The sequence below is a fragment of the Porticoccus sp. GXU_MW_L64 genome, from assembly GCF_052983295.1.
The window spans coordinates 115,101-171,209 of sequence record NZ_JBRKJK010000007.1; the positions used below are offsets into that span (position 1 = coordinate 115,101).

Annotated in this window: 60 protein-coding genes and 1 other annotated feature (2 of these 61 running past the window's edge); of the genes, 25 read left to right on the plus strand and 35 right to left on the minus strand. The window is 54.4% G+C overall.

All coding sequences use genetic code 11. From position 1 onward, the window contains the following. The 13 genes from atpD to mnmG all read right to left on the minus strand — a co-directional run. On the minus strand, nt 1-922 hold the 5' portion of the coding sequence (atpD, locus tag ACVBEJ_RS07115) for a F0F1 ATP synthase subunit beta (RefSeq protein ID WP_447128922.1). The gene continues 455 nt to the left of window position 1, outside the view; 922 of the gene's 1,377 nt are visible here — the first part of the coding sequence; it begins with the start codon at nt 920-922; the stop codon falls past the left edge of the window. An 84-nt stretch (nt 923-1,006) separates the two neighbouring features. Continuing rightward, the gene (gene atpG, locus ACVBEJ_RS07120) at nt 1,007-1,867 is read right to left on the minus strand and encodes a F0F1 ATP synthase subunit gamma (RefSeq protein ID WP_447128923.1); all 861 of its coding nucleotides are present in this window, start codon (nt 1,865-1,867) and stop codon (nt 1,007-1,009) included. A gap of 47 nt (nt 1,868-1,914) precedes the next feature. Further along, nucleotides 1,915-3,459, minus strand: coding sequence for a F0F1 ATP synthase subunit alpha (gene atpA, locus ACVBEJ_RS07125; RefSeq protein ID WP_447128924.1), 1,545 nt, complete (start codon nt 3,457-3,459; stop codon nt 1,915-1,917). A gap of 16 nt (nt 3,460-3,475) precedes the next feature. Continuing rightward, nucleotides 3,476-4,012, minus strand: coding sequence for a F0F1 ATP synthase subunit delta (locus tag ACVBEJ_RS07130; protein WP_447128925.1), 537 nt, complete (start codon nt 4,010-4,012; stop codon nt 3,476-3,478). Nucleotides 4,013-4,024: 12 nt separating this feature from the next. After that, nucleotides 4,025-4,477: a F0F1 ATP synthase subunit B gene (locus ACVBEJ_RS07135; protein ID WP_447129036.1), complete on the minus strand. Its 453-nt coding sequence runs from the start codon at nt 4,475-4,477 to the stop codon at nt 4,025-4,027. Between the two features lie 69 nt (nt 4,478-4,546). Beyond that, nucleotides 4,547-4,780 carry a F0F1 ATP synthase subunit C gene (gene atpE, locus ACVBEJ_RS07140; protein WP_447128926.1) on the minus strand — a complete coding sequence of 78 codons (234 nt, stop codon included), beginning with the start codon at nt 4,778-4,780 and terminating at the stop codon, nt 4,547-4,549. 77 nt (nt 4,781-4,857) lie between these two features. Continuing rightward, the gene (gene atpB, locus ACVBEJ_RS07145) at nt 4,858-5,874 is read right to left on the minus strand and encodes a F0F1 ATP synthase subunit A (protein WP_447128927.1); all 1,017 of its coding nucleotides are present in this window, start codon (nt 5,872-5,874) and stop codon (nt 4,858-4,860) included. A 26-nt stretch (nt 5,875-5,900) separates the two neighbouring features. Beyond that, nucleotides 5,901-6,278, minus strand: a complete 378-nt coding sequence (locus ACVBEJ_RS07150; RefSeq protein ID WP_447128928.1) for an ATP synthase subunit I — start codon at nt 6,276-6,278, stop codon at nt 5,901-5,903. 87 nt (nt 6,279-6,365) lie between these two features. Continuing rightward, a complete protein-coding gene (locus ACVBEJ_RS07155; protein ID WP_447128929.1) occupies nt 6,366-6,617 on the minus strand; it encodes a hypothetical protein in 252 nt (83 codons plus the stop codon). Nucleotides 6,618-6,671: 54 nt separating this feature from the next. Next, on the minus strand, nt 6,672-7,559 hold the full coding sequence (locus ACVBEJ_RS07160; protein WP_447128930.1) for a ParB/RepB/Spo0J family partition protein: 888 nt from the start codon (nt 7,557-7,559) through the stop codon (nt 6,672-6,674). 11 nt (nt 7,560-7,570) lie between these two features. Then, the gene (locus tag ACVBEJ_RS07165; protein WP_447128931.1) at nt 7,571-8,362 is read right to left on the minus strand and encodes a ParA family protein; all 792 of its coding nucleotides are present in this window, start codon (nt 8,360-8,362) and stop codon (nt 7,571-7,573) included. A 4-nt stretch (nt 8,363-8,366) separates the two neighbouring features. Further along, the gene (rsmG, locus tag ACVBEJ_RS07170; RefSeq protein WP_447128932.1) at nt 8,367-9,002 is read right to left on the minus strand and encodes a 16S rRNA (guanine(527)-N(7))-methyltransferase RsmG; all 636 of its coding nucleotides are present in this window, start codon (nt 9,000-9,002) and stop codon (nt 8,367-8,369) included. A 196-nt stretch (nt 9,003-9,198) separates the two neighbouring features. Then, nucleotides 9,199-11,082, minus strand: a complete 1,884-nt coding sequence (gene mnmG / locus ACVBEJ_RS07175; protein WP_447128933.1) for a tRNA uridine-5-carboxymethylaminomethyl(34) synthesis enzyme MnmG — start codon at nt 11,080-11,082, stop codon at nt 9,199-9,201. A 696-nt stretch (nt 11,083-11,778) separates the two neighbouring features. On the opposite strand from mnmG, the gene rpmH reads away from it, so the two are divergent. The 10 genes from rpmH to ACVBEJ_RS07225 all read left to right on the plus strand — a co-directional run bounded on the left by rpmH (nt 11,779) and on the right by ACVBEJ_RS07225 (nt 23,572). Next, nucleotides 11,779-11,913 carry a 50S ribosomal protein L34 gene (gene rpmH / locus ACVBEJ_RS07180; RefSeq protein WP_289152645.1) on the plus strand — a complete coding sequence of 45 codons (135 nt, stop codon included), beginning with the start codon at nt 11,779-11,781 and terminating at the stop codon, nt 11,911-11,913. Nucleotides 11,914-11,948: 35 nt separating this feature from the next. Continuing rightward, nucleotides 11,949-12,344, plus strand: coding sequence for a ribonuclease P protein component (gene rnpA, locus ACVBEJ_RS07185; protein WP_447128934.1), 396 nt, complete (start codon nt 11,949-11,951; stop codon nt 12,342-12,344). Continuing rightward, the gene (gene yidD / locus ACVBEJ_RS07190) at nt 12,337-12,606 is read left to right on the plus strand and encodes a membrane protein insertion efficiency factor YidD (RefSeq protein WP_447128935.1); all 270 of its coding nucleotides are present in this window, start codon (nt 12,337-12,339) and stop codon (nt 12,604-12,606) included. Before rnpA ends, yidD begins: the two co-directional genes overlap by 8 nt. A gap of 2 nt (nt 12,607-12,608) precedes the next feature. Then, on the plus strand, nt 12,609-14,261 hold the full coding sequence (gene yidC, locus ACVBEJ_RS07195) for a membrane protein insertase YidC (protein ID WP_447128936.1): 1,653 nt from the start codon (nt 12,609-12,611) through the stop codon (nt 14,259-14,261). Between the two features lie 123 nt (nt 14,262-14,384). Next, complete coding sequence (gene mnmE, locus ACVBEJ_RS07200; protein ID WP_447128937.1) at nt 14,385-15,761, plus strand: tRNA uridine-5-carboxymethylaminomethyl(34) synthesis GTPase MnmE; 1,377 nt, start codon at nt 14,385-14,387, stop codon at nt 15,759-15,761. A 565-nt stretch (nt 15,762-16,326) separates the two neighbouring features. Further along, on the plus strand, nt 16,327-17,874 hold the full coding sequence (gene dnaA / locus ACVBEJ_RS07205) for a chromosomal replication initiator protein DnaA (protein ID WP_447128938.1): 1,548 nt from the start codon (nt 16,327-16,329) through the stop codon (nt 17,872-17,874). 92 nt (nt 17,875-17,966) lie between these two features. Next, nucleotides 17,967-19,067, plus strand: coding sequence for a DNA polymerase III subunit beta (gene dnaN / locus ACVBEJ_RS07210; protein WP_447128939.1), 1,101 nt, complete (start codon nt 17,967-17,969; stop codon nt 19,065-19,067). 89 nt (nt 19,068-19,156) lie between these two features. Beyond that, the gene (recF, locus tag ACVBEJ_RS07215) at nt 19,157-20,269 is read left to right on the plus strand and encodes a DNA replication/repair protein RecF (RefSeq protein ID WP_447128940.1); all 1,113 of its coding nucleotides are present in this window, start codon (nt 19,157-19,159) and stop codon (nt 20,267-20,269) included. 20 nt (nt 20,270-20,289) lie between these two features. Continuing rightward, a complete protein-coding gene (gyrB, locus tag ACVBEJ_RS07220; protein WP_447128941.1) occupies nt 20,290-22,710 on the plus strand; it encodes a DNA topoisomerase (ATP-hydrolyzing) subunit B in 2,421 nt (806 codons plus the stop codon). Nucleotides 22,711-22,804: 94 nt separating this feature from the next. Beyond that, the gene (locus tag ACVBEJ_RS07225) at nt 22,805-23,572 is read left to right on the plus strand and encodes a hypothetical protein (protein ID WP_447128942.1); all 768 of its coding nucleotides are present in this window, start codon (nt 22,805-22,807) and stop codon (nt 23,570-23,572) included. A 96-nt stretch (nt 23,573-23,668) separates the two neighbouring features. On the opposite strand, the gene ACVBEJ_RS07230 is transcribed toward ACVBEJ_RS07225, so the two are convergent. Then, a complete protein-coding gene (locus ACVBEJ_RS07230) occupies nt 23,669-24,286 on the minus strand; it encodes a DUF4329 domain-containing protein (RefSeq protein WP_447128943.1) in 618 nt (205 codons plus the stop codon). A gap of 145 nt (nt 24,287-24,431) precedes the next feature. Here ACVBEJ_RS07230 and ACVBEJ_RS07235 point away from each other — a divergent pair, with 145 nt between their 5' ends. Further along, nucleotides 24,432-25,214, plus strand: coding sequence for a hypothetical protein (locus ACVBEJ_RS07235; RefSeq protein WP_447128944.1), 783 nt, complete (start codon nt 24,432-24,434; stop codon nt 25,212-25,214). Nucleotides 25,215-25,259: 45 nt separating this feature from the next. Here ACVBEJ_RS07235 and ACVBEJ_RS07240 read toward each other — a convergent pair whose 3' ends face one another. From ACVBEJ_RS07240 to glyQ, 5 genes are all read right to left on the minus strand, one after another. Beyond that, nucleotides 25,260-25,424, minus strand: a complete 165-nt coding sequence (locus ACVBEJ_RS07240) for a hypothetical protein (RefSeq protein ID WP_447128945.1) — start codon at nt 25,422-25,424, stop codon at nt 25,260-25,262. A 120-nt stretch (nt 25,425-25,544) separates the two neighbouring features. Next, entirely contained in the window at nt 25,545-25,763 is a 219-nt protein-coding gene (locus ACVBEJ_RS07245; RefSeq protein ID WP_447128946.1) for a hypothetical protein, read from the minus strand. Nucleotides 25,764-25,867: 104 nt separating this feature from the next. Continuing rightward, nucleotides 25,868-26,602 carry a lysophospholipid acyltransferase family protein gene (locus ACVBEJ_RS07250; RefSeq protein WP_447128947.1) on the minus strand — a complete coding sequence of 245 codons (735 nt, stop codon included), beginning with the start codon at nt 26,600-26,602 and terminating at the stop codon, nt 25,868-25,870. Nucleotides 26,603-26,608: 6 nt separating this feature from the next. Then, nucleotides 26,609-28,711 (minus strand): glycine--tRNA ligase subunit beta, encoded by a 2,103-nt coding sequence (gene glyS / locus ACVBEJ_RS07255; protein WP_447128948.1) that lies wholly within the window; start codon nt 28,709-28,711, stop codon nt 26,609-26,611. Continuing rightward, nucleotides 28,708-29,658, minus strand: coding sequence for a glycine--tRNA ligase subunit alpha (gene glyQ, locus ACVBEJ_RS07260; protein WP_447128949.1), 951 nt, complete (start codon nt 29,656-29,658; stop codon nt 28,708-28,710). The genes glyS and glyQ overlap by 4 nt, the downstream gene beginning before the upstream one ends. 262 nt (nt 29,659-29,920) lie before the next feature. On the opposite strand from glyQ, the gene ACVBEJ_RS07265 reads away from it, so the two are divergent. The 4 genes from ACVBEJ_RS07265 (at nt 29,921) to ACVBEJ_RS07280 (ending at nt 32,595) form a co-directional block, all read left to right on the plus strand. Next, a complete protein-coding gene (locus tag ACVBEJ_RS07265) occupies nt 29,921-30,793 on the plus strand; it encodes a lysophospholipid acyltransferase family protein (RefSeq protein WP_447128950.1) in 873 nt (290 codons plus the stop codon). Nucleotides 30,794-30,848: 55 nt separating this feature from the next. Continuing rightward, entirely contained in the window at nt 30,849-31,493 is a 645-nt protein-coding gene (locus ACVBEJ_RS07270) for a DUF2959 domain-containing protein (protein ID WP_447128951.1), read from the plus strand. Between the two features lie 71 nt (nt 31,494-31,564). Continuing rightward, nucleotides 31,565-31,708 (plus strand): hypothetical protein, encoded by a 144-nt coding sequence (locus ACVBEJ_RS07275; protein ID WP_447128952.1) that lies wholly within the window; start codon nt 31,565-31,567, stop codon nt 31,706-31,708. Then, complete coding sequence (locus ACVBEJ_RS07280; RefSeq protein ID WP_447128953.1) at nt 31,705-32,595, plus strand: MBL fold metallo-hydrolase; 891 nt, start codon at nt 31,705-31,707, stop codon at nt 32,593-32,595. The genes ACVBEJ_RS07275 and ACVBEJ_RS07280 overlap by 4 nt, the downstream gene beginning before the upstream one ends. 215 nt (nt 32,596-32,810) lie before the next feature. Here the strand turns inward: ACVBEJ_RS07280 and ACVBEJ_RS07285 are convergent, their stop codons facing one another. Further along, entirely contained in the window at nt 32,811-33,644 is an 834-nt protein-coding gene (locus tag ACVBEJ_RS07285) for a mechanosensitive ion channel family protein (protein ID WP_447128954.1), read from the minus strand. A 37-nt stretch (nt 33,645-33,681) separates the two neighbouring features. Here ACVBEJ_RS07285 and ACVBEJ_RS07290 point away from each other — a divergent pair, with 37 nt between their 5' ends. Then, a complete protein-coding gene (locus ACVBEJ_RS07290) occupies nt 33,682-34,152 on the plus strand; it encodes a LabA-like NYN domain-containing protein (RefSeq protein ID WP_447128955.1) in 471 nt (156 codons plus the stop codon). Continuing rightward, on the plus strand, nt 34,149-34,661 hold the full coding sequence (locus ACVBEJ_RS07295) for a hypothetical protein (RefSeq protein ID WP_447128956.1): 513 nt from the start codon (nt 34,149-34,151) through the stop codon (nt 34,659-34,661). The genes ACVBEJ_RS07290 and ACVBEJ_RS07295 overlap by 4 nt, the downstream gene beginning before the upstream one ends. A 186-nt stretch (nt 34,662-34,847) precedes the next feature. On the opposite strand, the gene hisF is transcribed toward ACVBEJ_RS07295, so the two are convergent. From hisF to ACVBEJ_RS07340, 9 genes are all read right to left on the minus strand, one after another. Further along, a complete protein-coding gene (hisF, locus tag ACVBEJ_RS07300; RefSeq protein ID WP_447128957.1) occupies nt 34,848-35,621 on the minus strand; it encodes an imidazole glycerol phosphate synthase subunit HisF in 774 nt (257 codons plus the stop codon). Further along, nucleotides 35,603-36,337, minus strand: a complete 735-nt coding sequence (gene hisA, locus ACVBEJ_RS07305) for a 1-(5-phosphoribosyl)-5-[(5-phosphoribosylamino)methylideneamino]imidazole-4-carboxamide isomerase (protein WP_447128958.1) — start codon at nt 36,335-36,337, stop codon at nt 35,603-35,605. Before hisA ends, hisF begins: the two co-directional genes overlap by 19 nt. Nucleotides 36,338-36,461: 124 nt before the next feature. Beyond that, nucleotides 36,462-37,058 carry an imidazole glycerol phosphate synthase subunit HisH gene (gene hisH, locus ACVBEJ_RS07310; RefSeq protein WP_447128959.1) on the minus strand — a complete coding sequence of 199 codons (597 nt, stop codon included), beginning with the start codon at nt 37,056-37,058 and terminating at the stop codon, nt 36,462-36,464. Between the two features lie 117 nt (nt 37,059-37,175). Beyond that, complete coding sequence (gene hisB / locus ACVBEJ_RS07315) at nt 37,176-38,243, minus strand: bifunctional histidinol-phosphatase/imidazoleglycerol-phosphate dehydratase HisB (protein ID WP_447128960.1); 1,068 nt, start codon at nt 38,241-38,243, stop codon at nt 37,176-37,178. Between the two features lie 55 nt (nt 38,244-38,298). Further along, on the minus strand, nt 38,299-39,348 hold the full coding sequence (gene hisC, locus ACVBEJ_RS07320; RefSeq protein WP_447128961.1) for a histidinol-phosphate transaminase: 1,050 nt from the start codon (nt 39,346-39,348) through the stop codon (nt 38,299-38,301). Between the two features lie 3 nt (nt 39,349-39,351). Then, on the minus strand, nt 39,352-40,251 hold the full coding sequence (gene hisG, locus ACVBEJ_RS07325; protein WP_447128962.1) for an ATP phosphoribosyltransferase: 900 nt from the start codon (nt 40,249-40,251) through the stop codon (nt 39,352-39,354). 44 nt (nt 40,252-40,295) lie between these two features. Beyond that, nucleotides 40,296-40,423, minus strand: a sequence feature (His leader region). A 100-nt stretch (nt 40,424-40,523) separates the two neighbouring features. Next, nucleotides 40,524-40,919 carry a type II toxin-antitoxin system VapC family toxin gene (locus ACVBEJ_RS07330; RefSeq protein WP_447128963.1) on the minus strand — a complete coding sequence of 132 codons (396 nt, stop codon included), beginning with the start codon at nt 40,917-40,919 and terminating at the stop codon, nt 40,524-40,526. Then, complete coding sequence (locus tag ACVBEJ_RS07335) at nt 40,906-41,229, minus strand: AbrB/MazE/SpoVT family DNA-binding domain-containing protein (protein WP_447128964.1); 324 nt, start codon at nt 41,227-41,229, stop codon at nt 40,906-40,908. Before ACVBEJ_RS07335 ends, ACVBEJ_RS07330 begins: the two co-directional genes overlap by 14 nt. Nucleotides 41,230-41,242: 13 nt before the next feature. Continuing rightward, nucleotides 41,243-41,671 (minus strand): Lrp/AsnC family transcriptional regulator, encoded by a 429-nt coding sequence (locus tag ACVBEJ_RS07340; RefSeq protein ID WP_447128965.1) that lies wholly within the window; start codon nt 41,669-41,671, stop codon nt 41,243-41,245. 164 nt (nt 41,672-41,835) lie between these two features. Between ACVBEJ_RS07340 and amaB the strand changes: the two genes are divergently transcribed. Both amaB and ACVBEJ_RS07350 read left to right on the plus strand, forming a co-directional pair. Continuing rightward, on the plus strand, nt 41,836-43,353 hold the full coding sequence (amaB, locus tag ACVBEJ_RS07345) for an L-piperidine-6-carboxylate dehydrogenase (protein WP_447128966.1): 1,518 nt from the start codon (nt 41,836-41,838) through the stop codon (nt 43,351-43,353). A gap of 286 nt (nt 43,354-43,639) precedes the next feature. Continuing rightward, nucleotides 43,640-44,026 carry a hypothetical protein gene (locus ACVBEJ_RS07350; protein ID WP_447128967.1) on the plus strand — a complete coding sequence of 129 codons (387 nt, stop codon included), beginning with the start codon at nt 43,640-43,642 and terminating at the stop codon, nt 44,024-44,026. Here ACVBEJ_RS07350 and ACVBEJ_RS07355 read toward each other — a convergent pair. Genes ACVBEJ_RS07355 through ACVBEJ_RS07365 form a run of 3 tightly spaced genes read right to left on the minus strand, consistent with a single transcriptional unit; the run spans nt 44,023 to nt 46,361 of the window. Further along, the gene (locus ACVBEJ_RS07355; protein ID WP_447128968.1) at nt 44,023-44,409 is read right to left on the minus strand and encodes an acyl-CoA thioesterase; all 387 of its coding nucleotides are present in this window, start codon (nt 44,407-44,409) and stop codon (nt 44,023-44,025) included. The genes ACVBEJ_RS07350 and ACVBEJ_RS07355 overlap by 4 nt on opposite strands. A gap of 54 nt (nt 44,410-44,463) precedes the next feature. Further along, a complete protein-coding gene (locus tag ACVBEJ_RS07360) occupies nt 44,464-45,804 on the minus strand; it encodes a TRAP transporter large permease (protein ID WP_447129037.1) in 1,341 nt (446 codons plus the stop codon). 23 nt (nt 45,805-45,827) lie between these two features. Beyond that, entirely contained in the window at nt 45,828-46,361 is a 534-nt protein-coding gene (locus ACVBEJ_RS07365; RefSeq protein WP_447128969.1) for a TRAP transporter small permease subunit, read from the minus strand. 208 nt (nt 46,362-46,569) lie between these two features. Between ACVBEJ_RS07365 and ACVBEJ_RS07370 the strand changes: the two genes are divergently transcribed. From ACVBEJ_RS07370 to ACVBEJ_RS07395, 6 genes are all read left to right on the plus strand, one after another. Next, a complete protein-coding gene (locus ACVBEJ_RS07370) occupies nt 46,570-47,625 on the plus strand; it encodes a PstS family phosphate ABC transporter substrate-binding protein (RefSeq protein WP_447128970.1) in 1,056 nt (351 codons plus the stop codon). A 272-nt stretch (nt 47,626-47,897) separates the two neighbouring features. After that, entirely contained in the window at nt 47,898-49,292 is a 1,395-nt protein-coding gene (gene pstC, locus ACVBEJ_RS07375) for a phosphate ABC transporter permease subunit PstC (protein WP_447128971.1), read from the plus strand. Then, on the plus strand, nt 49,285-50,598 hold the full coding sequence (pstA, locus tag ACVBEJ_RS07380; protein WP_447128972.1) for a phosphate ABC transporter permease PstA: 1,314 nt from the start codon (nt 49,285-49,287) through the stop codon (nt 50,596-50,598). Before pstC ends, pstA begins: the two co-directional genes overlap by 8 nt. Nucleotides 50,599-50,659: 61 nt before the next feature. Continuing rightward, the gene (gene pstB / locus ACVBEJ_RS07385; protein ID WP_447129038.1) at nt 50,660-51,502 is read left to right on the plus strand and encodes a phosphate ABC transporter ATP-binding protein PstB; all 843 of its coding nucleotides are present in this window, start codon (nt 50,660-50,662) and stop codon (nt 51,500-51,502) included. 17 nt (nt 51,503-51,519) lie between these two features. After that, nucleotides 51,520-52,221 carry a phosphate signaling complex protein PhoU gene (phoU, locus tag ACVBEJ_RS07390; protein ID WP_447128973.1) on the plus strand — a complete coding sequence of 234 codons (702 nt, stop codon included), beginning with the start codon at nt 51,520-51,522 and terminating at the stop codon, nt 52,219-52,221. Nucleotides 52,222-52,306: 85 nt separating this feature from the next. Next, complete coding sequence (locus ACVBEJ_RS07395; RefSeq protein ID WP_447128974.1) at nt 52,307-53,413, plus strand: TonB family protein; 1,107 nt, start codon at nt 52,307-52,309, stop codon at nt 53,411-53,413. A 95-nt stretch (nt 53,414-53,508) separates the two neighbouring features. Here ACVBEJ_RS07395 and ACVBEJ_RS07400 read toward each other — a convergent pair whose 3' ends face one another. From ACVBEJ_RS07400 to ACVBEJ_RS07410, 3 genes are all read right to left on the minus strand, one after another. After that, nucleotides 53,509-53,982, minus strand: a complete 474-nt coding sequence (locus ACVBEJ_RS07400) for a hypothetical protein (RefSeq protein WP_447128975.1) — start codon at nt 53,980-53,982, stop codon at nt 53,509-53,511. Between the two features lie 26 nt (nt 53,983-54,008). Then, nucleotides 54,009-55,364: a hypothetical protein gene (locus tag ACVBEJ_RS07405; RefSeq protein ID WP_447128976.1), complete on the minus strand. Its 1,356-nt coding sequence runs from the start codon at nt 55,362-55,364 to the stop codon at nt 54,009-54,011. 352 nt (nt 55,365-55,716) lie between these two features. Beyond that, nucleotides 55,717-56,109, minus strand: partial view of a M48 family metalloprotease gene (locus ACVBEJ_RS07410; RefSeq protein ID WP_447128977.1) — the end only. Its footprint extends 897 nt past the window's final position; 393 of the gene's 1,290 nt are visible here — the last part of the coding sequence; its start codon lies beyond the right edge, outside the window; it ends in the stop codon at nt 55,717-55,719.

Sequence of the window (56,109 nt, forward strand, 5' to 3'; positions counted from 1 at the left end):
CAGGGGACGGGTCAGTCAAGTCATCCGCCGGTACGTATACCGCCTGAATAGAGGTAATGGAGCCCGCTTTGGTGGAAGTAATACGCTCTTGCAGGGCGCCCATTTCTTCCGCCAGTGTGGGCTGATAACCCACCGCAGAAGGCATGCGGCCCAACAGTGCAGATACTTCTGTTCCCGCCAGGGTATAACGGTAAATGTTGTCGATAAACAACAGTACGTCTTTGCCTTCGTCACGGAATTTTTCCGCCATGGTCAGGCCGGTCAGGGCCACGCGCAGACGGTTTCCAGGGGGCTCGTTCATCTGGCCGTATACCATGGCCACTTTGTCGAGAACGTTGGACTCCTTCATTTCGTAGTAGAAGTCGTTACCTTCACGAGTACGCTCACCCACACCGGCAAACACGGACAAACCGCTGTGCTCTTTGGCGATGTTGTTGATCAGCTCCATCATGTTTACGGTTTTGCCCACACCGGCACCACCGAACAGACCAACCTTACCACCCTTGGCGAACGGGCAAACCAGGTCGATTACCTTGATACCGGTTTCCAGCAGTTCGTTGGTGGCGGATTGTTCCGCGTAAGTGGGTGCTTTGCGGTGAATCGGCATGCGCTCTTGCTCGCCGATGTCGCCGCATTCGTCGATGGGGTTGCCCAGTACATCCATAATGCGACCCAGGGTTTCGGTGCCCACAGGCACTTTCACCGGCGCGTTGGTGTTGGCAACCGCCAGACCGCGGCTGACACCTTCGGAGGAGCCCATGGCAATGGCGCGAACCACACCGTCGCCCAGTTGCTGCTGAACCTCCAGGGTCAGGTCTTTGCTTTCAACGGTCAGGGCGTCATAAACATTCGGTACCTGATCGCGGGGGAATTCCACATCGATCACGGCGCCGATAATTTGTACGATACGTCCGCTACTCATTTGCACGTTCCTCTATATAAGAGCTCTAAATTCAATTCTTTCTTTCGTCATTTCCGCCTTCGCGGGAATGACACAAGTTTGCGTTTAAACCGCTGCCGCGCCGCCGACAATTTCCGACAGCTCCTGGGTAATGGCTGCCTGGCGAGCTTTGTTGTACAGCAGTTGCAATTCGTCGATCATGTTGCCGGCGTTGTCGGTGGCGTTTTTCATGGCCAGCATCCGCGCCGCCTGTTCACAGGCTTTGTTTTCTACCACCGCCTGAAATACCTGAGATTCCACATAGCGCACCAGAAGGCCATCCAGCAGGTCTTTGGCGTCCGGCTCGTAGATATAGTCCCAGTGGTGTTTCAGTTCTTCCTCGTCGGCGGCCTGCAGAGGCAACAGCTGCGCCACTTCCGGCTTCTGGGTCATGGTGTTGACGAATTCGTTGCTCACCAGAAACAGGCGATCAATTTTGCCTTCGTCAAACGCATCCAGAGTAACCTTGACGCTGGACAGCAGATCAGCGGCGGAGGGCTCATCGCCCAGGTCGGTCACTGCGGCGGTGATGTTGCCGTTCATGCTGCCGAAGAAAGCAGTGGCCTTGTTGCCCACCACGCACAGGTCCACTTCAACGTCTTTGTCGTTCCACTCCTTCATGGCCTTGATGGTGGCTTTGAACAGGTTGATGTTCAGGCCGCCACAGAGACCGCGATCGGTGGATACCACAATAAAGCCAACGCGCTTCACCTCGCGCTCCACCAAATACTGGTGGCGATACTCCGGGGTGGCGTTGGCGATGTGGCCAATTACCGAGCGAATGCGCTGGGCGTAGGGCTTGCCCAGTTTCATGCGATCCTGGGCGCGACGCATTTTACTCGCCGCCACCAGTTCCATAGCGCTGGTGATCTTCTGTGTGCTCTGCACACTGGCTATTTTGGTTTTTACTTCTTTTCCGACTGCCATAATGTAGTCCTGAATAGGCTGGGCTTTCGCCCAGCCCGAAAACAGTTTTACCAGGTTTGGGTCGCTACAAACTTGTCCAGCGCCGCTTTAAAGCTGGCGGCGATGTCGTTGTTGTAATCACCTGTGTCGTCAACCTGCTTCATCAGCTCTGCGTGCTCCGCTTTCATGTAAGAGAGCAGGGAGGCTTCGAAGTCACCCACTTTGGCTACGTCTACTTCTTTCAGGTAGCCTTCGTTGGCGGCGTACAGAACCACGGCGGTTTCGGCAATGCTCAGCGGCGAGAACTGCTTCTGTTTCATCAGCTCAACAACGCGCTGACCGTGCTCCAGCTGGGCGCGGGTGGCGTCGTCCAGGTCGGAGGCAAACTGGGAGAATGCCGCCAGTTCACGGTACTGGGCCAGGGCCAGACGAATACCACCGCCGAGCTTTTTGATCACTTTGGTCTGCGCGGCACCACCTACCCGGGATACGGAGATACCGGCGTTGATCGCAGGGCGAATACCGGCGTTGAACATGTCCGCTTCCAGGAAGATCTGACCATCGGTAATGGAGATCACGTTGGTGGGTACAAACGCAGATACGTCACCGGCCTGGGTTTCAATAATCGGCAGAGCGGTCAAAGAACCGGTTTTGCCTTTCACTTCGCCGTTGGTAAATTTTTCAACGTAATCGGCATTAACGCGAGCGGCGCGCTCCAACAGGCGACTGTGCAGATAGAACACGTCACCGGGGTAGGCTTCACGGCCCGGTGGACGACGCAGCAGCAGGGAGATCTGGCGATAGCCCCAGGCTTGTTTGGTGAGATCATCGTAGATGATCAAGGCGTCTTCACCGCGGTCACGGTAGTACTCACCCATGGCACAACCGGCGTAAGGCGCCAGGAACTGCATGGACGCGGGGTCGGCAGCACCGGCAGCAACCACAATGGTGTGGTCCATGGCGCCGTGCTCTTCCAGTTTGCGCACCACATTGGCAATGGTGGACTGCTTCTGGCCAACCGCCACATAGATACACTTGATGCCTGTGTTCTTCTGGTTGATGATGGTGTCGATGGCAATGGCGGACTTACCCACCTGACGGTCACCAATAATCAACTCGCGCTGGCCGCGACCAATGGGGATCATGGAGTCAACGGACTTCAGACCGGTTTGCAGGGGCTGGTCAACAGACTGACGGTCAATTACACCGGGAGCGATGCGCTCAACCGGAGAGCTAACCGCAGCTTCGATAGGGCCTTTGCCGTCAATTGGGGTACCCAGTGCGTCAACCACACGGCCTTCCAATTCGGGGCCAACCGGCACTTCCAGAATACGGCTGGTGCACTTGGCTTTCTGGCCTTCCGCCAGGCCCAGGTAGTCACCCAGCACAACCGCACCCACGGAGTCGCGCTCCAGGTTGAGGGCCATGCCGTAGCTGCCGTTTTCAAATTCAATCATCTCGCCATACATCACATCGGCCAGGCCGTGGATGCGAACGATACCGTCAGAGACGGAAACAATGGTGCCCTCATTCTGGGCTTCGGTGGCGACATCCAGGCTTTCTATGCGCTGTTTGATGATGTCGCTGATTTCGGATGGATTCAGTTGCTGCATGTGCAGTTCCTCGATCTCAGGAATTTAACGCTTCGGCGAGCTTCGCCAGACGGCCGCGAACGGAACCGTCGAGCACGGTATCTCCGGCGCGAATTACCGCGCCGCCCAACAGACTATTGTCCACTTCCACCTGCAGGGTAACATCGTGGCCCAGGCGCGATTTCAGTGCCGCTGCCAGTGTGTCTTGCTGTTGTGGGCTGACTTCACTGGCGGATGTGACCTCCACCGCCAGATTTTTTTCCAGGCCCGCTTTTAACACTTCAAACTGGCTGCTGACTTCCGCCAGCAGGGGCAGACGGCGGTTGGCTGACAATGTGTGGACAAAGTTGCGACCGCTCTCGTCGAGGGTATCGCCACAAATATCGATCACTGTTTCGGCCTGTTGCGCCGCGGTGTGAGTGGGTGAAGACAGCAGGCGCTCCACCGCATCGTGCAGGGATACCGCCGCAGCGGTAGCCAGCATTGTCGACCAGTCTTGCAGTGCGCCGGCATCCACTGCGTGTTTAAACGCCGCTTTTGCGTAGGGCCGTGCCAGAGTGCTCAGTTCAGCCATATCAAACCTCGTTTACAGCTGCGCTGCCAGTTTGTCGAGCATGTCGCGGTTGGCGTTCTCGTCGATCTGGGTTTCGAGAATTTTCTCGGCACCCTGAACGGCGAGCGTGGCCACTTTGCCGCGCAGCTCTTCTTTGGCGCGGTTTATTTCCTGATCGATCTCGGCTTGAGCGGCAGCTTTCAGGCGGTTGCCTTCAGCGATGGCCTGCTCTTTAGCCTCGTCTACGATCTGGTTAGCCCGCTTGTTGGCCTGCTCGATGATGCCCGCCGCTTCTTGCTTGGCTTCTTTCATCTGATCGGCCGCCTTGTTTTGCGCCAGTTCCAGATCGCGACTGGCGCGGTCGGCCGCTTCCAGTCCTTCTTCGATCTTTTTCTTGCGCTCTTCCAAGGCATTGATGATTGCTGGCCACACAGTCTTCATGCAGAACCACACAAAGATTGCGAACACAATCACCTGGCAAAACATTGTCAGGTTAATCACGCCAGTACCCTCGTTTCAGTAAACATTAAATCGTCGCTTCCAATATTACTGTGCTTAGGCAGCAGCGTTGGGGTCACCAGCGAAGATCAGCATCAGAGCGATACCAACACCGATAATGGGGATAGCGTCGATCAGGCCGGCCAGCAGGAACATCTTGCCCTGCAGCATGGGTCCAAGTTCGGGCTGACGCGCGGTGCCTTCAATCAGCTTACCACCCAGCAGGCCCATACCAACGGCAGCACCCAGTGCACCCAGACCCAACATAATTGCAGCTGCGATCAACAACATGACTTTCTCCTAGTTTTTAAAGGTAGTTTTAAGGTCAAAAATAAACTTCGTTCTTACTTACAAAAGCACAGTAAGGATCAGTGATCCTCGTGAGCCATGCTGAGGTAAACCACCGTCAGCACGGTAAAAATAAAGGCCTGCAGAGTAATAACCAGAATATGGAATACCGCCCAGCCCCACTGCATAAAGCCACCGGCCAGCAGGCTCATACCGCCGGCCACCGCCAGTTCAACCATCAACAACAAAATGGTTTTGCCGGTGCTGAGCTTGCCTTTCATGTTCAGCCAGCAGGTGAAAATTACCACCACCAGTACAGTGATCCAGTACGCCAGCACAAAACTGTCACCAAACAGGCTTTGCAGGCCGCCACCAAAGGCACCGGCACCCATGGCACCGGTGAACATCAGGGCGATCAGGATAAAGATCATCTCACCGGCGTACATGTTGCCGAACAGTCGCAAACCCAGAGAGAACGGCTTGGCCAACAGGCCCAGCAGTTCCATAAACAGGTTGATGGGAATAAACGCCCAGTGGTTGAAAGGGTGCATGGTGAGTTCTTTGACAAACCCGAAGCCCTTGATTTTGATGCCGTAGAACAACATCAGGATAAACACACCGATGGCCATACCCAGGGTGACATTGGGGTCTGTGGAGGGCACGATCTTCTGGAAGTGAACCCCCATGGCCGCCAGCGCAGCGGGAATCAGATCCACCGGGATCAAATCCATCAAGTTCATCAGGAACACCCACACAAAGATGGTCAATGCCAGCGGAGCCACCATCTTGTTGCGGCCGTGAAAAGTGTCTTTCACCAGACCGGAGATAAATTCAACACACCATTCCACCATATTCTGCAAACCGCCGGGGATGCCGGTTGTGGCTTTTTTGGCAGCGGCGCGAAAAACCAGCAAAAAGATAACTCCGAGGCCGATGGACCACATCATGGAATCCATATGGATAGCCATAAAGCCCATTTCTTTTACTTCTTCGGTGGAGTGTGCAAACCCCCAGCTGCCGTCCGGGTGACGACCGTAAACCAGGTTGGTCAGGTGGTGTTCGATGTATTCTTTCGTGGTCGGGTTTTCGCCAGCCATCAAATCTCTCGCACGTCTTTATGGTCTTATCGAGCGCCGTTTATCACTTTTGCCGTAACAAACAGCTGCACAAAAATCATGGCACCAAAGGAGGTAAACAAAGCAACCGGCTCAACCCATTCAAAGCGCTTGAACACTACTGCAAATAGCGCCGCACTCAACAGAATCTTGCCGCTCTCCCCCCGGTACATCGCATTCACAATATTCCGCACCTGGCGGGCACCTGTGTAGCGATAGGCCTGGCGGGTAAACCAGGCGTGGGGGATTATCTGAATCAACCCCCCTACGGCAGCAGACGCTGCCAGCCTGCTGTCGACAGGCAAAACTGCCAGCGACAACAAGGCTAAAATCAACAACTGGATCCAGGCGACTCGATGAACCGGCGGGGGCGCAATCTGGGCCATATGCCAGCTCCTGTGAAGCCTTTCACTTTTTACAACAATCAAACCGGCCACGGGAGGGCCGGTCTGGGCGGCGCAATTATAGGTAGTTCAAGGTTGCAGTTCAATGTTTGTGGTTATCTTTATCAGGTCAATCGGGCTTAAAACCTCCTGACCCGTCATTCCTGCGCAGGCGGAAATCCAGAAACCACCGTATTGCAAAGTTTTGGTGCCATATCTCATATGGATCCCCGCCTGCGCGGGGATGACGCTTGTTTTGACGTTATCGTCAGTAAATGATTTTTCAGAACCGTAGAAACATGTTGGCTTTTTGTTGAAAGGATTAAGCGCCAGCGACGCCATCGCGGAAATAGTGCATTTTTAGAAGTGCCGTTATGACCTTATTTTATATGGGCATCACTTTATATGGGCAAGTATGCCGTCCAATTCATCCAGACTGTTGTACTTGAACACCAGTTTGCCCTTGCCTTTGGCGCTGTGCTGCACCATTACCGGTACGCCCACCTGATCCGACAGCTTGTCCTGCAAGCGCACAATATCCGGGCTGACTGAGGGCGACTGTTTTTCTGCGGAACCCTGCTCCTGCAGGCGGCGTACCAGTGCCTCTGCCTGACGCACGGTCATCCCCTTGGCCACCACTGCCCGCGCCGCTTCGATTTGCTGACCGCCTTTGATGCCCAACAGGGCACGAGCGTGACCCATTTCCAGATCGCCGTGTTCCAGCAGGCGGCGGGGTTCTTCTTCCAGGGCCATCAGCCGCATCAGGTTGGTGACGGCGGTGCGGGATTTACCCACCGCGGTAGCCACTTCCTGCTGGGTGAGTTCAAATTCGTTTTGCAGGCGAATCAGTGCCTGAGCTTCTTCGATGGCGTTGAGGTCTTCCCGCTGGATATTCTCGATCAGCGCCATGGCGATGGCGGTTTCGTCCGGCACATCCTTGATCAGGGTAGGCACTTCCGCCAGCTCCGCCATCTGCGCGGCGCGCCAGCGGCGCTCACCGGCAATGATTTCGTAGCGGTTGTCACCGATGGGGCGCACCACGATGGGCTGCATAATGCCCTGGGCGCGAATGGAATTGGCCAGCTCTTCCAACGCCTCCGGGTGCATATCCCGGCGCGGCTGATATTTGCCCCGCTGCAGAAATTCCACCGGCAGCTTTTTCAGTTGATCACCACTGGCGGGGGCAGAGATATCCACACCCACACCGGGTTGCTCGACAACAGTTTGGGTGATTTCGGGGCTGAGCAGGGCATCGAGGCCACGACCAAGTTTGCGTTTCACCATGACCTTTCCCCTTATGCGCTCACAGTTTGACGGGTCTCTGCCCGGTGGCGATTGATAATTTCCCCGGCCAGGCCAATGTAGGCCAGCGACCCCTTGGAGTGTTTGTCGTAGACAATGGCGGGCTCACCGTAACTGGGCGCCTCTGCCAAACGCACATTGCGGGGGATGTACACCCGATACACCTTGTCGCCAAAGTGCTTGCGCAGTTGGGTGGTGACTTCATTGGTGAGGCTGTTGCGCGGGTCGTACATGGTACGCAGGATGCCTTCGATTTTCAGGTGCGGGTTGATCACTTTGTTGATCTGCTGGACTGTTTCCATCAGTGCCGACAAGCCTTCCAGAGCGTAATACTCACACTGCATGGGAATAATCACCCCGTGGCTGGCGGTGAGCGCGTTGATGGTAAGCATGCTCAGGGCGGGCGGACAGTCGATAATCACGTAGTCGTATTGCTCGCGCACTTTCAGCAGCGCGTAGTAGAGGCGACTCTCCTTGTTGGCCACGGACAGCAGTTCCACCTCGGCGGCGGTGAGATCGGCGTTGGCGGGCAACACATCGAACTTGCCGGACTCACAGGGTTGAATGACCTGGCTGATTTCCGATTCGCCAGTAAGCACATCCAGCACGGTTTCTTCCAGTTCGTTTTTATCGATACCGCAACCCATGGTGGCGTTGCCCTGGGCGTCCATATCCACCATCAGCACCCGCTTGCCAAAGCTGGCCAGGGACGCAGACAGGTTGACGCTGGTGGTGGTTTTACCGACACCGCCTTTCTGATTAACAATCGCGAGAGTCCGACTCACTGAATTATTCCCGAATAATTTCAATCAGGTGGCGTTCGGCGTCGACACCGGGCACCTGCAATGGATGAGAGGCAACGACCTTATAGGGTTTTTCCAAAGCGCTCAACTCATCCGTGGGCAACTTGCCCTTCATGGCGTAAAAACGGCCTTTTTCTGCCACCAGGTGCGCGCATTTTTCCAGCATATCCGGCAGGCTGGTAAAGGCGCGGCTGAGCACCCCGCAGTAACCGCCGGGGCGACCGTCAAATTTCTCCACCCGAGTCTGCTGCTCCACCACATTGCCCAGCTTCAATTTGTGGCGGGTCTGAAACACAAAGCGCATCTTTTTGCCGTTGCTGTCAATCAGCTGGAACGTCTTTTCTGGAAATACGATGGCCAGGGGAATGCCGGGAATGCCCGGGCCGGTGCCCACATCCACAAAATGATCGCCACACAGCAGCGGCGCTGCCGCCAGGCTATCGAGAATATGCAGGCACAGCATCTGCTCCGGATCGCGAATGGCGGTGAGGTTATAGGCCTTGTTCCAGCGCTGCAGTTCGTCGAGGTAAGTCAGGAGCAGGGCGATTTGTTGGTCGCTGAGTTCGAGGCCGAGTTCGACGACGCCGGTGCGAAGCTTATGATCCAGAGGGTGCTGTTCCACTTTGTGCTATTCCGGTGTTGTTGGACGTTAGAGGTTAGACGTTGGACGAAACTGCGGATCTCACTTCGTCGAACATCCAACGTCTAACAGTTTAATTACGCGCCTTTCTATCCACTGTCATCCTGAGGAGCGCAGTGACGAAGGATCTCGTAATTCAGGACTGTGAGATCCTTCGCTGCGCTCAGGATGACGACGATCATGCACTTCTTCGCTTGGCAGAGTGCTTCTTCAGGTAAACCAACAACAGCGAAGCTGCCGCCGGAGTAACGCCGGGAATACGCACTGCGCGCCCCAGGGTTTGCGGCCTGGCTTCGCCGAGTTTTTGCTTCACTTCGTTGGAAAGCCCTTTCACCACCTGGTAGTCAAAGTCATCGGGGATGGCGGTATCTTCCTGGGCTTTGAGACGGTCGATATCTTCCTGCTGGCGGTCGATATAACCGGCGTATTTGGCGTCGATTTCCACCTGCTCTGCCACCGCTTCCTGCACCCTGTGTTCCGGGTTCAAGGCGGCGATATCGCTGTAAGTCAACTCCGGGCGTTTAACCAGGTCGTGCAGGTTGTATTCGCGCACCATAGGGCTGCTGAGCTTGTCTTTTAATTGCTCAGCCTGGGCAGAGCCCGGCTGAATCCAGGTGCTTTTCAGGCGCTCCTGTTCGGCACCAATGGCATCGCGCTTTTGGTTGAATTGTTGCCAGCGGTGGTCATCCACCAGGCCCAGCTCCCGACCTTTTTCCGTCAGGCGCAGATCGGCGTTATCCTCCCGCAGCAGCAGGCGGTATTCCGCACGGCTGGTGAACATGCGGTAGGGCTCGCTGGTGCCCAAGGTAATCAGGTCGTCCACCAGTACGCCAATATAGGCTTCATCGCGACGGGGGCACCAGGGGTCTTTACCCTGAATTGCCAGTGCCGCATTGGTGCCTGCCAGCAAACCCTGAGCCGCAGCCTCTTCGTAGCCGGTGGTGCCGTTGATCTGGCCAGCAAAGTAGAGCCCGCCGATAAACTTGCTTTCCAGTGAGTAGTGCAAATCCCGGGGATCGAAAAAATCGTACTCGATGGCGTAGCCCGGCCGGGTGATATGGGCGTTTTCAAAACCGCGAATGGAGCGCACCAAATCCAGCTGCACATCAAAGGGCAAACTGGTGGATATGCCATTGGGGTACAGCTCGTGGGTATTCAGGCCCTCCGGCTCCACAAAAATCTGGTGGCTGTTTTTATCCGCAAAGCGCACGATTTTGTCTTCGATGGAGGGGCAATAGCGCGGCCCCACCCCTTCAATCACCCCGCTGTACATGGGGGAGCGATCCAGACCGTTGCGAATCACATCGTGGGTGGTTTCGTTGGTGTGGGTGATATAGCAGCACAGCTGACGCGGGTGCTGTTCGCGGCTACCCAGATAAGACATCACCGGCAATGGGGTGTCACCCCACTGCTCCTGCATTACCGAGAAATCCACACTGCGGGCGTCGATACGCGGCGGCGTGCCGGTTTTCAGGCGCTCCACCCGCAACGGCAACTCCCGCAGGCGCTGGGCCAGTGACACTGACGGCGGGTCACCGGCGCGGCCACCGGAATAATTCTGCATACCCACATGAATCTGGCCGCCGAGAAAAGTACCGGCGGTCAACACCACAGTTTGCGCGTAAAACGACAACCCCATCTGGGTTTTGGCGCCGATTACCCGGTCACCCTCCAGAATCAGATCATCCACCGCCTGCTGAAAGATAGACAGATTGGGCTGGTTTTCCAGAGTTTCGCGAATCGCCGCCTTGTACAGTGCCCTGTCCGCCTGGGCGCGGGTAGCGCGCACCGCCGGCCCTTTGCGGGCATTGAGCACACGAAACTGAACACCCCCAAAATCGGTGGCGGTGGCCATGGCGCCACCCAGGGCATCCACTTCTTTCACCAAATGACTTTTGCCAATGCCACCGATGGCCGGGTTGCAGGACATCTGCCCCAGAGTTTCGATATTGTGGCTCAACAGCAAGGTGCGACAGCCCATACGCGCCGCCGCCAGGCAAGCCTCGGTGCCCGCATGACCACCACCCACCACAATGACGTCGAACTGCTCAGGATAACGCATGACAATCACCTGCTGTTAAAAAGGTTGGCAATTATACGGAAGTTTTGTTTTTGACGTTAAAGAACATGATTAATTTATATATCTTTCTTATATAGAGAGGTTTTTTATATTAGTAGTAATTATTAAGGTGCCATATTTTTGTAGATAAGCCCATTTTTTTAATTTATATCAATGGCTTACTTAACTTGAAAGGTTGCGGATAAATGCAGTAGAGGGTGGGGAAAGGCCCTGTTAAAGCTGTGGATGGAAAGTGCCCTTATCCACAGGTGAACAGAACGTTGATTTTTATCCACATTTATCCACAGCTTCATCCCCGGTTTTTGCTGGTTTCAATTCACAGGATAATCACAGCACCTCTACGTGGTGCGGCCCTGTAAGGTATTGGGGATTTCAGACCTTACAGGGCGGCAAGTTTGGGTGGGTATTTTCCGATAATTTGATGTGAAGATTCAGAGTCAGGTGAAGCCTTTCCAGACCGTCTGCGGCACGGATGCCACAGAAGAGCTTACAAGGATGTATCTACAGCGTGTCTGGAAAGGCTTCACCTGGCTTTGGATCGCCCCGGACACTGAATATAATTTTTATTTGCTTCACCCACCCCTTTTGTTTAAAATCGCCCGCCCTTTGGGTCTGTTGCCCAACACATATTACTTTGCAAAGTTGTTATACACGGCTGTTTCATATAGGTACTGAGCCATGAAAAGAACATTCCAACCCAGCGTTATCAAGCGCAAGCGCACCCACGGTTTTCGCGCTCGTATGGCTACCAAAAACGGTCGCCTGGTACTGAACCGTCGTCGCGCCAAAGGCCGCAAGCGTCTGGCTGCTTAATCAAGCCTGCGCCAACCACCAACGGGGGCGGCAGTGTGAACGAATCAAGCTGCGTAAAGCCCTCTGGTGGTGATTTTAGTCGTATCAAGCGGCTGCTAAATGCAAAGCAGTTCCAAAGAGTCTTCGACGGCGCTGCGTACAAGATTGGCCATTCCCACCTGTTGCTGCTGGCTACCCCCAATACTCTCGACCACCCGCGCCTGGGTCTGGTCGTCGCCAAAAAGAACGTTCGTCACGCCGTAGACCGCAACAAGGTCAAACGGATTGCCCGCGAGTGCTTTCGCCACAAGCAACAGACACTTGGATCACTGGACATTATCGTGCTGGCTCGGCGCGGTATTGGAGAGCTGGACAACAATCAACTGCACAAACTGTTTGACGGCTCTTTCAGGCGCCTGTGCAAAAAGGCGGCGGGGGCAAAAGGTGATTAAGAAGCTGCTTACCGGGCCAATTCGTGGTTACCGGCGCTTTGTCAGTCCGCTGCTGGGCAGCAATTGTCGCTTTCACCCCACTTGTTCTGAATACGCGATTGAAGCCATTGAAGGGCACGGCGCTCTAAAAGGGCTTTATCTATCGGGGCGGCGCCTTATAAAATGCCACCCTTTCCATGAAGGTGGCTACGACCCGGTTCCCGGTGTCGATAAAAACAGCGCAACTTCCCCAAAACCCGAATTTACTGATACTGAGAATTAAAGATGGATTGGCAACGCACCTTACTGTTGGGCGGCATAGGCATTGTTGTGGTTATGTTGTTTCAGGAATGGAACAAATTTGAGCAGCAACACAAGCCGGTGGAAGATACCCGTACCGTTGTTGATATTCCCAGCGATGCTCCTGCACCGGATGTTCTCAATGAGCAGGTTGTGTCCTCCGGTGACGATGTACCTTCAGTATCTTCCTCACAACCTCAAGTGCAGCCTGTAAACGAAGTCGCGAATAGCGTCTTGATTTCGGTAAACACGGATGTGCTGGAAATGCTGATCAACCCCCGGGGTGGCGATATTGTCAAAGTGGCGTTACCCAAGTATTTGAAAAAACTGGATGAGGACGACCCCTATATCCTGCTCAACCAGACCAGCAGCCACATCTATATTGCCCAGAGTGGTTTGATTGGCAAAAACGGCACCGACAAAAGCGGTGGTGTGCGGCCACTGTTTACCAGTGCTTCCAGCCGTTATGACATACAGGGTGACGAACTGGTTGTCGACCTGAGTCACCAACAGGGCGATGTGTCTATCACCAAGCGTTTTACCTTCCGCCGCGGCGACTATCTGGTGGATATCGATTACCTGATCGACAACCGCAGTGCGGAAAACTGGCAGGCAAATATTTACGCCCAGATCAAACGGGACACCAGTGTGCCGGACTCGGATGCGGGTTTTGGTATGCAGCCGTATGTTGGCGCAGCCATCACGACCCCGGAGGAAAATTACACCAAACTGTCGTTTGATGATATTCGTGAAAAGCGTTTCGATGAGACCTACACCGGTGGTTGGGTGGCCATGTTGCAGCACTACTTTATGAGTGCCTGGGTGCCGCAACAGGATGAAGATAACAACTACAAATTGCGACGTCTGAGCAACGGCGACTACTCACTGGGTTATGTGGGGCCAGGGCATCAGGTGGCTGCGGGACAGAGTGGTACTTTGAAAACCCGCTTTTACGCTGGCCCGAAAATCATCGAGGACCTTGAAGCCATTCATCAACATCTGGATTTGACGGTGGACCACGGTTGGGCCTGGTGGATATCCAAACCGCTGTTCTGGTTGCTGGACTTTTTGCACAACTTTGTCGGCAACTGGGGTTGGGCGATTTTGTTACTGACCCTGTGTGTGCGCATTCCCATGTACCCGCTGTTTGCCAAAAGCGCCCGCTCCATGGCTGGCATGCGCAAAATCCAGCCGGAAATGCAGCGCCTGAAAGAGCTGTATGGCGATGACCGCCAGAAAATGTCACAGGAAATGATGGGTCTGTACAAAAAGCACGGTGTGAACCCCATGGGGGGGTGCCTGCCCATGTTGCTGCCCATGCCGATTTTCCTCGGCCTGTATTACATGCTGTTTGAAAGTGTCGAGTTGCGCCACGCGGACTGGTTGTGGATTGCCGACTTGTCGGTGAAAGACCCGCTGTTTATTCTGCCGCTGATTATGGGCCTGACCATGTGGATTCAGCAAAAGCTCAACCCGCAGCCGGCAGAAGCGAGCATGGCTACCGCCATGAAAATCATGCCCATCATGTTTACCTTTATGTTTATGTGGTTCCCGGCGGGCCTGGTGCTGTACTGGACAGTGAACAATGTGTTCTCCATTGCCCAGAGTTGGTTTGTGAATAAAAAGCTGGGTGTGTAAAGCGTTGAACGTTTGATGTTCGACGTTGGACGAGGGCGGCTGTGGCCGCCCTTTGCGTTTTTGGCTCGGGCTGTTTTTTCGTCAAACATCGAACCTCCAACATCAAACCGCTAAAATCTCTTTATGACCGATATAGCCATTATCAACACCGATACCATTGCCGCCGTTGCTACTGCCCCAGGCCGCGGAGGGGTGGGGATTATTCGCATCAGCGGGCCGCGCACTCGGGAAATTGCCGAGCGGGTTGTGGGCAAACTGCCAGCGGAAAGGATGGCCACCTTTGCCCGCTTTAAAGATGTGGATGGTCAGGTAATAGACGAAGGGGTGGCGTTGTTTTTTCCGGGGCCAAATTCCTTTACCGGCGAAGATGTGCTGGAGTTGCAGGGTCATGGCGGCCCGGTAATTCTCGATACTCTGCTGAGTACTCTCAGTGAATTGGGAGTTCGCCTGGCACGGCCAGGGGAATTTTCCGAGCGTGCCTTTCTCAATGACAAGTTGGATCTGGCTCAGGCCGAGGCCATTGCGGATTTGATCGACGCCTCTTCCGAGCAGGCGGCGCGCTGCGCGTTGCGCTCTTTACAGGGCGAATTTTCCCAACAGGTGCACAGCCTCACGGATGGGCTGATTCAACTGCGTATTTATGTGGAGGCGGCCATCGATTTCCCGGAGGAGGAAATCAATTTTCTCGGCGATTCCAAAGTGGGTCAGGATTTGCAGGAGTTGCTCGATCAGTTGGCGAGTATTTTTGCCCGAGCTCGACAAGGGGCGCTGATTCAGGAAGGTATGACGGTGGTGATTGCCGGCAAGCCCAACGCTGGTAAATCCTGTTTATTGAACGCTCTGTCCGGGAAAGACAGTGCCATCGTTACCGATATTGAAGGCACCACCCGGGATGTGTTGCGGGAGCGTATACACCTGGATGGTATGCCGCTGCACATTATTGATACTGCCGGTTTGCGGGACAGTGATGATGCGGTGGAGCAGGAGGGTATTCGCCGTGCCTGGAAGGAAATCGATAGCGCCGACCGCATTCTGTTTGTGATTGACAGCAGCAAGGATTACTCACTGGATACCCGCGCCAACTGGCCGGACTACTTTGCCCGTCACCCTGAGCGGGACAATATTACTTTTGTGCTCAACAAGGTGGATATTTCCGGCATAGGTACAGAGGTCAGCGAAGATCAGGGCCACCCGGTGATTCGTCTTTCCGCTCGCCAGGGTGAAGGTATCGATACACTTACTGACCACCTCAAGCAATGCATGGGATTCTCCGGTGTGGGGGAGGGCAGCTTTACTGCTCGTCGCCGCCATATTGTCGCTTTGGAAAAAGCGCGGGAGTTTATGCTCAATGGCCAACAACAGTTGAATCAGGCAGCAGCCGGTGAATTGCTGGCAGAGGATTTGCGCCAGGCGCAGCAGGTGCTGGGGGAAATTACCGGGGCTTTTACCAGCGACGATTTGCTGGGGCGGATATTTAGTAGTTTTTGTATTGGTAAGTAGATGTTTCTTTCGGGGCTGGTGGCGGCTCGAAGTTGATTTTACCTTTTCAGACACGCTGTAAATACTTCCCTGTAAGCTCGGATGCGGCATCCATGCCGCATACGGTCTGAAAAGGTAAAATCAACTCCGGGCCTTCAATTCTGGCTTTGGCTCACCGCCCAACTTGCTAAGCCTTAAGCCTTAAGGCTTGTTTTTATGACCATTGCAGGAAAGCAAGTCAGAAAAATATAGGTATGCAGTTACTAACCAGCTAACCCTTTGGTCTTCCCTAAGGGCCAAATCCGGGGAAAATAATCCTCTGTAAAATCACACTTTAATCACAGGTTATCCACAGTTGTTGGTTGTTTTTTAATCAGTAATTGTGTGCTTTTCTGTGAATATTATTACACTATTAAAATTTAATAAGATATTGATAATTAAGGAATAAATACTTTTTTGGTGGTTGGGGAATAAATTTTTCTGAGTGTGGATAACCGGATCGACTCGCGCTATGCTTACCGCCTTTCATATCCATCCTGTAAAGAACATCAATAACAGAACAATCTATATAAAAAGGGGGGAGACGTTGGCCCAGTTACTTTGGGATAAATGTCAGGGGTATCTTCGCGACGAGTTGCCAGATCAGCAATTCAATACCTGGATACGACCGCTGCAGGTGGATGCCACCGCCTGCCCAAAAACCATCGACACCATTCGCTTGTTGGCTCCCAACCGGTTTGTTCAGGATTGGGTGGCGGACAAGTTTTTGCAGCGCATTCGCGAATTGATGCAGCAGGTTGGTGAAAAAAATTACGACGTGGTGGTCGAGTCCCGCGCAGTCGCGCGACCGGGTTTTGTGGCTTTGCAAAAATCTGATGTGCCCGCCAGGGTCAACAAAACTGCTCTGTTGGCAGATAGACCCGCAGCTCAAAAAGCACCGGAAGCTGTGCTTGAAAGCACCTCACTTGAAAGTACCTCACTTGAGAGCACTTCACTCGGAAGTACCTCTACCAGACCGGTGGCGTCCATGGTGTCTGCTGTTCGCCAGCCGGCAGCCAGTAAACCCAAAACGGCGGATATTGATGTTCGCGAAGTGGAAGGTGGTTTGCACCACAAAAACAACATCAACGCCACATTCACTTTTCAGTCTTTTGTCGAGGGTAAGTCCAACCAACTGGCTTTGGCTGCGGCCCGCCAGGTAGCGGAAAACCCGGGGGGCTCTTATAACCCGCTGTTTATCTACGGTGGTGTTGGCCTGGGTAAAACCCACTTGATGCACGCGGTGGGCAATGCCCTGCGGGAGCAAAAACCCAACGCCAAGGTGGTGTATCTGCACTCCGAGCGTTTTGTGGCGGATATGGTCAAAGCGTTGCAGTTGAATGCCATTAATGACTTCAAGCGTTTTTACCGTTCTGTGGATGCCTTGCTGATTGATGATATTCAATTCTTCGCCGGCAAAGAGCGCTCCCAGGAGGAGTTTTTCCACACCTTTAATGCCCTGCTTGAAGGTGGCCAGCAGATGATCCTTACCTGCGACCGCTACCCCAAGGAAATTGACCAGATGGAGGAGCGCCTCAAGTCTCGTTTTGGTTGGGGTCTGACTGTGGCGGTAGAGCCCCCGGAACTGGAAACCCGGGTGGCGATTCTGATGAAAAAAGCGGATCAGGCAAAAATGAACCTCTCATCTGAGGCGGCCTTTTTTCTTGCTCAGAGAGTGCGCTCCAATGTCCGTGAGCTAGAGGGGGCGTTGAAAAGAGTAATAGCAAGTGCTCACTTCACAGGCAAGCCAATCGACATCGACCTGATTCGGGAATCTCTCAAAGACCTGCTGGCCCTGCAGGACAAGCTGGTAACTGTGGACAACATTCAGCGGGTAGTGGCGGAATATTACAAACTGAAAATGTCGGATTTGTTGTCCAAGCGCCGCAGCCGCTCGGTAGCCCGGCCGCGCCAGGTGGCCATGGCTCTGGCCAAGGAACTCACCAACCACAGCTTGCCGGAAATTGGCGAAGCCTTCAGTGGCCGCGACCACACCACCGTATTGCACGCCTGCCGCAAGATCAAAGAGTTGCAGGAGAGCAACCACGAAATGCGCGATGATATGAAACACCTGCTGCGTCTGCTCACCACTTGATTTATTATTAGCGGGTTGGAGAAGGGTGTAACCGCCCTTTTTGATTATTGTTAAAAACTATAAATTCATCGGTATTAATAAAGAAGGGCGCTATGAAATTTACTGTATCCAGGGAAAGTTTTTTAAAGCCGTTGCAGTTGGTATTGGGTGTAGTAGAACGCCGTCAAACCCTGCCTGTTTTGTCCAATGTGTTGATGGCATTGGATGACAAGCGCCTGTCTCTTACCGGCACCGACCTGGAAGTGGAAATTGTCGGTCATGTGGAATTGGAGCAAGATGGCGATTCCGGTGAAATTACGGTACCGGCCCGCAAGCTGATGGATATTGTTCGCTCCCTTCCCGAAGGTGCGGAAATCAAATTTTCGGAAAAGGATGGCCGCGCCATTCTGCAGAGCGGACGCAGCCGTTTTACCCTGTCCACTCTGCCCGCCAGCGATTTCCCCAATGTGGACGAAGGTGAAGGTCGCCTGGAATTAAAGCTGCCCGCTTCTGAATTGAAATACCTGATCGACAGCACCGCCTTTGCCATGGCCCAGCAAGATGTGCGTTATTACCTCAACGGCATGTTGTGGGAAGCAGAGGGTGGCAAGCTGCGGGCGGTTGCCACTGACGGTCACCGCCTGGCTATGTCTACTCGGCCTCTGGATGCGGAGGTCAGTGAAAAAATCTCTGCCATTATCCCCCGCAAGGGTGTGATGGAATTATCTCGCCTACTGACGGAAAGCAACGATATTGTGATGGTGGTGGGCAACAACCATGTCCGTATCGGTGGCGATGATTTCCGCTTTACTTCGAAGCTGGTGGATGGCTCTTACCCTGACTACGAAAGAGTATTGCCAAAAGGGGGCACCAAAGAGGTTATTGGCGACCGTGCAGGGCTCAAGCAGGCTTTTAGCCGTGCGGCGATTCTCTCCAACGAAAAGTACCGTGGTGTGCGCCTGATGCTCAGTAACGAATTGCTGAAAATCGTTGCCAATAACCCGGAGCAGGAAGAAGCGGAAGAAGAAATCGGCGTAAATTACAACGGCGAAGAATTGGAAATTGGCTTTAATGTCAGCTATCTGCTGGATGTGCTCAATGTGCTGCCGGGGGATAACACCCGCTTTACCCTGTCTGATTCCAACAGTTCGGCTTTGGTGGCCGATCCGGAGAACGAAGACAGTGTGTATGTTGTTATGCCCATGCGTTTATAAACAAGGTAACAGGGCGCAGGTAACAGGTGTTCAAAAACACTGATCTGATTTCCCTGCAACCTGTACCCTCAAGCCTGTAATCTTTGAATATGTATATCAAAAAGCTGGATGTGCACCGGTTGCGTAACCTGGAGCACATCCAGCTTTCTTTTTGCCCGGGCGCCAACCTTATTCACGGTACCAACGGCAGTGGCAAAACCTCCCTATTGGAAGCGCTCTATCTTCTGGGTCGCGGGCGTTCTTTTCGCAGCCGCAATATCCGTACGGTTATCCAGCATGACACGCAAGATTGTGTGGTGTTTGCTCAACTGCATGATCCGGTCGGTGAGCGGGACATTACCATTGGTGTTCAGCGCACTCGCAAGGGGGATTTCCGCTTTAAGGTGAATGGTGAGTTGATGCCTACGGCCGCCTCATTGGTGGAGGAGCTGCCCATCCAATTACTCAACAGCCACAGCTTTGAACTGCTGGAAGGTGGGCCGTTAAACCGCCGACAGTTTCTGGATTGGGGAGTGTTCCACGTGGAACATGATTATCCGAGCTTGTGGAAAGCCTTTCAGCGCTGTCTCAAGCACCGCAATTCACTGCTGCGACATGATAGAATAGGCGGTCGCCTTGACGATGGGGCAGCAGAGCAATTGTCAGTTTGGGATCAGGAGTTTACTCGTCTCAGTGAGCAGGTGGATCAAAGTCGCCAAACTTATCTGAGCCAGTTTAAGCCGGTGTTTCAAGACATATTGCAAAGCCTCACCGAGGTTAAGGAGTTAGGTTTTGGCTACCACCCTGGTTGGGACAGTCAACGACCCTTAATTGATGTGTTGCAAGAATCTACTGAGCGAGATCGCAAGAGTCGCACCAGTAACTACGGGGCTCATCGAGCGGATTTGAAAGTAAAAGTGGCTGGTCGAGCGGCTGCGGAAGTGCTCTCCCGAGGGCAGATAAAAACGGTAGTGTGCGCTCTGCGAATTGCTCAGGGCTACCTTTACCACCAAATTACCGGTAAGCAGTGTGTCTATTTGTTGGACGACCTGCCCGCGGAACTCGACAGCTACCACCGCCAGCGTGTGGGTCAGCTGTTGAATGAATTGGGGGCACAGGTGTTTATCACCGGTGTCTTTAAAGAAGATTTACAGGCGGCCTGGCCGCAAGATGGTGAAGTGAAAATGTTCCACGTGGAACATGGCGTTATTTCTCCGCAATAAAAAACGTTTGGAAGGTAAGAATGAGCGAAGAACAGGATTACGGCTCCGATAGCATCAAAGTATTGAAAGGTCTGGATGCGGTACGCAAGCGCCCGGGCATGTATATCGGTGACACTGACGACGGCACCGGCCTGCACCATATGGTGTTTGAAATTGTCGATAACTCCATCGATGAGGCGCTGGCGGGGCATTGCAGCGAAATCCGTGTCACCATTCACCCAGACGAATCTGTTTCAGTATCAGATAATGGCCGTGGTATTCCTACCGATGTGCACGAAGAAGGGGTGTCAGCAGCAGAAGTGATTATGACGGTGCTTCACGCCGGCGGCAAATTCGACGATAACAGCTACAAAGTGTCCGGCGGCCTGCACGGTGTCGGTGTATCTGTGGTAAACGCCCTCTCCAAAAAGCTGCGCCTTACCATTCGCCGTAACGGACAGGTGCATGAACAGGTGTATCGACACGGTGTGCCTGACGAACCCCTGAAAGTGATCGGTGAAACTCAGGATTCCGGTACCTCAGTACAATTCTGGGCATCTGAGGATACTTTTAGCAATATCAACTTCCACTACGACATTCTCGCCAAGCGCTTGCGGGAACTGTCGTTCCTTAACTCTGGTGTGCGCATCGTTTTGGCGGACGAGCGCAGTGGCAAGGAAGAAACCTACGAATACGAAGGTGGCTTGAGTGCTTTTGTGGAATACCTGAACAAAAACAAAAGTGCGGTAAACGATGTATTTCACTTCACCAGCCAGCGGGAAGAAGATGAAATAGGTGTTGAGGTGGCGTTGCAGTGGAACGACAGCTACCAGGAAAATGTTTACTGCTACACCAACAATATTCCCCAGCGAGACGGGGGCACGCATATGGCGGGCTTTCGCGCTGCATTGACTCGTGGCCTCAACAACTACATCGAAAAAGAAGGCTTGGGCGCCAAAAGCAAAGTTAACACCACCGGCGATGATGCCCGTGAAGGCTTAACGGCCATTATCTCGGTGAAAGTCCCCGACCCGAAGTTCAGCTCACAGACCAAAGACAAACTGGTGAGCTCTGAGGTAAAAAGTGCAGTAGAACAGGAAATGGGTGAGAAATTTGCCGATTACCTGTTGGAAAACCCCCAGGAGGCCAAGCTGGTAGTCACCAAAATGATCGAAGCTGCCCGCGCCCGTGATGCCGCCCGCAAAGCCCGGGAAATGACCCGGCGCAAAGGTGCTTTGGATATCGCTGGTCTGCCGGGCAAGCTGGCAGACTGCCAGGAGAAAGACCCGGCGTTGTCTGAAATCTATCTGGTGGAGGGCGATTCCGCCGGTGGTTCCGCCAAGCAGGGCCGCGACCGCCGCACCCAGGCGATTCTGCCCCTCAAAGGCAAGATTCTCAATGTGGAGAAAGCGCGCTTCGACAAAATGCTGTCCAGCGCCGAAGTGGGTACTTTGATTACCGCGCTGGGTTGCGGAATTGGCGCCCAGGAGTTCGACCCGGACAAAATCCGCTACCACAATATTGTGATCATGACCGATGCGGATGTGGATGGCTCTCACATCCGCACCTTGCTATTGACCTTCTTCTTCCGCCAAATGCGCGAGTTGATTGAGCGCGGTTACGTTTATATTGCCCAGCCGCCACTGTACAAAATCAGCAAAGGCAAGCAGGAACAATACCTCAAAGATGAAGCGGCTCTGGAAGCCTTCCTGACAAACTCCGCTATGGAAGGGGCCAGCCTGCACGTTAACGCCGATGCCCCAGGTATCGCCGGCACAGCTCTGGAAACCATGGTAGCTCACTATCGCAAAGTACAGGGCATAATCGACCGAATGTCACGGGTATACCCTCAGGAAATACTGCAGGGTATGGTCTATTTGCCAGCTATTTCTGAGGAAATGTTGAAAGATAGCAACGCAATCGCCGCATGGTGTCAGCAATTGGCGGAAAGTGTGGATGCCGGTAACGGCGCTGGTAGTCACCGTTATAATATAACGGTTTACACTGATGCCGAGCTAGGCCTGTACCTGCCACAGATCGAAATTGTCGCCCATGGTGTGCCTCACCAGTACCGCATCAGCCAAGATTTTATCGCCAGCGGTGAGTACGCGGCTATCGTTGACTTGGGTAAAGAGTTACAAGGGTTGCTGGAAGACGGTGCCTACGTCAAGCGGGGCGAACGCACCCAGGAAATCACCGCTTTTGCCGATGGCCTGACCTGGTTGATGAAAGAATCCAGCCGTGGCTATAACATCCAGCGTTACAAAGGGTTGGGTGAAATGAATCCGGACCAACTCTGGGAAACCACAATGGATAAGGAAAACCGCCGTCTGCTGCAAGTCACCATCGAAGACGCCATCGCCGCCGACCAGATGTTTACCTGCCTGATGGGGGATCATGTGGAACCGCGTAGGGACTTTATTGAAACCAATGCATTGGCGGTGACTAATTTGGATGTGTGAGTAAGTGCTTACTATTTGCAAGTGGTTTGAGATCACCGCGCTTCGCTCGCGATGACGCAATGAAGGTTTTGCCAGAAAAATAAAGAGAGAAGCAATGAAAAGCCTTTGGAAAATCATCAATCTCAGAACACTGTTGGTCACAGTAACCGCCATTATTTCTACCTGGTTGTGCATCAAATATCAGGTGACGGCAGATTTCCCTCTTACCCTTGTGGCGACTGCCGTTGTTTTTCCAGTGGTGTTTTCCATCAATGGCGCCTATAAGCGGCGGGAAAAGGCGCTTGTGGAATACAGCGCTTTGAAATCCAATGGCCGAGCGATTTTTTTTGCCACGCGCGACTGGTTGGAAATCCCCGATAAGGATTTATTGCAAAAATCCCGTGACCTCTTGCAGCAGGTACTTAATGCCACCAGTCAATTGTTATCGGATAAAGACGAGAAGTTGCGCAGCAATGAAGAATTGGTTTATCGGGAATTTTCGCAACTGTCCCGGTTTATAAAAACCGATCTGCGCGGCAATGGCCTGGCCAGTGGAGAAGTATCTCGCTGCAATCAGTACTTGAGCAAAATGCTGTTTGCGTTTGAAAACATCAAACACATTTATCAGTACCGAACCCCAAAAACCCTGCGCACATTCAGTGCTGTGTTTATCAGTTTGCTGCCAATTATCTACGGCCCATATTTTGCGAGCCAGGCGTCGGGTTACTCAGACTATGTAACCTACGCCATGCCGATACTGTTTTCACTGGTGTTGGTGAGCCTGTCGAATATCCAGGCCCACCTGGAGAACCCTTTTGACCAGATTGGAGAAGACGATATTCAATTCCATGTGGATGCGTTTGCCAAAAATTTATACGACTGAATTTTTCTAACGCCACAAAAAAACCACCCCCCCACTGGCATGATCAGTGGGGTGTGGGTCAAGGGGATGTCGTATCCGGGCCAGTGCATTTATAAACTAATGCAGTTCGGCAACTCGTTTACCATCTTTGCCACTCACCTGTTCCGATGTCTTGGTGGCCACGGCAACCACATTGCCAAGCTCGTCTTTAACCCGGTTGCCTTCGGAAGCGCCGCGTACAAAAAAACCTTCCCGCTGAGCAGTTAGCAGTGGCAGGGTTGCGTCACCGGGGTTATATACTTTCAGTTCGCCGGTGTGGTCCGCCAGGTAAAAAGGCAGATCGAGGCGCTTTGCCACATCGGTATCCGACGGAGAAAAGAAGCGATTCTTATGGCTGACGCGGCCGTGGGTCTGCCACAGTGCCACCGCTTTGCCGAACTCGCCGCTGGGCAACAACGTAGTGATTTCATCGTGGCCGCGATGACCAACAGTATAGGTGTAGTAGTAAAGGCCATCTTTTTTCAAAATGGTGCCCATGTATTCCCGGTCCTTGCGGATAGAATCCGGGTTAAAACGGTTTGCCGCTGCAGCCACCGCTGCCACTTCGGTAGCGTAAGGTTGTTGCACCATACGGGTTTCGTCGGCGAAGCTGGTGCCGTAAAAAGCCAGCAGAATACAAGCCAGACCGAGCAGGCCAGCGATATTTAAAAAGTGGTTTTTTTTCAGAGTGGTCATGGTGGGTTCTCCTGTATCGTCTCTCTGTGGCTATATAGACGCAGCGAAAATCAATTTCGGATGCATTAACGGCAAAAAAATTCTGCGCTTTAAACCCAGACGTTGATAACCGATTAAATTTCCACAATATTTCTTCAAAAAATTAATGCAAAAAAATACCACACTGGTGTTTCAGTCCCATAAACAGCCACTGCCATACAGCTGGCTGAGCCGTTGTATGGAATCCGTAAAAAGCTGGGCACAAAACTGCAATTATGATTACCGATATTTGTGCGACGAATTATTCGACCCGATGGATAAATTCCTGCTGGAAAAAACTGCGGAACAAACAGTCATCGCTACGGATTTGGCGCGTTTAAAATGGATTCAAAAATTTCTTGCGGACGGTTATCAAACGGTAGTTTGGTGCGATGCGGATTTTTTGATTTTTGCTCCGCAAAAATTTCGCCTGCCCTCGCAAGCAGAATTGCCCGAAAATTATGCCGTGGGTCGTGAGGTCTGGGTGCAGAGCAATGACAAACAAGCGGATAAACTCCGGGTATACAAGAAAGTTCACAACGCTTTTATGGTATTCCGCCAGGGCAATGCTTTTTTGGATTTTTACAGCAGCCATGCCGAGCGACAGTTAGCCAAAACCACCGGTACCATGCCGCCGCAATTTATTGGTCCCAAATTGCTCACGGCAATTCACAATGTGGTGCAGTGCCCGGTTATGGAGAGTGCGGCCATGTTCAGCCCGTTGGTGATCAAGGATATTATTGCCGGCGGCGGCCCGGCGTTGTCACTGCTGAAAGCGAATTGGCAGCAACCGGCATACGGTGCCAATCTGTGCACCTCCATGGCGGAGCGCGGTGAATTAAGCGATGGGGATATGAGCGCGGTGATTGATCGTCTGCTGCAAAATTGGTCAGGTTGTGTTTCCGGCTAACCATACAACACCTGGTTAACGACAAACCTTCGCGATAAGGCAAAGCTACGGGTGATCTTCCCAAATATCCAGGTCCGTATCACGACGCCCGTCTCCCTGGCGGCGGTCTTGCTTGCCCGGCTCAAAGCGAATGTCCTGGCGGCGGTCGGCCAGTATGCGGCGTTTGTTTTGTCGGCGCTCCGGGCCGGTGTAAGCACTTTGAAAAGTCATTGAGAATGCTCCACTTCAACTACCCGTAATGTAGCAGTAAATCAGCGACTAACCCAGGTCAAAAGTGACTGGACTTAGGGAAGTGGTTATCCGGGAGGTGCTCAGGGCTGAAAGCGCAGCTTACTTAAGGTTTGTTTGATAATCACGCATATCAAAATCGCTTTTGCGGCGGCCGGCATTGGTGCGGCGGTCGGATTCAAAGCGGATGGACTGACGCCGGTCGGCGTTGGTGCGCCTGGGGCCACGACGCCGATCCATGCCAAAAAATGGCCTGTCGGCGGATCTGCGATCGTTGTGTGTGTAGAGGCGACCGGTAAGGTCTTCTTCAACCAGTTTCATAGTCATACGCTGCAATAACGTTAATATTCAGCGGATTCCTTATCGCCGGAAAGAATTATAAAATTGTGAACCAGTTAACACTTTAGTTGTGAGATGGTTGGTACTTATGGACGATCAATAACCGCTTGCTGCCGCTCAATCCAACTTTCGGCCCGCTCGGTGAGTTCTTTACTGGTCAGGCCTTCGGTGGCGATGGGTTCGCCGATAACCACGGTTATGGTACCGGGGAATTTCAGGAAGCGTCGGCCGGGCCAGCACAACCCGGCGTTGTGGGCCAGGGGCACCACCGGTACACCGGCTTCAATGGCCAGCGCTGCGCCGCTGCGGGCGTATTTGCCTTTTTCGCCGGGGTCAACGCGGGTGCCTTCCGGGTAAATCACCACGTTATTGCCCTCCGCCAGGCGCTCTTTGCCCTGAGCCATAATCTGTTTCATGGCGGCGCGGGGGTTGCCCCGGTCAATGCCAATAGGGTGCAGTTTGCTCAGGCCCCAGCCAAAAATGGGGATGGACAGCAGCTCTTTCTTGAGGATGGTGCTCACCGGCCGGAACAGCCGCTGCATGTGGTAGGTTTCCCATGTGGACTGATGCTTGGCGAGAATCACCATGGGGCCATCCGGGATATTTTCTTTGCCAACGGTTTCAATCTTCACGCCACAGCACACCCGCAGCCAGAAGTTGGTGCAAGAGGTGCCCAACGACACGATATCGTGGCGGGTTTTGTAAGGCACCAGCTGGCCAATGGTAAAACCACAGCTGGAAAAAAAGGTCATGCAAGGCACATAAGTGATGTAGAACAGTGCCGAACGTATGCCGTAAAAGGCTGTTTTTACCGGGTTCATGGTCTTTTACTTCGCGGGTACCAGTAGTGAAATATCGGCTACATTCAAAAACAAGTTTTGCAGCGACTTGAGCAGAGTCAGGCGATTGCGACGCACTTGTTCATCGTCCACGTTCACCATGACCTGATCAAAAAAGGCATCCACATCCCCTTGCAACACCGCCATTTTTTTCATGGCCTCGGTGTAGTTTGCCTCGTTGATCAGTGGCTCCGCAGTGTTTGCAACAACGTCCAGCGCGTCATACAGGTTTCTTTCCGCCTGCTCAGTGAGCAGTGTATCGTCAATTTGGGCAAACGGCTCCAGGTCGGATTTTGCCAGAATATTGGACACTCTCTTGTTGGCGGCGGCTAGTGCGGTGGCGTGTTCCAGTTCGGTGAAAGCCTGTATCGCCTGCACTCTGCGGTGGATATCCAGCGGGTTACTGAGTTGTTTGGCGGCTACCGCCATAAACACCTCGGCGGAGATACCCTGATCCACAGTCATAGCACGGAAACGGTCTGTCATGTAAGTAAGCACTTGCTCTACAACGCCGTCTGCTTTTGGCAGGTCGCCGTACAGATTGACGGCAGTGGTCAGCACTTCTCGCAAATCCAGGTCGATATGGTTTTCCACCAACAGGCGCAGCACACCCAGGCTGGCGCGGCGCAGGGCGAACGGGTCTTTGGAGCCGCTGGGTGGCATACCAATGCCAAAAATGCCCACCAGGGTGTCGATGCGGTCCGCCAGCGCCAGGGTTGTGCCGGTTTTGGTGAGTGGCAGCTGATCACCGGCAAAACGGGGCAGGTATTGCTCGTAGAGCGCTTCGGCCACTTCACTGTGTTCGCCATCGTGCCGGGCGTAGTAGCGGCCCATCAGACCTTGCAGGTCGCTAAATTCCAGCACCATTTCCGATACCAGATCCGACTTGCACAATTGAGCCGCTCTGCGTGCATGGCTCGCCTCGGCGCCAACAATGGGTGCCAGCGCCTCGGCAAGTTTGGCGACCCGTTCGGTTTTTTCAAAAACGGTACCCAGTTGCGCCTGAAAAACGATTTTTTGCAGTTTTTCGCGGCGTTCGGCCAGGGGCGTCTTTTTATCGGTGTCGTAGAAAAAGGCCGCGTCCGCCAGCCGTGGGCGAATTACCCGCTCGTTGCCGGCAATCACCTGGGCCGGGTCTTTGGATTCGATATTGGCCACGGTGACAAACAGCGGCAGCAGCTTGCTTTTGCCGTCTACCACATGGCTATCTATTACATGGCTATTTATTACATGGAAGTACTTCTGGTGCTCCTTCATGGAGGAAATCAGCGCCTCGGCGGGCACCTCCAAAAAGCGCTCCTCAAAGCGGCCCAACAGGGCGGTGGGCCATTCGTTGAGGGCGGTGACCTCATCCAGCAGGTCGCTGTCGATCACTGCCTGTCCGCCCGCCTGTTCAGCGGCGGCCTCCACCTGGCTGCGAATCAGCTGGCGGCGCTCGGCAAAATCTGCCATTACGTAGCCAGCGCGCAGTTGCTCCAGGTACTCGGGGGGGCTGGCAATGGCAATGTCGCCGCTGCTGTGGATACGGTGGCCGCGAGTGGTTCGGCCGGATTGAATGCCCAACACGTTGGCGTCCAGCACAGAGTCGCCGTGCAGCAACACCAGCCAGTGCATGGGGCGCACAAACTCGGTTCGGGAAGCCCCCCAGCGCATGCGTTTGGCGATGGGCAGGGATTTCAGGGCAGTTTCGATAATTCCGGCGGCAACATCACGGGTTTTGGCCCCCTGTTTGCTGGCGCGGTGGCAGAGTTTGTCCTGCTTGCCGTCGTTTTCCACCTTCAGGTTGGCGATGTCGATGCCGTTCTTGCTGGCAAAGGCTTCGGCGGCTTTGGCCGGGTTGCCGTTGTCGTCAAAAGCGATCTTCGCCGGTGGGCCCCAGGCGACAATTTCCTGGCTGGGCGCCTGTTCTGCCAGCGACTTAACCAACACTGCCAGGCGGCGAGGGGAGGCATAGGCAACGCTGGATTCAAAATTCAGCTGGGCGTCTTTGAGCCCTTTGACGATGTTGTCGTGAAAGGCGTTAGATAACGGCAACAGGGATTTGGGTGGCAGCTCCTCGGTGCCAATCTCTACCAGAAAATCTGCACTCATGGCTGCGCCTCCTTTTGATTGGCGGCGATTACTTCATCCGCCAGCGCTTTGGGTGCCAGCGGGAAGCCCAGCGCCATTCGCTTGTTAAAGTAACAGGTGGCTGTGTCGCGAGAGAGGGCGCGAACTCGCAAAATATAACCTTGGCGCTCGGTTACAGAGATCGCGTGGCGGGCGTCCAGCAGGTTAAAAACGTGCGATGCCTTCATCACCATTTCGTAGGCGGGCAGGGGTAGCTCGGCGGCCACCAGCCTGGCACACTCTTTTTCGTAGTGGTCAAACTGCTGGAACAAAAAATCCACATCCGCGTGTTCAAAATTGTAGGCCGACATTTCCACTTCATTCTGGTGAAAGATGTCCCCGTAGGTGACAGGCGTACCGTCTGGGCCATAGGTCCAAATCAGGTCGTAAATGCTGTCCATTCCCTGCAGGTACATGGCAATGCGTTCCAGGCCATAGGTGATTTCGCCGGTAACCGGATAGCATTCCAGGCCACCGGCCTGCTGGAAGTAGGTGAACTGGGTGACTTCCATACCGTTGAGCCACACTTCCCAGCCCAGCCCCCAGGCGCCCAGGGTGGGGGATTCCCAGTTGTCTTCCACAAAGCGGATATCGTGTATTTCCGGGTCCACGCCCATGGCTTGCAGGGAGCCCAGGTACAATTCCTGGATATTGGCTGGCGACGGCTTCATCACTACCTGAAACTGGTAGTAGTGCTGCAGGCGGTTGGGGTTTTCACCGTAGCGGCCATCGGTGGGACGGCGGCAGGGTTGTACGTAGGCAGCATTCCAGGATTCCGGGCCCAGGGCGCGCAAAAAGGTGGCGGGGTGGAAGGTGCCAGCGCCCACTTCCAGATCCAGCGGCTGCATAATCGCGCAGCCTTGCTGATTCCAGTAGTTTTGCAGGGCGTTAATCAGCCCCTGGAAAGTTGATGTGTCGGGTGTCGCCACGGCTTGAATATCTCACGGTCCAAAAGCGGGCAATTATACGGGGGGATGGGGGCGGAAGTAAGTGATTAGTTGGGAGAAAGCCGCTCTCTCAATCAGACTTTGGGTGGCGATCCCCATCAGATGCTGATCTTCATATCGAGCGTTGGTGTTTTTCATAGGGGCCAACGCCTAAACTTAAAAGCCCGATGCCCATAGCGACACTGCGAAGTTTACGGTTTTCCGGTAAGCTCAGCGCCATTATCAATGGGTTGAAAATCTGAGTATGAAAACAAAAGTCGCCTTGGCGCTGTTCCGCAGTGTTGGCCGCTTGCCCCTGGGAGTGGTGCGCTGCCTGGGCTCTGCCCTGGGTTGTGCCATGTGGCTGAGTAAAAGCCGCGAAGCCAGAATCACTCTGGCCAACATCCAACATTGCATGCCGGAGTCAAGTGAATCGGAACAGCGTAGCCTGGCTCGCCGCAGCGTTATCGAGTTTGGCAAAACCTGCTTCGAAATCCCTCTGGTGTTGCAACGCCCGCCTGAGTGGGTCGCCAAAAAGGTCAAGCAGGTACACAATCAGGCATTGCTCGACCGGGCACTGACGGATGAGCGAGGTATCCTTCTGGTAACTCCGCACTTGGGCAATTGGGAAGTGATTGGCACGGTGATCGGCCAGCAAACCCATATGACCGCCATGTACGAACCGGCGCGCTACCCGGAATTTGACGCCATTCTGAAGAACTCCCGCAGCCGTCTGGGAGGGGATATGGTGCCCACCGATAAGCGCGGCGTAATGGCACTGATCAAAAAGCTGCGTGCCGGTGGCACCAGTTGTGTGTTGCCGGACCAGGAGCCAGATCTCACCAGCGGCGAGTTTGCTCCCTTCTTTGGTCGCCGGGCGCTGACCATGACGCTGCTTAATAAACTGTTGCAGCGTTCCGGGGCACAGGCCATAGTGCACTTTATTCTGCGGGTGCCCGGCGGTTTTGATGTTTACTATATGGAGCCAGACCCGGCAATCTACAGCGCTGAGCAAAGCGAGGCGCTGGCTGCCCTCAACCGCAGTATCGAAGCCGCAGTGAAGCGGGCGCCCCAGCAATATCAATGGGAATACAAACGCTTTAAACAATGCCCGGAGGGTAAACCGAGCATCTATTAATCCGGCAATACAAAAGGCATCCTGCCTTTTGTATTGCGCGTGATTGGGAGGAATTATGCGAACCAAAATTTTAGCCAGTTGTGCAGGTCTGCTGTTGCTCGCCGGTTGCGAAAGCGCCTACTACGGCGCCTGGGAAAAGGTCGGTGTACACAAGCGGGACATTCTGGTGGATCGTATTGAAGACACCCAGGAAGCCCAGCAAGATACCCAGGAGCAATTTCAGGATGCCCTGGAAAAATACCGCTCGGTGGTGAACTTTGACGGTGGCAACCTGGAAAAGCTCTACAGCCAGCTGAAAGGGGAATTTGAGGACAGCGAAAAAGCCGCCGCCAAAATAACCGCCCGTATCGACAGTGTGGAAAATGTAGCCGAAGATTTATTCGACGAATGGGAAGAAGAACTGGACAGCTACACCAGTGACCGCCTGCGCCGGGACAGCGCCGCCAAACTGCGCGACACCCGCGCCCGCTACAAGCGCCTGGTGCGCACCATGCGCCTGGCAGAAAAAAGCGTGACCCCAGTGCTTAACACCCTGCGGGATCAAACTTTGTACTTGAAACACAATCTAAATGCCCGCGCCATCGACTCCTTAAAAGGCGAGCTGAAAACCATCGACGCCGATGTGGGCAGGCTGATTTACCAGATGCAGCAATCCATTGATCAGTCCAACCAGTTTATTAACAACATCAAAAACGGCTGACTATTAACCCGGCAATACAAAAGGCGTCCTGCCTTTTGTATTGCGCGCCCAATAAAACCTGGCGCACTTGCGTGGAAGTGCTGGATTTTATTGAGCTTGCGCTGGCTACGCCAGCGGCGGCACATCCCTGTGCCGCATTATTAAACGCAACCTATAAGGTTGCCGGTTTAATAGAAAGCCCCAGCAGTTTTGAACAAGTGGAGGGAACACCATGAAAAAAGCACTATTCGCACTGGCCGCTATACTGGCCACCAGCACAGCGGCTGCTCACAACCACGACCCCTATGCAGATGTAAAAATTGAAACTACCCAGGTAGCCGATGGCATCTATATGCTGAAAGGTGCCGGTGGCAACCTGGGGGTGTCGGTAGGAGAAGACGGCACATTTTTAATCGACGATCAATTTGCGCCACTGGCCGGCCGCATTACTGCCGCCATTAAAAAGCTCGGTGGCGACACACCCAGATTTTTGCTCAACACCCACTGGCACGGAGACCACACCGGCGGCAACGAACACTTTGGTAATGCGGGCAGTGTTATTGTTGCCCACGACAACGTGCGCAAACGCCTCACCAGTGAACAGTTTGTCAAAGCCTTTAATATGAAGTCGCCACCGCAACCCAAAGCCGCACTGCCGGTGGTAACCTTCTCCGACACCCTGACTCTGCATTGGAACGGCGATGCACTGAACGCCGTGCATGTTGGCAACGCCCATACCGATGGCGACAGCTTTGTGGTATTCAACAATGCCAATGTGATCCACGCCGGTGATTTGTACTTTGCCGGCATGTACCCGTTTATCGACCCGGACAGTGGTGGCTCCATCGCCGGCATGATCAAAGCGGTAGACAAAATTCTCGCTCACAGCGACGATAACACGAAGATTATCCCCGGCCACGGCCCACTCTCCAACAAAGCCGAACTGCAAAAATACCGCGACATGTTGGCCATCGCCTACGCACGTATCAAAGCGTTAAAAAATGAAGGAAAAACCGAAGAAGAAACCGTTGCCGCCAAACCCACAGCGGATTTGGACGGAGTTTGGAACGGCGGGTTTTTAAAAGCGGATGTTTGGGTGGGGATTGTTTATCGGGGGATTTAAAAAATTTTCCGTTACCCCCGCCAGGGTGGGGGCGCTTTGATACTGTCATCCTGAGCGCAGCGAAGGGTCTCTATAAACTCGACCGGTGCTCAGCCCTGCGTTGGTTTGCTTTCCAAAAAGGAATACTTGCAGGCTTTGAGTGGTCTGGATATCCATTGGCGGGAAGAAGTTTAATTATCGCGAGCCGCAAAGCGGCTCGCAATAATCACGGATTTTTACACCTGCCCGGATTTAATATGCAAATCCCGCTGCGGATAGGGAATAGAAATGCCTTCCCGGTCAAACGCCAGTTTTACATTTTCCATAGTGCCAAAGTACACGTCCCAGTAGTATTCTGACTGGCACCAGGGGCGCACCAGAATATTGATGGAGCTGTCGGCGTGAGCGCTGACAAAAATATCCGGGGCGGGTTCTTTTAATACGTTTTCGTCCGCCGCCAGTACATCGGCAATCACCTGTTTGGCTTTGCCAATATCGTCTTCGTAGCTGATGCCGTAGGTCATATCCACTCGGCGTGTGGGTTCCACAAAAATATTTTTTAAACAGCCGTTAGACAGGTTGCCGTTGGGAATCACAATGCGTTCATTGTCGCGGGTCAGCAAAATGGTATTAAAAATCTGAATTTCCTGTACCACGCCGCGGTAACCCTGGGCCTCGATTTCATCTCCGGCTTTAAAGGGTTTAAAAAATAAAATCAAAACACCACCGGCAAAGTTGGCCAGGCTGCCTTGCAATGCCAGCCCCACTGCCAGTCCAGCGGCACCCATAATGGCGATCAGTGAGGCGGTTTCTACGCCAATGGTGGTGGCAAAAATCACCAGTACCACCATTTTCAAAATAATGCCCACAATGCTTTGCAAAAATTTCACCAGTGTGGGCTCGGCGTTGCTGCTCGTCAGGGCGCGTTCCAACAGGCGCACAATGCGGTTGCTCAGCCACCAGCCGATAATTAACACCAATAAGGCCAGCAGCAGTTTTGGCCCGTGGGTCATCGCCAACTCAATGGCTTTGTCGATATACTCTTGTCTGTTATCCAGTAAACCTTCCATTAGCCTCTCCATATACAGTTTGGGAACAGGGTCGATAATGCAAAAAGTAGCACTGTTTGTCGATGTGCAGAATATTTATTACACCACCCGCGAGGGCTACGGGCGGCGCTTTGATTACAACCGCTTTTGGGCGCAGGCAACTGAAGGCCGCGAGCTGGTCGCCGCCTATGCCTACGCCATCGACCGGGGTGATGAAAAGCAGCGGCAGTTTCAGAATATCCTTCGAGCTATCGGCTTTGAAGTAAAGTTGAAACCGTTTATTCAGCGCAGCGATGGTTCCGCCAAAGGGGATTGGGATGTGGGTATTGCCATCGATGTGATGGATCATCTGGCACAGGCCGATGTGGTGGTGCTGGCATCTGGTGATGGGGATTTTGACCGTTTGTTACTGCGCGCCGGCAAGCAGGATGTGGTGACAGAAGTCTATGGTGTACCAGCGTTAACGGCGAATTCATTGATTGATGCCGCTCAGCTGTTTATTCCCATCGAGGGGGAATTGTTGCTGTGAGGGCAGAGCTGCAACAGGCGATTTATCAGTTTGATGGTAAAGATGTGGCGCAGCTAAAAGCCGTTGCCGGGAGAAAGCCCCTTGGCCACAACCTGGTTTCTGAATTGATTACACTTTGTAATAGCGAAGCGGGCGCGGCGCCTCAAGCCGCTAGTTGGTTGTTAAAATACACCTGGGAAAAGGGTTTTGTATTCAGTGCCGAGCAGTCCCATGATTTGCTGGAAATTCTTATCCGGGCAGATAGCTGGCCATTGCGCCTGCATACTTTGCAGTTGTTTTCTGGTTTGATAATTTCTGAGAAGCAACAAGAAGCAGTATATTTCCACCTTCGTTATTGCCTGGGTGACGACAATAAATTTGTACGCGCCTGGAGCTATAATGGTTTGGCTGAGTTGGCCAAACAGTTTCCAAATTATTTGGATGAAGTGAAAAAATTGTTTGAGATGGCACAGAAAGACAGCAACGAAGCTGCTTCAGTTAAGGCGCGAATTCGGAATATCAATTTGTAGGATAGGGTTATGGAAGCGAAATATTTTGTGGCGGTTTTTTGAGATAAGTTTTATTGGTTTGTGCTTGGAGTCTACTCATTGACAGGGTTGCTTCAGGCGGTACCGCAGTCGCCTTTTCTTCAACAGAATAGAGACCCTTCGCTGCGCTCAGGGTGGCAGGGTGGCGGGGTGGCAGAGTAATGGGTATCAAGGACGGACCACGACCCCTTCGCCTGCCAAATAATTTTTCAACTCGCCAATATTAATCACCTGTTTGTGAAACACGCTGGCGGCCAGTGCGCCGTCTACGTTGGCTTGTTGGAACACATCGCGGAAGTGCGTCATGTCGCCAGCCCCGCCGGAGGCGATCAGCGGCACGGTGCAACGCTCGCGAATTTTTGCCATTTGGTCGATGTCGTAGCCTTTGCGCACGCCGTCCTGGTTCATGGCGTTCAGCACAATTTCGCCGGCGCCGCGCTGTTGTACCTCGTCAATCCAGTCCAGGGTTTTGCGGCCGGTGTTGCTGGTGCGTTTTTCGTCGCCGGTAAATTGATACACCTGGTACTGGCCCTGTTCAGCGTCGAAGTAGGAGTCCACACCCACCACGATGCACTGCACTCCAAAGGCGTTGGCCAGATCGGTGATTAATTGCGGGTTGCTCAGCGCCGGGCTGTTTACCGACACTTTGTCGGCACCGTATTCCAGAATGCGGCGGGCGTCGTCCAGGGTTTTTATACCGCCAGCCACGCAGAAGGGAATGTCGATTACCTGCGCCACTTTGCTTACCCAGCTTTTGTCCACCACCCGGTCGTCGGAGCTGGCGGTGATGTCGTAAAACACCAGTTCGTCGGCGCCCTCGGCGGCGTAACGTTCTGCCAGCGGTACGATGTCGCCAATGGTTTCGTGGTTGCGAAACTGCACGCCTTTGACCACTTGGCCATCACGAACATCCAGACAGGGAATTATGCGCCTTGCCAGCATGCGATGGCCTCCTCGGTGGTGAATCTGCCTTCCAGTAATGCGCGGCCAACAATGACGCCGCTGACGCCGGTGCCGCGCAGGGCGGCAATATCTTCCAGGCTGCCGATTCCGCCGGAAGACTGCCAGGCAATGTCCGGGTATTGCGCAGTCATTTCTTTGTACAGGCCCACGTTGCTGCCCGCCAGGGTGCCGTCGCGGGAAATGTCGGTGCACAATACGTGGCGCAAGCCCAATGGTTTGTAAAATTGAATAAGGCTTTCCAGGGTTTCCTGGGAGTCTTCCTGCCAGCCAGAAACGGCCACACGTTTTTCGCCGTTGATAATATTAATGTCTAACGCCAGCACTATTTTTTCCGGGCCAAATTCTTCGAACCATTGGGCGACTTCGTTTTTTTCTTTCACTGCACAAGAGCCGACAACCACACGGGCAGCACCGGCAGACAGCAGGTTGCGTACATCATTCACCGAGCGCACGCCGCCGCCAATCTGGATTTTTGCGGGCACACCATCCAGCAGTTGACGAATCACATTCAGCTGACGGTCCTCAGAATTTTTTGCACCATCCAGATCCACCAGATGCAGCCAGCTGGCTCCGGCGTTGTGGTAGGTATGAAACTGCGCTTGCGGGTTGTCGCCGTAAACGGTTTTCTGGGCGTAGTCCCCCTGGTAGAGGCGGACGATGTTGCCGTCGATTAAATCGAGAGCGGGGATGATCATAATCTGCTACCTAAATATTCACGTCATTGCGAGGAGCCGCAGGCGACGCGGCAATCTCCATCAGGGAGGTAGAGGAGTCACGAGATTGCCGCGGTCGCTTCACTCCCTCGCAATGACGGGGTTTTTACATGTCCAAGAAATTCTTAAGCAACTGCGCGCCAGCTTTGCCGGAACGCTCCGGGTGAAACTGTACGCCGTAAAAATTACCCCGTTGTATCGCGGCTGAAAAATGGCCGCCGTAATCACAGGTGGCGATGGTGTAGTCGCCCACCGGCAGGGCGAAGCTGTGCACAAAATAAAAGTAATCGCCGCTTTTAATGCTGTTAAACAGCGGGTGTTCACTGGCAACGGCATTCCAGCCCATATGGGGCAGGGGCAGTTGGCCGGTTTCCATTTTGTTGACCCGGGCGTCTACCAGGCCCAGGCAGGCTTGCTGGCCTTCTTCCGACTTTCCTTCTTCAGAATAGGACGCCAACAGTTGCATGCCCAAACAGATACCCAGCACCGGTTGCGTCAGGCTGGTGATCAGCTCCGGTAGCTGGCGTTGCTGTAAATTGTTCATGGCTTCGTTGGCGGTGCCTACGCCGGGCAACAGTATTTTGTCGGCGGCGTGCACCACATCCGGGTCGCGACTGACCACCGGTTGATAGCCCAGCCGTTCCACCGCGTAGCGTACCGAGGCCAGGTTAGCGCAGCCGGTATCGAGGATGACTACATTCATACTCTATTACTCAAAATTAGCCCGTCATTGTGAGCGCAGCGTGGCAATCTCAACCACTGTGGAGTGACCTGATAGAGATTGCCGCGGCCTGCGGCCTCGCAATGACGATGTTTGTTGTCACAGCACACCCTTACTGCTGGGCAGCTCAGTGCCTTCCACACGAATGGCCTGGCGCAGGGCGCGGCCAAATACTTTAAACAACCCTTCCACCTGGTGATGGCCGTTGCCCGCGTCTACCCCCAGGTGCAGGCTGCAGCGCAAACCATCGGCCAGGGAGCGGAAGAAGTGCGGCACCATTTCGGTGGCCAGGCCGCCGACGGTTTCCCGGCTGAAGTCCCCGTCAAAACGCATAAAGGGGCGGCCGGACAGGTCCATGGTGCAGTGGGCGCGGCATTCGTCCATGGGCAGCACAAAACCGAAACGGCCAATGCCGCGTTTGTCGCCCAGTGCTTGCGCCAGGGCGTCTCCCAGTGCCAGGGCTGTGTCTTCCACACTGTGATGGTCGTCGATATGAAGGTCGCCTTTGACACTCAAATTCATGCGAAAGCCGCCGTGGGTGGCGATCTGGTCCAGCATATGATCGAAAAAGCCGATGCCGGTATCGATGGCGCTGCCACCGCTGGCGTCCAGGTCTACCGCCACTTTGATGTCGGTTTCCTTGGTGGTGCGCACCACTTCGGCGGTGCGCGGTACGGTAGTGAGCTGGCGCACAATGGCGGGCCAGTTGGTGCCATCTGGCGCGTACTGTATACCGGTAATGCCCATATTTTCTGCCAGCTGCACATCGGTGATGCGGTCGCCGATCACGTAGCTGTTGGCAAAATCCACCTTGCCTTGCTGCAGGTAGTCCTTTACCAGACCCAGTTTGGGTTTGCGGCAGCTGCAGTTGTCTTCGTCGAAGTGTGGGCAGATCAGCACATCGTCAAAGCGCACGCCCTGGCTCGCGAAGATTTCCATCATCAGGCTGTGGGGGGCGTCGAAGTCCGCTTGTGGGAAGCTGTCGGTACCCAGGCCATCCTGGTTGCTGACCATAACCAGCCTGTAGCCTGCGTCTTGCAGGGTGAGCAGGGCGGGAATAACGCCGGGCTCAAAGGCCAGCTTGTCGAGGCGATCCAGTTGTTTGTCCAGCGGTGGTTCTTCCACCAGGGTGCCATCGCGGTCGATAAACAGGATTTTTTGTTTCATGTTGTTCACTCGCTTTTTGTCATTCTTCGCTGCGCTCAGAATGACGGTAGTTCTGTCAGTTTAGCGCTGCTACCACACGTTCCATTTCTGTTCGCTCTCCCACGGTAAACCGCAGGCAGCCATCCAGCCCAGGCTGTTTGCTCTGGTCGCGGACAATCACGCCAGCGGCGCTCAGCTTGGCAAAAGTGCCGGAGGCATCGTGAAAGCGGGCCAACAAATAGTTGCCAGCGCCGGGGTAGGTGACGGCAACATCCGGGCACTGTTCCAGTTGTTGTAGCAGCCATTGGCGATTGTTGTTCAGCTCTGCCACCCGCTGCTTCATGGCGTTGATACCCACCGGCTCAAGCGCCTGTGCCGCCAGGTCCGCCACTGGCACGGGAATGGGGTAGGGGGCGATCACTTTCAGCAACAGGCTGATGATGTCGCTGCCGGCGAGAGCAAAACCGCAACGCAATCCCGCCAGGCCAAAGGCTTTGGACAGGGTGCGCAGGATGGCCACATTGTCGTATTGTTTAATCAGATCAACACAGTGGGCATCGGGCGAAAATTCGATGTAAGCCTCGTCCACCACCACGATGGCGCGGCCGGCGCAGGCCTGGATAACGGTTTCAATATCTTCCCGCTTCAGCAGGTTGCCGGTGGGGTTGTTGGGGGAGCACACAAACACCAGTTTGACGTTGCCAATACTGGCTTTGATGGCGTCCACGTCCAACTGCCAGTCGGCGGTCAGGGGCACGGTTTTAATGCCCACGCCGCAGGTTTGTGCGGAGATGGTGTACATGCCATAGGTAGGGGGGCAGTAGAGGATGGCATCGTCGCTGCCACAGAAGGCGCGAATCAGCAGTTCGATGGCTTCGTCGGCACCGCGGCTCACTAACAACTGGTCGCTGCCAACGCCGGCATAAGCGGCGTAGTTGGTAAGCACTTGCTGTGGCTGTGGCTCCGGGTAGCGGTTGAGGGCGCCATCGGTGAGTGTCAAATCCGGTGCAGCCGGGGCTTCGTTGGCGTTGAGCCACACATCGCCATTGCCGCCGATGCGCCGGGCCGACTGATACGGCGTCAGTTGCTGCACATTGTCTACCGCCAGTTGTTCAATGGTAGCCATGCGTTACCCCAGCATTTTCTCGATGGGCAGTACCAGAATGGAGCTGGCGCCCAGAGCCTTGAGGTTTTCCATGGTTTCCCAGAACAGATTTTCGGTGCTGACCACATGCACGGCCACCCGGGAGCTGTCACCCTCCAGAGGCAGGATGGTGGGGTTTTCTGAACCGGGTAGCAGAGCCGTCACTTCCGCCAGCTTGTCTGCCGGGGCGTGCAACATAATGTACTTGCTCTCACTGGCTTGCATGACGCCGCGGGCGCGGGTGAGCAGGCGGTCGATTAACGGGGCTTTGTCCGCGCCCATAGCGCCGGGGCGCTGAATCAGGGTGGCGGTGGAGCGGTAGATCACGTCCACTTCCTTCAGGCCATTGGCTTCCAGGGTAGCGCCGGTGGACACCAGGTCGCACACCGCATCCGCCAGCCCAGCGCGAGGGGCCACTTCCACAGAGCCGGTAAGCAGTGTGTGTTTGATGGCAATGCCCTGCTCATCCATAAAGCGCTGTAGCAGGTAGGGGTAGGTGCTGGCGATGCGCATGCCGTTCAGGTCGGTGGCGCTGTTGTAGTCCATGTCCTGAGGCACCGCCAGGGACAACCGGCATCCGCCAAAATTGAGGGCGGTCAACTCGGTGTAGTCGCAGGGCAGGCCTTTGTGCATGCGGCTCATGGACTTTTCTTCCAGCACGTTCTGGCCGACGATGCCGAGGTCAACAACACCGTCCATCACCAGGCCGGGAATGTCGTCACTGCGCACCTTGAGTAAATCCAGCGGCATATTGGTGGCGTGCACGATCAGGTTGTTGTCTCGCAGGCTGAGTTTTACCCCGCATTGCTTCAGCAGTTTGTAGGCATCGTCGCTGAGGCGGCCTTTTTTCTGTACGGCGATACGCAGTCGCTTGCTGTTGCTCATCTCGCTCTCTCTTTTCGCTGTGGGTGTTGGCCTGTGGCGAACGTAAAAAACCCCCGGAAGAAAGGTATCTGCCGAGGGCTTGAGAATTCTGTTTGCCTGACCCGGAAGATAGATTTTATCTTCCAGCAGCACACTCACACTGGAAGACTATTCAGTGTGGTGATGGTGATGCACGGACTGTGCGAAAACCTGTGTGCGGTTGGTCATTTTGTGGTCACCTTGTCAGGAGGCGCAAGTTAACCAGAGGGGGGGTGAAAATGCAAGGGAAACGCTCACTCCTTGGGTTTCTGCACATGACACCTCGAAAGACCACGAGCTTGCCTGATAAATTTTTCATCAAAGGTCGCCAGCGAGTTTTGTTCGTGGCTCAGTGCTAAATGAAATGCATCGGCGAAGTCCATGCCCTGCTCGTGCCAGTCAATTGCCTGTGCCACGATAAAATTGTTATTCAGCTGCACATTAGCTAAGCCGAACAGTTTTCTGAATGCCGTACACACCTCAACGGGTTGAAACTCGTAGGCGAATCGCAACACCCACTCGGTTTCCAGGATTACTGTGTCGGGAATAAAGACCGATTCGGTACTAAACAGTTGGTAGCTGAGTTGATACTGATTCTCAGAGTCCCGCGTCAGCAGTCGCACAATAATGTTGGTGTCAATCGCTGTCACGCCAGGCCTTCCTTGCCGCTTCTCTCATGGCTTTGTTTATTTCTGCTTCGCTTTTGGTTTCGTCATCATAGGGTAAGCATCCAGCAACTTCGTCCAGCCTGGCAGCCCTGAAAGGAGCCTTGGGCTTTAACAGGATGCCTTCCGGAACTTCAATAACCTGTAGTTCCAAGCCAATGGCCCACTGGTGGGCTGTGCGAATCTGCTTGGGGATAATAATCTGGCCTTTGCTGGATAGTCTGGTGGTTTCCATAATGGTGTCGAATAAAGTAAGACGAAAGTAAGAATAAGATATTCCCGGGAATACTGTCAATTACAATGACGCCTTAGCGCACAAACTTGGTCTCCAGAATCACCGATGAATTGGTTCTTTCTATGCCTTCCAGGTTGCCAATTTTGTCGATCACCTGATTCAGCTCTCCGGCGGATTCGGCGCTGAGTACAGCGATCATGTCGTATTCGCCACTGATGGAATAGAGCGCGATTACCTGGGGGAGTTTTGACAGGGCCACGTAGGTGGGGCCGGTGAGTTTTTGCACCAGCTTTAGCATCACCTGGGCTTTTAGCAGGCGCTTTTCGTATTCTTCGTTAAACTGCACCGTGTAGCCGCTGATGATATTGCGGGTTTCCAAACGCCGCAGGCGGCTCTGGATGGTGGAGCGGGAAATATCCAGCTGGCGTGCCAGTTCCGAGGTGCTGAGGCGGGCATTCATGCGCAGCAGGGAAATCAGTTTGCGGTCGGTATTATCAAGCATAATGACAGTATTTTTGGTTGAATTGTTGTAATGGATGGTGATATTGCTAATTTTAGCTCTTTATTTTGCTTATGCAAAGGCGGAGACTAGGCGGCAAATTTTTGCGTGGGTGGCGGATAAGTGACGCCCGCGGCACTTTCAGATACCACAGACGAGAATTGATTATGAGCGTTCAAAACCAGTTGAGCAGCGCCCTTGAGTCCATGGGCCTCAGCACCTCCGCCATCGCCAGCGGAGACCTGGATGTGTTTTCCCCCACCGACGGTTCCAAACTGGGCGCGGTTGTACAAGACAGCGCTGCGGATGCAGACGCCAAAATCGCTCGCAGTGTGGTCGCGTTCAAACAGTGGCGCACGGTGCCCGCGCCCCGCCGCGGCGAGCTGATTCGCCTGCTGGGTGAGGAGCTGCGCGAGCACAAAGAAGCGCTGGGCGCACTGGTGACCCTGGAGTGCGGCAAAATTTATCAGGAAGGCCTGGGTGAAGTGCAGGAAATGATCGATATCTGCGACTTTGCCGTGGGCCTGTCCCGCCAGTTGTACGGCTTGACCATTGCCTCCGAGCGCCCCGGCCACAAGATGAGCGAATACTGGCAGCCCATTGGCCCGGTGGGGATTATCTCGGCATTTAACTTCCCGGTGGCGGTGTGGGCCTGGAATGCGGCACTGGCTCTTGTCTGTGGCGACACCACCATCTGGAAGCCGTCTGAAAAAACCCCGATTACCGCCATCGCCTGTCAGCACCTGCTCAACAAAGCCATCGAGCGCTTTGGTGACGATGCCCCGCAAGGTTTGTCCGAGCTGTTGATCGGTTACGCCGATATCGGTCAGCAATTGGTGGACGACAAGCGCGTGCCGGTGATTTCTGCCACCGGCTCCTGCGCCATGGGTCGCAAAGTTGGCCCTCGCGTGGCCGAGCGTTTTGGCCGCTCCATTCTGGAATTGGGAGGTAACAACGCCATTATTGTGGCGCCGTCTGCGGATCTGGATATGGCGGTGCGCGCCATTCTGTTTGGCGCAGTGGGTACCTGCGGCCAACGCTGCACCTCCACCCGCCGCATTTTTGTACACGACGATATTTACGACACATTGGTGCCCGCCCTGAAAACCGCCTACGGGAAGATTTCCCTGGGCGACCCCATGGAGGCCAACACCCTGGTGGGCCCGCTGATTGACGAACAGTCGTTCAACAATATGGAAGCGGCCATCGAACGTGCCAAAGGCAATGGTGGTGAAGTGGTTGGCGGTGGTCGCGCTCTGGCGGATCAATACCCCAACGGCTACTACGTAAACCCGGCCATCGTCGAGATGAAAGGGGCAGATAATGTGCAGGAGGAAACCTTCGCGCCCATTCTGTACGTGTTCCACTACAGCGAGCTGGAAGAAGCCATTGCCCGCCAGAATGACGTGCCCCAGGGACTGTCTTCTGCCATTTTTACCTTGAACGTGCAGGAAGCGGAAACCTTTGTCACTGCCGCCGGTTCCGACTGTGGTATCGCCAACGTCAATATCGGCACCAGCGGTGCGGAAATCGGCGGCGCCTTTGGCGGCGAGAAGGAAACCGGCGGTGGCCGGGAATCCGGTTCTGATGCCTGGAAAGCCTATATGCGCCGCCAAACCAGCACGGTGAACTACTCCAAAGAGCTGCCTCTGGCTCAGGGTATTGAGTTTAATCTCGACTATTAACCCGGCAATACAAAAGGCGTCCTGCCTTTTGTATCGCGCGCTCAATAACTTTCACATAAAAGAAAGTAACGCACTTGCGCGGAAGTGCTTGATTTTATTGAGCTTGCGCTGGCTTCGCCAGCGGCGGCACATCCTTGTGCCGCATTATTAAACGCAACCTATAAAGTTGCCGGTTTAATAATCATCCTGACACCGCGCTCAAATAAACCGCCGGTAGAGCAATCTGCCGGCGGTTTGTGCTATATAGAGGGTGAAATACTATTCGTCATAAGGGAACCGACAGGGAATGAACGAGGAAGTCATCACCGCAGAAGGCGGAATAATTATCAAACTGGCCGACGACCTGGCTGAGGTAATCGTATCTGAGGGTATGGAGGTTACCGCTGCCATGGTGGATGAGTGCGGCGAACTGCTTGAGCAGCACTTCAGCTGTCCGTGCCGGGTACTGATCAACCGAAAAAATTCCTACCACTACAACTTTGATGCCCAGCAGCGCCTGGCCGACCTGGAGAGTGTCAGCTCAGTGGCGGTACTGGCATACAACGGCGCCGGTGAAATAGCCGCAAAAATTGTTCGTATGTTTCCCGGCAAGGGCTCCTGGCGGGTCAATATTTTCTACGACCGGCGCAGTGCACTGGAGTGGCTGGGCAAAAAAATTGAGAACGCCCCCTAAGTTGGCACCACCCGGCTTTTCCCGTCTTCATCAATCGCCACAAACACAAACTCCCCCTCGGTCACTTTAAACGACTCCAGCTCATCCAGCGGCGTACACCACACGTCCAGCTTAAAACTCATAGAGGTGCGGCCCACTTTGGTTAGCTCGGTGTAGCAGCTGACCGTGGAGCCCACCGGTACCGGCTTTAAAAACGACATATTGCTGATATGCACGGTGACCACTCGGCCTTTGGCGATGCGGCGGGCGTGGATGCTGGCGGCCAGGTCCATTTGCGACAGCACCCAGCCGCCGAAGATATCACCGTTGGGGTTGGTGTCGGCGGGCATGGCAATGGTTTGCAGGCTCAGGGTGCCGGTGGGGGTTGCGACTGTTTTGGACATAGGTATTTGCTCGATAATTGTCATCCTTCGCTACGCTCAGGATGACAGGATTGACTAAAAAATCTGCTCCGGCAACCAGGTGGCCAGCTCCGGCCACAGGGCCAGCACTGCCATCATCAATAATTGAATACCAATAAAAGGTACCACGCCTTTATAGATATGACCGGTTGCTACGGATTCCGGTGCCACTCCGCGCAGGTAAAACAGGGCAAAGCCGAAGGGGGGCGTCAGGAATGAGGTTTGCAGGTTAATGGCGATCATAATGCCCAGCCATACCGGGTCCAGCCCCATGGCCAGCAGTACCGGGGCGACGATGGGCACCACCACAAAGGTGATTTCGATAAAGTCGAGAATAAACCCCAGCAGGAAGATCACCACCATCACCAATACCGTGGCGCCGAATACGCCGCCGGGCAGGTTTTCAAAAATTTCAGTGACCAGCTCTTCGCCGCCAAAGCCACGGAACACCAGCGAGAAAATGGCCGCGCCAATCAGAATCATAAATATCATGGCGGTGACTTCGGTGGTGTTGCGCATCACCTGGCGCAGCCGCTCCAGGTTCAACTGGTTGCGCACCAATGCCAGCACCGTGGCGCCAATGGCACCAACTCCGGCGGCTTCGGTGGGGGTGGCGGCGCCTTTGAGAATGGAGCCCAGCACCAGCACGATCAGCAATACCGGCGGCAGCAGGCTTTTTAGCAGCTGTCCGGTGGTAATGGCGTCCAGGTCTTTGTCCGCCGGAGCCAGCTCCGGTTTGAGTCGGGCTACAAACAGCAGGTAGACAATATACAGCACCACCAGTGCCAGACCGGGAATAATCGCCCCCACAAACAGCTCGCCGATGGACACTGTGTCCGGGGTGAAGATGCCCATATTCAGCTGCGCCTGTTGGTAGGCGTTGGAGAGAATATCCCCCAGCAGCACCAGGGCAATGGATGGGGGAATAATCTGCCCCAGGGTGCCGGTTGCGCAGATGGTGCCACTGGCCAGCGCCGGGCTGTAGCCGCGTTTGAGCATGGTGGGCAGGGACATCAGACCCATGGTGACCACGGTGGCACCGACAATGCCGGTACTGGCGGCCAGCAACATGCCCACCACAATCACGGCGATACCCAGGCCGCCGGGCAAGCGGCCAAACAGCCGCGACATGCTGTCCAGCAAATCTTCCGCCAGGCGCGCTTTTTCCAGCATCACCCCCATCAAAATGAACAGTGGCACCGCGATCAGTGTCTGGTTGGCCATGGTACCGTACAGGCGGTTGGGCAGGGCCCCCAGAAACGTCGTGTCGAAGTGGCCGGTGGCGGTGCCAATGGCGGCAAAAATCAGCGCCGTGCCACCCAGGGTCAGGGCCACCGGGTAGCCCAGCATCAACAGCAGACACACCACCACAAACATCAGCAAAGAAATATATTCCACCGCTACAGCCCCCCGTCATGGGGTTTGGTGTGCGCCCCCCCTTTGCCGAGGAAGAACAGGGCGTTGCCGGTAATATCCGCCAGGCCCTGCAAGGCCAGAGTGACAGGCATCACCAGCAGCAGGGATTTCAGCAAATAGAGAAACGGCAGGCCGCCGGGCTCGGTAGACACTTCCATTACCTGCCAGCTGGCGGCTACGTAATCCAGGCACAACCAGAAGATCACTGCACACACCGGCAACAGCAACAATAGCCCCCCAAGGGCGTCAATCAGTGCCTGGTGGCGTGGGCTGAGGCGGCGGTAGATTACATCCACCCGCACATGGCCGCCGCGCTTGAGAGTAAAGGCGGCACCCAGCAAAAACACCGTGGCGTGCAAGTAGGTAACGCTCTCCTGCAGGGCGATGGAGTTGATTTCCAGCAGGTAGCGCATCACCACCACAGTGGTGGTGAGCAGCGCCATGGCCAGGGTCAGCCAGCCAAGTGCGCGCCCCGTCCATTCGCTAAAACCATTAATAACGCAGATAAGACGGTTCATGTTTTGACCGTGGAGTGATTGTCAGCAGGCAATGATAAGGTGGAAGTGCTGTTATTGCGAGGCGCCGCAGCTGACGCGGGTTTATCTGTCCTCTGTCTTCTGCCGACTGTCATCTGACTGTCACAAACCATTCATATTATTGTCATCCCGAAATTCTAGCATCGTGCCCGAAGTAACCGATCCATCACCCTCCCATGGAGATTACATTGTGAAAAAGAGCACTAAATTGACCATCGCAGGTCTGGCTGCCGCTGCTACTTTGGCCAGCGCCGCTGCTATCGCTGCTTCCCGCGACTACATCAGCATCGTGGGTTCTTCTACTGTTTACCCGTTCGCCACCGTTGTTGCCGAGCGCTTCGGTAACGCCACCAAGTACAGCACGCCGAAAATCGAGTCTACCGGTTCTGGCGGTGGCATGAAGCTGTTCTGTGCAGGTCTGGGCGCTGAGCACCCGGACATCACCAACGCCTCCCGTCGCATGAAGGCTTCCGAGTTCGAAATGTGCAAAAAGAATGGCGTAACCAACATCGTTGAAGTGCTGATCGGCTACGACGGCATCGTGCTGGCCAACTCCAAAAAAGCCAAGCCCATGTCTCTGACCCGCAAAGACATTTACCTGGCTCTGGGCAAGCAGGTTCCCAACCCGGACGGTTCCGAAACTCTGGTTGCCAACCCGTACAAAACCTGGAAAGAAGTAAACCCCGCTCTGCCCAATATCAAGATCGAGGTTCTCGGCCCTCCTCCCACTTCCGGTACCCGTGACGCGTTTGCAGAGCTGGCCCTGGAAGGCGGCGCCAAGTCTTTCCCATGGATCAAAGCCATGAAGAAAGTGGACAAGAAGAAGTACAAGGCGATTGCCCGCTCTGTACGTGAAGACGGCGCTTACATCGAAGCTGGCGAGAACGATAACCTGATCGTGCAAAAGCTGAACGCCAACCCGAAAGCACTGGGCATCTTTGGCTTCTCCTTCCTGGAGCAGAACAGCGACAAGGTTCAAGGTTCTGTTATTGAAGGTCAGGAGCCTACCTTCGACACCATCGCCGACAAGTCTTATCCGGTTTCCCGTCCGCTGTACTTCTACGTGAAGAAGGACCACATCGGCGTAATCCCCGGCATCAAGCAGTACCTGGCTGAGTTCACCAGCGAGAAAGCCTGGGGCGAAGACGGTTACCTGGCCGACAAGGGCATGATTCCCATGGGCACCAGCAAGCGTCGCGACATGGCATCTTCTGTAAATGGCCTGCAGACTCTGAAAGCGCTGTAAGCAATCTCTGTTACAGAGAAAGAGAAGTATGTGATAAAGGACTGGCCCAGCAGTGAACAGCTGCTGGGCTATTTCTTTGTTTAAAGTGGGCAGTTTTTCACCCTGAGTGCAGTGGCAGTAGTACCCCGTCATTGCGAGTCGCCGCAGGCGGCGTGGCAATCTCATCCGGCATAGCAGTGACTTGATGGAGATTGCCGCGTCGCTTTGCTCCTCGCAATGACGATACGGACCAGTGCACTCAGGATGACAATCTAAAAAACCGGAACTGAAAGATGCAAACCGCCAATCTGATACTTGTGCTGATCGCCATGGTGGTCATTGCCTACTACATGGGCCGCGGCCGCTCGTTCGCGCAGGCAAAGCCGCTGGGTGGTATTCGCCATCTCAACTCACTGCCGTTTTACTACGGCGCGCAAACCGCCATCTGGTGCTGTGTGCCGTCGTTGATTCTGCTGGCGCTGTGGGCGCTGTTTGACGAGCCCATTATCACCAATGTGGTGCTGTCCGGTTTGCCGGAATCCATTCAGCCGCACACGGTGGCGGACCAGAACCTGCTGCTCAACCGCATTGAGAATATCGCCTCCGGTGCGCTCACCGCCGGGGCTGATGAGCAGGCCCTCGGTGCTGCTGCCGACCGCCTGATCAGCCTGCGGGAAACCGCGCAAATGGTGCTGACCGCAGCCATTCTGTCGCTGGCGGTGCTCGGTGGGCTGTGGGGCTGGCGCCGGGTTTCTCCCAAATTGAAGGCCCGCAACCAGGTGGAAGTGGTGTTCAAGGGCACGTTGCTGGCCTGTGCCTGCATCGCCATTCTCACCACCCTGGGCATTGTGTTCTCGGTGGTGTTCGAAACCATCCGTTTCTTCAGCTTTGACGATGTCACCATCACCGGCTTTATCTTCGGTACCGAGTGGAGCCCGCAAACCGCCATTCGCGCCGACCAGGTGGCGTCTTCCGGCAGCTTTGGTGCGGTGCCGCTGTTTGTCGGTACCTTGCTGATTTCCTTTATTGCCATGATCGTGGCAGTACCGGTGGGCCTGATGTCTGCCATTTACCTGGCGGAATACGCCAACCCCAAAGTGCGCAGTACCGCCAAGCCACTGCTGGAAATTCTCGCCGGTATCCCCACGGTGGTGTACGGTTTCTTCGCTGCCCTGACGGTTGCGCCGTTTTTGCGGGAGCTGGGTGAGTCCATGGGGCTGGATGTGTCGTCTGAATCCGCCCTGGCCGCCGGTGGTGTGATGGGCATTATGATTATTCCGTTTGTGTCCTCGCTGGCAGACGATGTGATTACCGCGGTGCCGCAAAGCCTGCGCGACGGTTCCCTGGGTCTGGGAGCCACCAAATCGGAAACCATCAAGAAAGTCATCTTCCCGGCGGCGCTGCCGGGTATTGTCGGTGGCATTATGCTGGCGGTGTCCCGCGCCATCGGCGAAACCATGATTGTGGTGATGGCCGCTGGCCTGGCCGCCAATATGACCGCCAACCCGCTGGACACCGTAACCACCGTGACCGTACAGATTGTCACCCTGTTGATTGGCGACCAGGAATTCGACAGCCCGAAAACCCTGGCCGCGTTTGCCCTGGGTCTGATGTTGTTCGTGGTCACCCTGTTGTTGAACCTGTTCGCCCTGCGCACTGTGAAGAAATATCGAGAGCAATATGACTGATAGCAACCCGCAAAACAGCCCGGCTCCGCAAGACGCGCCCATGAGCACCATCGACAAGGTCAACAAGACCCTGACCAAGCGTTACCGTGCTGAAAAACGCTTTCGACTGTACGGCATGATGTCCATTGGCTTTGGCCTGCTGGCACTGGTGGTGTTGTTTACCGACATTATCAGCAAGGGCAAGGGCGCTTTTCAGCAATCTTATATCCAGCTGGAAGTCACCTACGACTCCGATGTGCTGGGGGTGTACGACGTCAGCGACGAAAGCCAAATGGAGCTGGCCAATTTCGAAGGGGTGGTCAAGCAGGCACTGCGCAACCGCTTCCCGGAAGTGAGCAGCCGCAGGGACAAGAAAGAACTCTATCAGCTGGCCAGCCTGGGAGCCTCCTTTGAGCTGCGCAAGCGGCTCACGTCCAAACCGCAGCTGTTGGGTCAGACCGAAACCCTGTGGTTGCTGGCAGACGACGACATCGACACCTACTACAAAACCATTGGCGGCGAAGAATTTATCGGTGCCACCAGTGAAAACCAGCGCGCCTGGACCAAGTCGTTGGTGGATGCGGCTGAAATTGAGCTCAAGTTCAACATCAACTTTTTCACCAAGGGCGATTCCCGGGAGCCGGAACTGGCGGGTATCTGGGGAGCGGCCAAAGGCTCGTTCTTTACATTGTTGATTACCCTGGTGCTGTCGTTTCCCATCGGTGTGGCGGCGGCCATCTACCTGGAAGAATTTGCTCCCAAGAACAAGTGGACTGACCTGATTGAAGTCAACATCAACAACCTGGCGGCGGTGCCCTCCATTATCTTTGGCCTGCTGGGGCTGGCGGTGTTTATCAACTTTTTCCACACCCCGCGCTCTACGCCCATTGTCGCTGGCCTGGTGCTGACCTTGATGACCCTGCCCACCATTATTATTTCCAGCCGCGCGGCCATTAAAGCAGTGCCGCCGTCCATTCGCCAGGCAGCCATGGGTATGGGTGCCTCGCCCATGCAGGTGGTGTTGCACCACGTATTGCCGCTGGCCATGCCGGGCATGCTCACCGGCTCGATTATTGGTATGGCTCAGGCGCTGGGGGAAAGTGCGCCGCTGCTGATGATCGGCCTGGTGGCCTTTGTGGTGGACGTGCCCGGGGCCATCAACGATCCTTCCACTGTGCTGCCGGTACAGATTTATCTGTGGGCCGACAGCCCGGAGCGGGCCTTTGTGGAAAAAACATCGGCGGCCATTATGGTGCTGCTGGCGTTCTTGATCGCCATGAACACTCTTGCCGTATTCCTGCGCAAGCGCCTTGAGCGCCGCTGGTAAGGCGCACTACAAACTCAGGTAGAATGTTATGACCTCTTTAGCAACAGAACAGGCCGGTGAAATGCTGATCAGCAAAACCGAGCGCACCGAATCCCAGGTGGTGCAGGATATTGAACACGGCGAAACCGTTGGCAACCCGTTGCTGGACGACGCCAAAATGTCGGTGCGCAACACCAACGTATTTTACGGCGACAAACAGGCCATCTTCGATGTGGACCTGGATATCGGCAAGCACCAGGTGATTGCCATGATCGGCCCTTCCGGTTGCGGTAAATCCACCTTCCTGCGTTGCCTCAACCGCATGAACGATACCGTGGAAGGCTGCCGGGTTACCGGTGAGCTGACTCTGGATAACGCCGACATCTACAGCAAAAAAATGGATGTGGTGGCGTTGCGTGCCCGCATCGGCATGGTGTTCCAGAAGCCCAACCCGTTCCCCAAATCCATCTACGACAATGTCGCTTACGGCCCGCGTCTGCACGGGCTGGCCAGCCGCCGTGGTGAGCTGGACGAGATTGTGGAAAACAGCCTGCGTCGCGCTTCCCTGTGGGACGAAGTAAAAGACCGCCTGCACGCGCCGGGCACAGGCCTTTCCGGTGGTCAGCAACAGCGCCTGTGTATTGCTCGCGCCATTGCGGTGAACCCGGAAGTGATTCTGATGGACGAACCCTGTTCCGCACTGGACCCCATTGCCACCGCCCGCATCGAGGAGCTGATTGCCGAACTGCGCGAAAACTACACCATCGCCATCGTCACCCACTCCATGCAACAGGCGGCGCGGGTCAGTCAGCGCACTGCCTACTTCCACCTGGGGCACCTGGTGGAAGTGAATGACACCGAAAAAGTATTTACCTCGCCGGAGCACGAGCTCACCGAGGCGTACATCACAGGCCGCTTTGGTTAAGGACGGAGAAAACTATTATGGCTAGCATGCAATTTGACCAACACATTTCCCAGGAATTTAACGACGAGCTGGAGCAGGTAAAAACCCGTATGCTGGAAATGGGTGGCTCGGTTCTGCGCCAGTTACAGGACGCGGTGCAGGCTGTGGAGCACGCCGATTCCGCGCTGGCGGAACAGGTGCTTGTACAGGAAGTGGATATCGATGAAACCGAAATGGAAATCGACGAAGCCTGCACCCTGTTGATTGCTCGCCGCCAGCCCGCTGCCAGCGATTTGCGCATGGTAATTGCGGTGAGCAAAACCGTACACGACCTGGAGCGAATTGGCGACGAAGCCGCCCGCATTGCGAAAATGGCCATCAACCTCAGCGAACACGGCTCCGCCCCTCGCGGATATGTAGAGATTCGCCATATCGCCAACAGTGTGTGCGACATGCTCAACAATTCCCTGGATGCGTTTGCCCGCTACGATGTGGAGACGGCGCTAAAAACACTGAGTGAAGATGACCAGGTGGATATGGATTACACCAGCGCGCTGCGCGAACTGGCCACCTACATGATGGAAGACCCCCGCAGCATTACCCGGGTAATGAACATTATGTGGGTACTGCGCTCCCTGGAGCGGGTGGGCGACCACGCCAAAAATATCTGCGAGCAGGTGGTGTACCTGGTGAAAGGCAAGGATATTCGCCACGGGCACCTGGATGAGGCTGAAGCCTAAAGGTTAAGAGCGGGCAAGGAGCCCGTTTGCAGAAAAACGCTTTGCCGTTGTAGGATGGCAAAGCGTTTTTTTTGGAGATAAAAAAGTGAAAAGGATATTGGGGTTGGTGGGGGCGCTGTTTATTTTTTCCACATCGGTTTCTGCGGACGTGGCCGAGACAAAAACACCGGAGGAGCTAAAACAACAGTTTTCTACCGCTTACCAAGCCTTTCAAAAAGCCAAAGAAAATGACTCGCCAGAGGCGGTCAAACTGTCTGAAAAAATTCTCGATTTGGGGAAACAGATATACTCGGAAGACAGTGAAGTGCTCGGGGTGCTCTACCACAATGCCGGTGTTTACCAAACGAAGATAAAAAAGAAAACGCAAGCCAAAAAGTACCTGAGACGTGCCCTAATAATATTTGAAAAACTTTATGGCAAAAGTGCGCCGGAGTTGATTGACCCATTGATGGATCTCGGGCATGCCAGTCAAGAAATATCAAGCCCTATTGAGCAGAGACACTATCTGCGAGCTTTAAAGATTGCTAAAAAACACAAAGGCGAAACATCGCTGACTGTTGCCCAGATCAATCTTGATGCAGGTATGCGACTTCTGGAGCGCGCAGGGTCTCACTCTGCCAGAAGGTACCTGCGAAGAGCCTACAGGATATACAGTGAAAAACTGGACAGTCGCGATGCGCGCATAGGGGTATCTGCCTTTTATCTGGGTAAATTCGAGTTATCCCGGAAAAACTACAAAAAAGCACGGGACTGGCTTGAAGTGGCCTTGCCCTTACTGGATGCTCCTGGTAAGCCGGATCATAAATTCGAACTGGTCACGCACGCTTTTCTGGTTGAGGCTTACCAACAAACCGGGGAGCCTGAAAAAGCCAACAAACATTGCCAGGCTATCGGTAAAGCCAAACCGTGGGATCCAGATCAACCGCCACGCTCGGTGTTCTACAAAGGGCTTAAGTATCCCCATGACGCTCTCATTAAAAGAATAGAAGGTCATGTGATGTTGACGATAACCGTTGATAAACACGGCTTTGCCACCAACCCGGAAGTGCTGGAATTGGTCGGTGCTGATTCTTTTGCCAAGGCTGCGTTCGATACTATCGAGGAAATGCGTTTTGTTCCCAGGTTTGAAAACGGCCAACCAGTGGATACTCATGGCGCTGAGTACAAGTTCACCTTCAGAATAAGCCGCTGATGTATACAAAGACACTGGATTGCCGCGTTGCGCCCGCAATGACGGCCCGGGTATTTGTTCCGGGCAGTAGTGCTACCTACGGTGGGCATGATGGGTTAATGGTGTGGGTAAGGGTGCAATAAATCCAGGGACTTTATCTTGTTCTTCCAGTAGTGCACTCTGGCTTTTACTTCGGTTTTTTCCCCTTTCCAGTTCTCGAACACCAGCACGTATTTCATGTATTTAAAGCCGGAGCTTTCTACATCCCGAATGTAGAGAAACTCGTCTTTCTGCAGGCCAAATTTGTCGCGAGCCTGGTGTATGGAGTTGTAAATTACATCCTCATCAATAGAGCGTTCAAGGGCGGCGCTGATGTCGCCATCGTGACCGTTGTACAGGTCGATGGGAATGACTTTGCAGTGGCCTCCACCCAACTCAATCAACAGTTTTTCACGGCGATCAAAAGTGCCGGGAATCTCGGCCTGGGTTACGCCGTTAATGCAGCGGTATTGAATATCGCGATGGCGGCTCTCGGCGTTAAGGGAGGCGCAGGTCAGTAAGAAACACAGTGTTGCAATGATTTTTTTCATGGGTACTCTCACAGGTAAGTCACAGATTAAATCTTGAGCAGCTCCACCGCGTTCAGCGTACCGGCGGTACCAAATTGTGAACGCAGCAGGCGGTCGGCCAGTTGCTGTAGTTCGGGGTCCACTACACCGCCGCTAAGGGCATAGCGCATTAGGCGGTCGAGTTTTTGCTGTGGGTCGGCTTGTGCCAGGGCGTTGTCCAGCATCTTCTGGTGGTAAGCGGCAGCGGTGGCTTCCACCTGCTCCGCCACCCGTTGCGCTGCCAGGTCGTTCAGGTAATTGTGCATTTCCCGGCGGCTCAATGGCTCTCTGGGGTCCGCTGGCAGGCCGACACTGTGGTTGCCGTTGTACACCTGATCGCTGTACTGGTAAATCACCTCGTCGCCGGATTTCTGTCCGGCCTGATGAAAGTGCAGTGTCAGGGCTGCGCTTTGCACCACTTCCGTCAGCGGGTATTCGTAGGTGGCGTAGGCGTCCTCTACCAGCTCTTGGGGGGTGTCTGCCAGTTCGTATTCCAGCTGGCTGTATTCCTGTTGATATTCTTCGATATGGTGGTGCGTATCATCGTAGTCGTGGTGCAGGGCCTCCAGTTTGTCTTTACTGTGGCGGCGGGACAGTGTCAGCTCATCAATACGGTGCTGAATGTGCACTTGTTCAGCGGCAACGGTGGTGGCGGCCAGCAGGCGACGTTGTTCATCCAGCGCGCCTTTTAGCCGATCCAGATGGCGCTGTTCGGTTTCTGTGCCCAGCTCCTGATAGTGCAGTTCTTCGCGCAGTTGCTCCAGTTTGTAATGCAGGGTTTGCAGGTCGTCCTGGAGTGTCAGGTAGTGGGGGTTGCTGCGGGTGATGGTGCCACTGACGTATTGATGGCTGCCGCTGCCATCAAATTCTTCGGTGTTGAAGCGGGGTGCTGAGGCTTGCACCTCAAGCAGCAGATGATTGCTGATTTCAGCGCGGTACGCCGGCAATGGTGTTGTGGTCGCCGCCAGCAATTCCGGTGCGCCTTTTACAAATACCTGCGGGCGATAGGTGCGGCTTAACTGCTGGCGCAGATCGGCAGCGCGGTTAGCGGCCTGGCTGTCGCCCTCAAGCTGTGCCTGTTTCTGATAGAGCGCCGCTGCCAGGGCGGGCAGGTTACTGTTGTCGGCGCGCTGGGCAGCGGCGGCAATTTGCTCGCTCCAGATATCCAGTTGTTGCTGGGCAATGGCCAGTTTTTGCTGTGCCTTGACGGAATCCGGTTTTTTGATCAGCGCTTGCTGGTAGGCGGCCACCGCATGTTCGTAATTGCCATCGGTGAATTGCTGGTCGCCACGGCTAATGGCGTTGTTGTAGGCGCAGCCGCTGCACAGGGCAATGGCCGCTATCAGGGTAAATAGTTTTGACATGGTCTGCACCACAGTTGTTGTTATCAGTGAGTCGGTGCAGTGTATAGCGGCCAGTCTGAATTGAAACTGAACGGGTTCTCAAAGGCACTCTAAAAATAGCCTCTGCTGTTCCATAAGTTATTCCTGAATTGTTTGGAAAATAAGGCCATCGAGGAGCTTAGACCCCCAGCAGACATGAATTGGGTATTGTTTGCTGTGACGCGCCACCTTACTTTATAGGAAGTCCCATCCATGGGGGCTCGAGGTCAGCATCCATGCTGACCACGGTCACATCAAACAATACCCAATTCATGTTGTGCGAGTTTGTACGGCAGCAGTAAAAAATAGTGCATTGTTAGAAGCGCCTTAACGTCTATTGTTGTTGCTGTGCAGGTGGTTGCATTTCGGCCATGCGCTGGCGGGCTTTCTGCGACAGGTCGCTGTTGCCCTGGGCGGCTTCGGTAAAGTATTTGCGCGCCCTGGTGTAATCCTGTCGTTGGTAGGCAAATTCTCCCAGATAGTAGCTGGCGGTCAGGGTGGGCAGGATATGGTAACTGGCGAGTAAATCTTGTTCCGCAGCGGCGTTTTCATTTTGCTGCAGGCGCACCAGTCCGCGCAGTACATGGGGTTTGAAGTAGGCGGGATTCTTGCCAATGGCAGTGGTGTAAGACTTTTCAGCGTTGCCCAGGTTGTTTTGCATTTCCCAGGCAATACCGCGCAGCTCCCAGAATTCACTTTCCGCTGGCTGCAGGGCCACGGCGCGGTC

Bases quoted from the DNA above. Each gene is read 5' to 3' on its own strand.
- ACVBEJ_RS07225 (WP_447128942.1), top strand. From the start codon at position 22,805: ATGAAAAGCCTTTGGAAAATCATCAATCTCAGAACACTGTTGGTCACA.
- ACVBEJ_RS07360 (WP_447129037.1), bottom strand. From the start codon at position 45,804: ATGTTTGTGGTGGTGTGTCTGCTGTTGATGCTGGGCTACCCGGTGGCC.
- ACVBEJ_RS07160 (WP_447128930.1), bottom strand. From the start codon at position 7,559: ATGGTGAAACGCAAACTTGGTCGTGGCCTCGATGCCCTGCTCAGCCCC.
- amaB (WP_447128966.1), top strand. From the start codon at position 41,836: ATGAGCGTTCAAAACCAGTTGAGCAGCGCCCTTGAGTCCATGGGCCTC.
- atpA (WP_447128924.1), bottom strand. From the start codon at position 3,459: ATGCAGCAACTGAATCCATCCGAAATCAGCGACATCATCAAACAGCGC.
- mnmE (WP_447128937.1), top strand. From the start codon at position 14,385: ATGACCGATATAGCCATTATCAACACCGATACCATTGCCGCCGTTGCT.
- hisH (WP_447128959.1), bottom strand. From the start codon at position 37,058: ATGAATGTAGTCATCCTCGATACCGGCTGCGCTAACCTGGCCTCGGTA.
- ACVBEJ_RS07285 (WP_447128954.1), bottom strand. From the start codon at position 33,644: ATGGAAGGTTTACTGGATAACAGACAAGAGTATATCGACAAAGCCATT.
- ACVBEJ_RS07245 (WP_447128946.1), bottom strand. From the start codon at position 25,763: ATGAAACTGGTTGAAGAAGACCTTACCGGTCGCCTCTACACACACAAC.
- ACVBEJ_RS07340 (WP_447128965.1), bottom strand. From the start codon at position 41,671: ATGCTTGATAATACCGACCGCAAACTGATTTCCCTGCTGCGCATGAAT.
- ACVBEJ_RS07365 (WP_447128969.1), bottom strand. From the start codon at position 46,361: ATGAACCGTCTTATCTGCGTTATTAATGGTTTTAGCGAATGGACGGGG.
- hisC (WP_447128961.1), bottom strand. From the start codon at position 39,348: ATGGCTACCATTGAACAACTGGCGGTAGACAATGTGCAGCAACTGACG.
- ACVBEJ_RS07350 (WP_447128967.1), top strand. From the start codon at position 43,640: ATGAACGAGGAAGTCATCACCGCAGAAGGCGGAATAATTATCAAACTG.
- hisF (WP_447128957.1), bottom strand. From the start codon at position 35,621: ATGCTGGCAAGGCGCATAATTCCCTGTCTGGATGTTCGTGATGGCCAA.
- ACVBEJ_RS07400 (WP_447128975.1), bottom strand. From the start codon at position 53,982: ATGAAAAAAATCATTGCAACACTGTGTTTCTTACTGACCTGCGCCTCC.
- ACVBEJ_RS07405 (WP_447128976.1), bottom strand. From the start codon at position 55,364: ATGTCAAAACTATTTACCCTGATAGCGGCCATTGCCCTGTGCAGCGGC.
- atpG (WP_447128923.1), bottom strand. From the start codon at position 1,867: ATGGCAGTCGGAAAAGAAGTAAAAACCAAAATAGCCAGTGTGCAGAGC.
- ACVBEJ_RS07155 (WP_447128929.1), bottom strand. From the start codon at position 6,617: ATGGCGTCGCTGGCGCTTAATCCTTTCAACAAAAAGCCAACATGTTTC.
- recF (WP_447128940.1), top strand. From the start codon at position 19,157: ATGTATATCAAAAAGCTGGATGTGCACCGGTTGCGTAACCTGGAGCAC.
- phoU (WP_447128973.1), top strand. From the start codon at position 51,520: ATGGCTAGCATGCAATTTGACCAACACATTTCCCAGGAATTTAACGAC.
- ACVBEJ_RS07130 (WP_447128925.1), bottom strand. From the start codon at position 4,012: ATGGCTGAACTGAGCACTCTGGCACGGCCCTACGCAAAAGCGGCGTTT.
- ACVBEJ_RS07270 (WP_447128951.1), top strand. From the start codon at position 30,849: ATGCGAACCAAAATTTTAGCCAGTTGTGCAGGTCTGCTGTTGCTCGCC.
- yidC (WP_447128936.1), top strand. From the start codon at position 12,609: ATGGATTGGCAACGCACCTTACTGTTGGGCGGCATAGGCATTGTTGTG.
- ACVBEJ_RS07150 (WP_447128928.1), bottom strand. From the start codon at position 6,278: ATGGCCCAGATTGCGCCCCCGCCGGTTCATCGAGTCGCCTGGATCCAG.
- pstC (WP_447128971.1), top strand. From the start codon at position 47,898: ATGCAAACCGCCAATCTGATACTTGTGCTGATCGCCATGGTGGTCATT.
- ACVBEJ_RS07240 (WP_447128945.1), bottom strand. From the start codon at position 25,424: ATGACTTTTCAAAGTGCTTACACCGGCCCGGAGCGCCGACAAAACAAA.
- atpE (WP_447128926.1), bottom strand. From the start codon at position 4,780: ATGTTGTTGATCGCAGCTGCAATTATGTTGGGTCTGGGTGCACTGGGT.
- glyS (WP_447128948.1), bottom strand. From the start codon at position 28,711: ATGAGTGCAGATTTTCTGGTAGAGATTGGCACCGAGGAGCTGCCACCC.
- pstA (WP_447128972.1), top strand. From the start codon at position 49,285: ATGACTGATAGCAACCCGCAAAACAGCCCGGCTCCGCAAGACGCGCCC.
- mnmG (WP_447128933.1), bottom strand. From the start codon at position 11,082: ATGCGTTATCCTGAGCAGTTCGACGTCATTGTGGTGGGTGGTGGTCAT.
- ACVBEJ_RS07230 (WP_447128943.1), bottom strand. From the start codon at position 24,286: ATGACCACTCTGAAAAAAAACCACTTTTTAAATATCGCTGGCCTGCTC.
- ACVBEJ_RS07265 (WP_447128950.1), top strand. From the start codon at position 29,921: ATGAAAACAAAAGTCGCCTTGGCGCTGTTCCGCAGTGTTGGCCGCTTG.
- pstB (WP_447129038.1), top strand. From the start codon at position 50,660: ATGCTGATCAGCAAAACCGAGCGCACCGAATCCCAGGTGGTGCAGGAT.
- ACVBEJ_RS07355 (WP_447128968.1), bottom strand. From the start codon at position 44,409: ATGTCCAAAACAGTCGCAACCCCCACCGGCACCCTGAGCCTGCAAACC.
- rpmH (WP_289152645.1), top strand. From the start codon at position 11,779: ATGAAAAGAACATTCCAACCCAGCGTTATCAAGCGCAAGCGCACCCAC.
- ACVBEJ_RS07135 (WP_447129036.1), bottom strand. From the start codon at position 4,477: ATGTTTTGCCAGGTGATTGTGTTCGCAATCTTTGTGTGGTTCTGCATG.
- ACVBEJ_RS07235 (WP_447128944.1), top strand. From the start codon at position 24,432: ATGCAAAAAAATACCACACTGGTGTTTCAGTCCCATAAACAGCCACTG.
- gyrB (WP_447128941.1), top strand. From the start codon at position 20,290: ATGAGCGAAGAACAGGATTACGGCTCCGATAGCATCAAAGTATTGAAA.
- ACVBEJ_RS07250 (WP_447128947.1), bottom strand. From the start codon at position 26,602: ATGAACCCGGTAAAAACAGCCTTTTACGGCATACGTTCGGCACTGTTC.
- dnaN (WP_447128939.1), top strand. From the start codon at position 17,967: ATGAAATTTACTGTATCCAGGGAAAGTTTTTTAAAGCCGTTGCAGTTG.
- hisG (WP_447128962.1), bottom strand. From the start codon at position 40,251: ATGAGCAACAGCAAGCGACTGCGTATCGCCGTACAGAAAAAAGGCCGC.
- atpB (WP_447128927.1), bottom strand. From the start codon at position 5,874: ATGGCTGGCGAAAACCCGACCACGAAAGAATACATCGAACACCACCTG.
- hisA (WP_447128958.1), bottom strand. From the start codon at position 36,337: ATGATCATCCCCGCTCTCGATTTAATCGACGGCAACATCGTCCGCCTC.
- ACVBEJ_RS07290 (WP_447128955.1), top strand. From the start codon at position 33,682: ATGCAAAAAGTAGCACTGTTTGTCGATGTGCAGAATATTTATTACACC.
- hisB (WP_447128960.1), bottom strand. From the start codon at position 38,243: ATGAAACAAAAAATCCTGTTTATCGACCGCGATGGCACCCTGGTGGAA.
- ACVBEJ_RS07280 (WP_447128953.1), top strand. From the start codon at position 31,705: ATGAAAAAAGCACTATTCGCACTGGCCGCTATACTGGCCACCAGCACA.